At 71.2% G+C, this 49,391-nt stretch carries 41 protein-coding genes, 1 pseudogene and 1 riboswitch; of the genes and pseudogenes, 17 read left to right on the top strand and 25 right to left on the bottom strand.

Going from position 1 to position 49,391, the window contains the following annotated elements:
* From yicI to BGO15_RS11150, 6 genes are all read right to left on the bottom strand, one after another.
* Positions 1-1,611 (bottom strand): alpha-xylosidase (gene yicI, locus BGO15_RS11175; RefSeq protein WP_286748298.1); only part of this gene is annotated, 1,611 nt, incomplete at its 3' end.
* Positions 1,611-2,492: a carbohydrate ABC transporter permease gene (locus BGO15_RS11170; protein ID WP_286748296.1), complete on the bottom strand. Its 882-nt coding sequence runs from the start codon at positions 2,490-2,492 to the stop codon at positions 1,611-1,613. The genes yicI and BGO15_RS11170, both read right to left, overlap by 1 nt.
* Before the next feature lie 11 nt (positions 2,493-2,503).
* A complete protein-coding gene (locus BGO15_RS11165) occupies positions 2,504-3,481 on the bottom strand; it encodes a carbohydrate ABC transporter permease (protein WP_045245917.1) in 978 nt (325 codons plus the stop codon).
* Positions 3,482-3,545: 64 nt separating this feature from the next.
* Positions 3,546-4,859: an ABC transporter substrate-binding protein gene (locus tag BGO15_RS11160; protein ID WP_137878699.1), complete on the bottom strand. Its 1,314-nt coding sequence runs from the start codon at positions 4,857-4,859 to the stop codon at positions 3,546-3,548.
* A gap of 106 nt (positions 4,860-4,965) precedes the next feature.
* Complete coding sequence (locus BGO15_RS11155; RefSeq protein WP_056207848.1) at positions 4,966-5,997, bottom strand: LacI family DNA-binding transcriptional regulator; 1,032 nt, start codon at positions 5,995-5,997, stop codon at positions 4,966-4,968.
* Between the two features lie 295 nt (positions 5,998-6,292).
* Positions 6,293-6,745 carry a GNAT family N-acetyltransferase gene (locus BGO15_RS11150; RefSeq protein WP_056207851.1) on the bottom strand — a complete coding sequence of 151 codons (453 nt, stop codon included), beginning with the start codon at positions 6,743-6,745 and terminating at the stop codon, positions 6,293-6,295.
* Between the two features lie 184 nt (positions 6,746-6,929).
* Here BGO15_RS11150 and BGO15_RS11145 point away from each other — a divergent pair, with 184 nt between their 5' ends.
* A complete protein-coding gene (locus BGO15_RS11145) occupies positions 6,930-8,147 on the top strand; it encodes an NADP-dependent isocitrate dehydrogenase (protein ID WP_045245731.1) in 1,218 nt (405 codons plus the stop codon).
* 68 nt (positions 8,148-8,215) lie between these two features.
* On the opposite strand, the gene BGO15_RS11140 is transcribed toward BGO15_RS11145, so the two are convergent.
* Together BGO15_RS11140 and BGO15_RS11135 are read right to left on the bottom strand one after the other, a co-directional pair.
* Entirely contained in the window at positions 8,216-9,634 is a 1,419-nt protein-coding gene (locus BGO15_RS11140) for a L,D-transpeptidase family protein (RefSeq protein ID WP_056518632.1), read from the bottom strand.
* A gap of 94 nt (positions 9,635-9,728) precedes the next feature.
* Entirely contained in the window at positions 9,729-10,193 is a 465-nt protein-coding gene (locus BGO15_RS11135; RefSeq protein ID WP_056207857.1) for a hypothetical protein, read from the bottom strand.
* A gap of 167 nt (positions 10,194-10,360) precedes the next feature.
* On the opposite strand from BGO15_RS11135, the gene BGO15_RS11130 reads away from it, so the two are divergent.
* From BGO15_RS11130 to BGO15_RS11105, 6 genes are all read left to right on the top strand, one after another.
* The gene (locus BGO15_RS11130) at positions 10,361-11,539 is read left to right on the top strand and encodes an ROK family transcriptional regulator (RefSeq protein ID WP_056207859.1); all 1,179 of its coding nucleotides are present in this window, start codon (positions 10,361-10,363) and stop codon (positions 11,537-11,539) included.
* Positions 11,540-11,614: 75 nt separating this feature from the next.
* Positions 11,615-12,883: an extracellular solute-binding protein gene (locus BGO15_RS11125; RefSeq protein WP_056207861.1), complete on the top strand. Its 1,269-nt coding sequence runs from the start codon at positions 11,615-11,617 to the stop codon at positions 12,881-12,883.
* Between the two features lie 84 nt (positions 12,884-12,967).
* Positions 12,968-13,930: a carbohydrate ABC transporter permease gene (locus BGO15_RS11120; protein ID WP_056207862.1), complete on the top strand. Its 963-nt coding sequence runs from the start codon at positions 12,968-12,970 to the stop codon at positions 13,928-13,930.
* Positions 13,927-14,769 (top strand): carbohydrate ABC transporter permease, encoded by an 843-nt coding sequence (locus BGO15_RS11115; RefSeq protein WP_056518634.1) that lies wholly within the window; start codon positions 13,927-13,929, stop codon positions 14,767-14,769. Before BGO15_RS11120 ends, BGO15_RS11115 begins: the two co-directional genes overlap by 4 nt.
* Before the next feature lie 43 nt (positions 14,770-14,812).
* A complete protein-coding gene (locus BGO15_RS11110) occupies positions 14,813-15,739 on the top strand; it encodes an ROK family protein (RefSeq protein ID WP_056207864.1) in 927 nt (308 codons plus the stop codon).
* A complete protein-coding gene (locus tag BGO15_RS11105; RefSeq protein WP_056207866.1) occupies positions 15,732-16,511 on the top strand; it encodes a glucosamine-6-phosphate deaminase in 780 nt (259 codons plus the stop codon). The genes BGO15_RS11110 and BGO15_RS11105 overlap by 8 nt, the downstream gene beginning before the upstream one ends.
* 10 nt (positions 16,512-16,521) lie before the next feature.
* Here the strand turns inward: BGO15_RS11105 and BGO15_RS11100 are convergent, their stop codons facing one another.
* The 5 genes and pseudogenes from BGO15_RS11100 to BGO15_RS11080 all read right to left on the bottom strand — a co-directional run bounded on the left by BGO15_RS11100 (position 16,522) and on the right by BGO15_RS11080 (position 21,183).
* Entirely contained in the window at positions 16,522-16,887 is a 366-nt protein-coding gene (locus BGO15_RS11100; protein ID WP_273189867.1) for an NUDIX hydrolase, read from the bottom strand.
* 30 nt (positions 16,888-16,917) lie between these two features.
* Positions 16,918-18,282: pseudogene (locus BGO15_RS11095) on the bottom strand (FAD-binding oxidoreductase); the annotation flags it as partial.
* Positions 18,279-18,653, bottom strand: a complete 375-nt coding sequence (locus tag BGO15_RS11090; RefSeq protein ID WP_045245874.1) for a YrdB family protein — start codon at positions 18,651-18,653, stop codon at positions 18,279-18,281. The pseudogene BGO15_RS11095 and the gene BGO15_RS11090, both read right to left, overlap by 4 nt.
* Positions 18,650-19,807: an N-acetylglucosamine-6-phosphate deacetylase gene (gene nagA, locus BGO15_RS11085; protein WP_056518636.1), complete on the bottom strand. Its 1,158-nt coding sequence runs from the start codon at positions 19,805-19,807 to the stop codon at positions 18,650-18,652. Before nagA ends, BGO15_RS11090 begins: the two co-directional genes overlap by 4 nt.
* Positions 19,804-21,183 (bottom strand): beta-N-acetylhexosaminidase, encoded by a 1,380-nt coding sequence (locus tag BGO15_RS11080; RefSeq protein ID WP_056518638.1) that lies wholly within the window; start codon positions 21,181-21,183, stop codon positions 19,804-19,806. The genes nagA and BGO15_RS11080 overlap by 4 nt, the downstream gene beginning before the upstream one ends.
* Positions 21,184-21,239: 56 nt before the next feature.
* A riboswitch (ZMP/ZTP riboswitch) is annotated at positions 21,240-21,323 on the top strand.
* A 37-nt stretch (positions 21,324-21,360) separates the two neighbouring features.
* Between BGO15_RS11080 and glyA the strand changes: the two genes are divergently transcribed.
* From glyA to BGO15_RS11065, 3 genes are all read left to right on the top strand, one after another.
* On the top strand, positions 21,361-22,635 hold the full coding sequence (glyA, locus tag BGO15_RS11075; RefSeq protein WP_056207872.1) for a serine hydroxymethyltransferase: 1,275 nt from the start codon (positions 21,361-21,363) through the stop codon (positions 22,633-22,635).
* A 52-nt stretch (positions 22,636-22,687) separates the two neighbouring features.
* Positions 22,688-23,572 (top strand): bifunctional methylenetetrahydrofolate dehydrogenase/methenyltetrahydrofolate cyclohydrolase, encoded by an 885-nt coding sequence (locus BGO15_RS11070; RefSeq protein WP_056518640.1) that lies wholly within the window; start codon positions 22,688-22,690, stop codon positions 23,570-23,572.
* Between the two features lie 76 nt (positions 23,573-23,648).
* Positions 23,649-24,284, top strand: a complete 636-nt coding sequence (locus tag BGO15_RS11065; protein WP_048809480.1) for a TetR/AcrR family transcriptional regulator — start codon at positions 23,649-23,651, stop codon at positions 24,282-24,284.
* A gap of 154 nt (positions 24,285-24,438) precedes the next feature.
* Here the strand turns inward: BGO15_RS11065 and BGO15_RS11060 are convergent, their stop codons facing one another.
* The 6 genes from BGO15_RS11060 to BGO15_RS11035 form a co-directional block, all read right to left on the bottom strand.
* Positions 24,439-25,257: an aldolase/citrate lyase family protein gene (locus BGO15_RS11060; protein ID WP_056207874.1), complete on the bottom strand. Its 819-nt coding sequence runs from the start codon at positions 25,255-25,257 to the stop codon at positions 24,439-24,441.
* Positions 25,242-26,027, bottom strand: a complete 786-nt coding sequence (hpaH, locus tag BGO15_RS11055; protein ID WP_045248198.1) for a 2-oxo-hept-4-ene-1,7-dioate hydratase — start codon at positions 26,025-26,027, stop codon at positions 25,242-25,244. The genes BGO15_RS11060 and hpaH overlap by 16 nt, the downstream gene beginning before the upstream one ends.
* A gap of 26 nt (positions 26,028-26,053) precedes the next feature.
* Positions 26,054-27,205, bottom strand: a complete 1,152-nt coding sequence (gene hpaD / locus BGO15_RS11050) for a 3,4-dihydroxyphenylacetate 2,3-dioxygenase (RefSeq protein WP_056207878.1) — start codon at positions 27,203-27,205, stop codon at positions 26,054-26,056.
* 66 nt (positions 27,206-27,271) lie between these two features.
* A complete protein-coding gene (hpaE, locus tag BGO15_RS11045; protein WP_056207880.1) occupies positions 27,272-28,804 on the bottom strand; it encodes a 5-carboxymethyl-2-hydroxymuconate semialdehyde dehydrogenase in 1,533 nt (510 codons plus the stop codon).
* A 17-nt stretch (positions 28,805-28,821) separates the two neighbouring features.
* Positions 28,822-29,538 (bottom strand): GntR family transcriptional regulator, encoded by a 717-nt coding sequence (locus BGO15_RS11040; protein ID WP_045248201.1) that lies wholly within the window; start codon positions 29,536-29,538, stop codon positions 28,822-28,824.
* Positions 29,520-31,016 (bottom strand): fumarylacetoacetate hydrolase family protein, encoded by a 1,497-nt coding sequence (locus BGO15_RS11035; RefSeq protein ID WP_056518642.1) that lies wholly within the window; start codon positions 31,014-31,016, stop codon positions 29,520-29,522. The genes BGO15_RS11040 and BGO15_RS11035 overlap by 19 nt, the downstream gene beginning before the upstream one ends.
* A gap of 117 nt (positions 31,017-31,133) precedes the next feature.
* Between BGO15_RS11035 and BGO15_RS11030 the strand changes: the two genes are divergently transcribed.
* Complete coding sequence (locus BGO15_RS11030; RefSeq protein WP_056207883.1) at positions 31,134-32,516, top strand: MFS transporter; 1,383 nt, start codon at positions 31,134-31,136, stop codon at positions 32,514-32,516.
* 116 nt (positions 32,517-32,632) lie between these two features.
* Here the strand turns inward: BGO15_RS11030 and BGO15_RS11025 are convergent, their stop codons facing one another.
* Positions 32,633-33,346: an IclR family transcriptional regulator gene (locus BGO15_RS11025; protein WP_056207887.1), complete on the bottom strand. Its 714-nt coding sequence runs from the start codon at positions 33,344-33,346 to the stop codon at positions 32,633-32,635.
* Between the two features lie 157 nt (positions 33,347-33,503).
* On the opposite strand from BGO15_RS11025, the gene BGO15_RS11020 reads away from it, so the two are divergent.
* Positions 33,504-35,399 carry an FAD-dependent monooxygenase gene (locus BGO15_RS11020; protein WP_056518643.1) on the top strand — a complete coding sequence of 632 codons (1,896 nt, stop codon included), beginning with the start codon at positions 33,504-33,506 and terminating at the stop codon, positions 35,397-35,399.
* A gap of 1 nt (position 35,400) precedes the next feature.
* On the opposite strand, the gene BGO15_RS11015 is transcribed toward BGO15_RS11020, so the two are convergent.
* A complete protein-coding gene (locus BGO15_RS11015) occupies positions 35,401-37,143 on the bottom strand; it encodes a Na+/H+ antiporter (RefSeq protein ID WP_056207889.1) in 1,743 nt (580 codons plus the stop codon).
* Positions 37,144-37,234: 91 nt separating this feature from the next.
* On the bottom strand, positions 37,235-38,881 hold the full coding sequence (locus tag BGO15_RS11010; protein WP_056518645.1) for a thiamine pyrophosphate-binding protein: 1,647 nt from the start codon (positions 38,879-38,881) through the stop codon (positions 37,235-37,237).
* A 304-nt stretch (positions 38,882-39,185) separates the two neighbouring features.
* Between BGO15_RS11010 and BGO15_RS11005 the strand changes: the two genes are divergently transcribed.
* From BGO15_RS11005 to BGO15_RS10995, 3 genes are read left to right on the top strand one after another with little or no spacing between them, the layout of a single operon-like run.
* Positions 39,186-40,658, top strand: coding sequence for an NAD-dependent succinate-semialdehyde dehydrogenase (locus BGO15_RS11005; protein WP_056207891.1), 1,473 nt, complete (start codon positions 39,186-39,188; stop codon positions 40,656-40,658).
* 37 nt (positions 40,659-40,695) lie between these two features.
* Positions 40,696-41,757: a winged helix DNA-binding domain-containing protein gene (locus tag BGO15_RS11000; protein WP_056518647.1), complete on the top strand. Its 1,062-nt coding sequence runs from the start codon at positions 40,696-40,698 to the stop codon at positions 41,755-41,757.
* A 29-nt stretch (positions 41,758-41,786) separates the two neighbouring features.
* A complete protein-coding gene (locus BGO15_RS10995) occupies positions 41,787-42,710 on the top strand; it encodes a DUF4436 family protein (RefSeq protein WP_056207893.1) in 924 nt (307 codons plus the stop codon).
* Between the two features lie 45 nt (positions 42,711-42,755).
* Here BGO15_RS10995 and BGO15_RS10990 read toward each other — a convergent pair whose 3' ends face one another.
* Positions 42,756-44,195, bottom strand: a complete 1,440-nt coding sequence (locus BGO15_RS10990; protein ID WP_045248211.1) for a helix-turn-helix transcriptional regulator — start codon at positions 44,193-44,195, stop codon at positions 42,756-42,758.
* Between the two features lie 127 nt (positions 44,196-44,322).
* Between BGO15_RS10990 and BGO15_RS10985 the strand changes: the two genes are divergently transcribed.
* Complete coding sequence (locus BGO15_RS10985) at positions 44,323-46,197, top strand: phosphoenolpyruvate carboxykinase (GTP) (protein WP_056207895.1); 1,875 nt, start codon at positions 44,323-44,325, stop codon at positions 46,195-46,197.
* Positions 46,198-46,290: 93 nt separating this feature from the next.
* Here the strand turns inward: BGO15_RS10985 and BGO15_RS10980 are convergent, their stop codons facing one another.
* Positions 46,291-47,325 (bottom strand): hypothetical protein, encoded by a 1,035-nt coding sequence (locus BGO15_RS10980; RefSeq protein WP_056207898.1) that lies wholly within the window; start codon positions 47,323-47,325, stop codon positions 46,291-46,293.
* A gap of 69 nt (positions 47,326-47,394) precedes the next feature.
* On the opposite strand from BGO15_RS10980, the gene BGO15_RS10975 reads away from it, so the two are divergent.
* Complete coding sequence (locus BGO15_RS10975) at positions 47,395-48,000, top strand: TetR/AcrR family transcriptional regulator (RefSeq protein ID WP_162237836.1); 606 nt, start codon at positions 47,395-47,397, stop codon at positions 47,998-48,000.
* 12 nt (positions 48,001-48,012) lie between these two features.
* Here the strand turns inward: BGO15_RS10975 and BGO15_RS10970 are convergent.
* A partial coding sequence (locus BGO15_RS10970; protein WP_286748279.1) for an ABC transporter ATP-binding protein occupies positions 48,013-49,391 on the bottom strand: 1,379 nt, incomplete at its 5' end.

Raw genomic sequence — 49,391 nt, 5'->3', positions numbered from 1 at the left:
TTCGAACCCGCCGATGTCATGGCTCCAGTGCGCGTACCCGCTGAGCGCGAGCGACAGGCCGCCGCGCAGCGTCTCTGCCATCGAGACGAAGCTCGAGGTGTTGTCGCCGCCCCAGTGCACGGGCATCGTCTGGCCGCCGGCTGTTCCCGACCGGGCGAACAGCACCGCCTCGCCCTCTCCCCGTACGCGCACGAGCACGTCGTGCACGGCGCGGTTGTACAGCTGGGCGTAGAGGTTGTGCATGCGCTCCGGATCGGATCCGTCGAACCACGCGACATCCGTCGGGATGCGCTCACCGAAGTCGGTCTTCACGCAGTCGACGCCCTGCCCGAGGAGCACCTCGAGCTTCGACTGGTACCAGGCGACGGCGTCGGGATTCGTGAAGTCGACGAGCCCCATGCCGGCCTGCCACATGTCCCACTGCCACACCGAGCCGTCGTGGCGGCGCACGAGGAATCCCCGCGCAGCACCCTCCTCGAACAGCTCCGAGTGCTGCGCGATGTAGGGGTTGATCCACACGCACACCTTGAGGTCGCGGTCGTGGAGTCGCCGCAGCATCCCCTCGGGATCGGGGAACACCCTCTCGTCCCACCGGAAGTCGCACCAGGTGAACTCGCGCATCCAGAAGCAGTCGAAGTGGAAGACCGAGATGGGAAGCTCGCGCCGCGCCATCTCGTCGACGAACGACGTGACCGTTGCCTCGTCGTAGTCGGTCGTGAAGGATGTCGACAGCCACAGGCCGTACGACCATGCCGGAACGATCGGCGGGCGGCCGGTCAGTGCGGTGTACCGTTCGAGAACCTGTGCGGGGGTAGGCCCCGCGATCACGAAGAACTCGATCGCCTCACCCGATACCGAGAACTGCACGCGCTCGACGGCCTCGCTGCCGACCTCGAAGGACACGTGACCCGGGTCGTTCACGAAGACCCCGTATCCGGCCGAGCTCAGGTAGAACGGTACGTTCTTATAGGCCTGTTCGCTGGATGTCCCGCCGTCGGCGTTCCAGATGTCGACCGTCTGCCCGTTCTTCACGAGCGGCCCGAAGCGCTCGCCGAGGCCGTAGACGAGCTCGCCGACGCCGAGGTCGAGCTGCGCGTGCATGAAGTGACGCCGACGCGGCACGCCGGTCTCGGCGGCGGCCCCGTCCACGGGACCCGGGTCGATCGAGGCATCCGCCGCGGTGTGCACCCAGGCCAGGGATCGATGTCCGCTGCCGGTCAGGCGGCGCCCGGCGAGCTCGAACGAGAGATCCCACGCACCCCTCCCGACCCGGGCCCGCAGGTCGCCGGTGACCAGCTCGCCCCCGTCTTCGGTGAGGTGTGCGGCGCCGGCGCGCCCCGCTCCCGGGAGCGGGAAGCCCGGCGTCGCGGGCGTGCCGCGGTGGTGTTCGACGCGCACGCGCACGACCCCCTCCAGCGGCGACGAGAGCGACACCGTGAGCGTCGGGCGGTTCAGCACATCGCCGCGCCGCTCGATCACCTTGGTCGGGGCGAGCACGGTGAGCGCTTCGCCGTCGACCCCGTCCTCGCGGCGGTCGATCTCATAGGCCTCCTGGGCGTAGAGCGCAGCGACTCCCGGTCGCATCTGCCAGAACCCGTCGGTGAACTTCATTACTTGACTGCTCCTGCGGTGATGCCGCGCGTGAGTGTGCGCTGGAAGATGAGGAAGAAGAGGAGGGTGGGGATGATGCCGAGCAGTGCGGACGCGCTCGTCGTGGTGACATCCATCAATCGATCGCCCTGCAGCACGCTGATCGCGACCGGCACCGTCTGGTTCGCGTTCGACACCAGGAATGTGAGCGGGATGAGGAACTCGTTCCACGTCCAGATGAAGAAGAAGATGAGCAGCACCGACAGGGTCGGTCGGCTGATCGGGAACACGACCCGCCACAGGATCTGCCACCGGCTGGCGCCGTCCATCGCGGCGGCCTCGAGCACTTCCTTGGGGAAGGTGCCGTAGACCGCGGACAGGAGGTAGGTGCCGAACGCCGCCTGGATCACGGTGAAGATGATGATGACCGACCAGACGTTGTTGTACAGCCCCACCGCCTTGGCCATGTAGTACAGCGGGTAGAGGAGCGCCTCTTGCGGCAGCAGGTTGGCCAGGAGGAACAGCAGCACGATCCACGTGCGTCCGCGCACGCGGCCGATGCCGATCGCGAAGGCGTTGAGCACCGAGATCAGCACGGCCAGCACGGCGACCATGCCGGAGATGAACACGGAGTTCCACACCTTCTGCGGGAAGTCCACGCGCTGCCAGAACGCGGCGAGACCGTCGAACGAGATGTGCGTCGGGAACGCGAGCGGTCCGCCGTTGGAGTAATCGGCGGGCGTCTTGAACGAGTTCACGAGGATCAGGTAGAACGGCGCGATGATGAGCAGCGCCGCGACGATCGCGAACGCGAGCATCAGCCAGTCGACGCCGCGCGCACGGTTGGCGCGCCGAGGGCGACGGCTCGGGCGGGTCGCCGTGCGTCCCGTCGTGAGAGTCATGGTGTCGGCCATCAGAGTCCCGCCCGTTCCTTGCGCTCGGACGCGTTCTGCGCCCGGATGAACAGCACCGCGACGATCGCGATGACGATGGTGAGCGCGGTGGCGATGGTCGCGCCGTAGCCGACCTGCTGCGCCTGGAAGAACTGGCTGTACGAGTAGTACGACGGCACGATGGTCGCCGTTCCAGGCCCGCCGCGGGTGAGCACGTACACGGGCCCGAACACCTTCAGTGCGGCGATCGTGCAGGTGAGGGCGACCACGTAGATCTCCGGTCGGATGATGCTCACGGTGATCGCGCGGAAGCGCTGGAACCAGTTCGCGCCGTCGAGCTCGGCAGCCTCGTACAGCTCGGGGTCCACGCGCTGGAGGGCCGCCATGAACACGACGACCGGGTAGCCGATCTGCACCCAGACGAGCACCGCCATGATGGCCCACAGCGCCGTGTCGGGGCTGCCGAGCCAGTCGTGGGTCAGGCCGCCGAGGCCCACGGCCTCGAGCAGCGAGTTCAGGGCGCCGTCCTGCGGACGCAGCACCCAGCCGATCACGATGCCGGCGATGGCGACCGGCAGGATCTGCGGGAGGTAGTAGGTGGCCCGCAGGAAGCTCGCGAGTCGACCGCCGAACTTGCGCCCGATGACGTCGAAGAGCAACGCCGCCAGCACCAGCCCGATGATCGTCGGGAGCACGACCATCGCGACGATCATCCAGATGCTGTTCCCGAACGACGTCCAGAACTTCTCATCGCCGAGCAGCCGCGTCCAGTTGGCGAGGCCCACCCACACGGGGGGCTTGATCCCCCGCCACGTCGTGAAGCTCAGGTAGACGTTCCAGGCGAGCGGGATGATGATCACCGCCGTGAGGAGCACGAGCCCGGGGACGAGGTAGAGCCAGTACGCACCGCGTCCGGCACGGCCCCGCTGCGGGATGAGCGGTTCGTCGGGAGGAAGGCGTCGAGCGCGGGCGCGCCGGACGAAGGGAACACTGGTCATGGTGGGTCTCTCGCGGTTCGGGTCGGTGGGGGCGGGGCCGGTGAACCGGCCCCGCCCCGGGGTGTCAGCGCATCGTCGAGGCGTACGTCTCGTACTCGCTGCCGAGAGCGGACTGCACCTTCGACGGATCCGTCCCGTTGACCAGGTTCTGCAGCTGGGCGACGAGGGTGTCGTAGAAGGTCGGCGTCGGCCAGTCGGGATAGAACGCGAGCCCGTCCTTGGCGGTGATCGCGTTGAACGCCGAGATCAGCTCTTTGCTCTTTGCGTCGGTGATGTCCGAGGGGTTCGCCGCAACGGGGACGCCACCGTTGTTGCCGATGATCGCCTGGATCTCGGGGCGCATGGTGATGTCGATGAACTTGTAGGCGAGGTCCTTGTTCTTCGCGTTCGCGGGAACCACCCAGAGGTTGCCAGAGGATCCGAGGCTGAGGTCGGAGCCGGGGAAGGGGAAGATGCCCCAGTCGTAGTTCTTGATCTCCGAGGTGAAGCGGCCGTACCACCAGCTGCCGGAGACGAAGATCGGGTACTTGCCGGCGATGAACGCCGTGCCGGCGTCCTCCGCCTTCATCCCGGCGACGTCCTTGGAGATGTAGCCCTTGTCGACGTACTGCTTGAGGGTGTCGGTGGCGTAGCTGATCTGCGTGCCCTGCCAGTCCACGGGCGACTTGTAGAGCTGGTAGTCGTTGACCCAGTTGCGGTCGGCCTTGCTGAGGGCGAGCTGGTACCAGAGCTGGCCGAGCGGGTATTCGGCACCGGCCTCGGCGAGGGGGGTGATGCCCTTGGCCACGAAGGCGTCGAGCACCTTCACGAAGTCGTCGTAGGTGGTGGGCACCTGCAGGCCGGCGTCGGCGAACATTTGCTTGTTGTAGTACACGGTGACGAACTCGCCGTAGTTGGGCACGCCGTACCACTTGTCGCCGCCCATGATGCCCTTGTCGTCGTACTTGGCGGTGGTCTGCAGCGACGACGCGAGCTTCTTGTCCCAGCCGTACTGGCTCACCGCACCGGAGATGTCGGTGAGCAGTCCCTGGCTCGCGAGCAGGCCGGCGGTGGCGTTGCCCTTGTTGTACTCCATGACGTCCGGAGCCTCGTCGGAGTTGAGCACCTGGCTCGCCGTGGAGCGAATCTGCTCGAAGCTCTTCGACTCGTACTCGACCTTGGCGCCGGTCTCCTGTTCGAAGATCTTCACGGCCTCGGCCCAGCCCTTGCCCATCGCGCTGTCCGCGCTCTCGTAGTCCCAGAGCTTGAGCGTGTTGGACGAGTCGGTGGCGGCGGAGCTTCCGGCGCCGGAGCAGCCGGCGAGCACGAGCCCGGCGGCCATGACGAGGCCGACGGCCGCGGCCGCCCGCTTCGCGGTGAGGTGTGATCTGCGTGCCATCGTTGGCACTCCTTTCTCGGTGACCGTCATCGGTCGGGTGTGTGTGGAAGGGACGATGAGTCGAAGCGCTTCGATAACGCGGATGCCACAGCTCGGCGGAGCGGCGTCATCCCGCGCGACGAGCGGCGGCCGGGGGTGGGGCGATCGAGGCGTGAGATCGATAGGTCGGCGGGATGAGGTGGACGCCGGGTGCACAGCGCCCGTCGTCGAGGCAGGCCATCGCGAGCGCGACCGCGCGCTCGCAGGACTCCTCCGGAATCAGCGGGAGGGCGTCGATCGGCGTGGTGAGCGTCGCCGTGTCGAAGGAGGATCCGACCGAAATCAGGGAGATGTCGGTGGGAACGTCGAGGCCGCGCGCGTCGAGCGCGGCGAGTGCGATCGCGTGGCAGGTGTCGGAGCAGTGCAGGAGGATGGCCGTCGCCCCGGCGTCGAGCATCTCGGAGATGCCCTGGCGGACCGCCGAAGTGGAGGTCGCGCCCACACCGGTGTGGCGGAAGTCGTGCGCGATCCCATGGTCGTCGGCGCGACGCCGGAAGGCCTCGCGCACGCGGGGAGGGAAGTTCGACCGGTCGTACGAGACTTCGGGATGCCCCAGCATGCCGATGCGCCGGTGGCCGAGGGCCGCGAGACGGTCGACCGCCTCGATGGTCGCGGCCTCGAAGTCCAAGTCGACGCAGACGAGTCCGTCGTGGTCGTCGGGTACGCCGATGAAGACGCTCGGCACCGGGATTCGGCGCGCCAGCGCGACCCGGTCGTCGTCGGGCGCGACGTCGAGCACCAGAACCGCGTCCGCGAGCGCGCTGTCGGCGACCCGCTGCATCCCCGTGGTGGTCTCGGCGTCGGTGAGCAGCAGCACGTCGTAGTCGACCTTCCGCGCCGCGATCGCGGTGGCCAGCACGAACGCCATGTGGGTGGGCGCGTGGGTGTCCAGGCGCAGCGGCTCGGTGAGTGCGAAGATGCGCGTGCGTCGGCCGGCGAGCATGCGGGCTCCGGCATTGGGGCGGTAGCCGAGTTCGTCGATCGCGGCCTGGATGCGCCGCCGGGTGTCGACCGCGACGGGCCGCTTGCCGCTCAGGGCGTAGGAGACGGTGCTGATGGACACGCCCGCGGCTCGCGCCACGTCGTCGATCGTCGCCATCTCTGCTCCATCGTCAGGACTTCGAAGCGCTTCGATCGGCGCCTCGACAGGGAGACTATTCAGAGCGGAGGACTTCGCGCAAGTCTTTTGTCGAGATTGCCAACAAATGACGTCGCGCACGCCGGCGGGTGCGCCTCTTCGACGCCGTCGAATCCACCCGCGCGCGTCGAATCCACGCCTCCCGCGCGGGCATGACGCGTGGATTCGGCGGGGTCGTGTGGATTCGGCGGAAGTGGGGGAGGAAGGGAGAGAGGGGGGAGAGGGGAGAAAGGGGGATGCCGCGGCATCCGCCCGATCAGAGCGAGATCTCGGCGATCGTCTCGCCGAACTCGGTCTCGCCCACGGGGGTGAAGCCGACGCGGCGGAAGAAGGCCTCGGGGCCGCCGTCGCCCGGCTCGTAGATGACGGTGAGACGGCTCGAGCCGCGCGTGCGCGCCTCGGCGAGCAGGCCGTCGACGGCGAACCGCCCGATGCCCTTGCCCTGGTCGTCGGCGTCGACGTTGATGCGCCAGAGCACCGAGCGGAAGTGGTCCTGGAGGGCGTCCGGGTCGAAGTTGCCGCTCACGAAACCGACCACATCGTCACCCTCGAGCACGACGCGCTGCCAGGTGGTGGTGGGGTTCACGACGGTCGCGGCGATGCCGTAGCTCACCGGTGCGAGGAACTGCTCCTGCCCGGGTTTCAGCGACAGATTGTTCACGGCCACAATGGTGGCGGCGGAGAGCTCTTCCAGACGGAGGTCGGCCATGGTCACAGGCTAGCCCCTGTGCGGGTGCGTCCCAACGCCTGTGTGCGAACCTCACAAGAAGCCCATGGATGCCGCTGCCACCGGGGGTCGCGGCATCCATGAATTCTCTTGATATCGAGATACTTTCTCCGTGCGATAGGCTGGTCCGCGGTCTGAGAAGCGCACGAGAAGTGAGGATCCACCGGTGGAGAAGATCAAGGTCGAGGGAACGGTCGTCGAGCTCGATGGCGACGAGATGACCCGCATCATCTGGCAGTTCATCAAGGACTCCCTCATCCACCCGTACCTCGATGTGAACCTCGAGTACTACGACCTCGGCATCGAGCACCGCGATGCGACCGACGACCAGGTCACGATCGACGCGGCGCACGCGATCCAGAAGCACGGCGTGGGCGTCAAGTGCGCCACCATCACCCCCGACGAGGCCCGCGTCGAGGAGTTCGGCCTGAAGAAGATGTGGAAGTCGCCCAACGGCACCATCCGCAACATCCTCGGTGGCGTGATCTTCCGCGAGCCGATCATCATCTCCAACATCCCGCGCCTCGTGCCGGGCTGGAACAAGCCGATCATCATCGGCCGCCACGCCTTCGGCGACCAGTACCGCGCGACCGACTTCCGCTTCGCCGGCAAGGGCACGCTGACCGTCGAGTTCACGCCCGAGGATGGCAGCGAGCCGCTGAAGTTCGAGGTCTACCAGGCGCCCGGCGACGGCGTCGCCCAGGTGCAGTACAACCTCGACGCGTCGATCCGCGACTTCGCCCGCGCCTCGCTGAACTACGGTCTCGCGCGCAAGTTCCCGGTCTACCTCTCGACCAAGAACACGATCCTGAAGGCCTACGACGGCCGCTTCAAGGACCTGTTCCAGGAGGTCTACGACGCCGAGTTCAAGCAGGCGTTCGAGGCCGAGGGACTGCACTACGAGCACCGCCTCATCGACGACATGGTCGCCTCCTCGCTCAAGTGGGAGGGCGGCTACGTCTGGGCGTGCAAGAACTACGACGGTGACGTGCAGTCCGACACCGTCGCGCAGGGCTTCGGCTCGCTGGGCCTCATGACCTCCGTGCTCACCACCCCCGACGGCAAGATCGTCGAGGCGGAGGCCGCGCACGGCACCGTCACGCGTCACTACCGCCAGCACCAGCAGGGCAAGCCCACCTCCACCAACCCGATCGCCTCGATCTTCGCGTGGACGCGCGGCCTGCAGCACCGTGGCGTGCTCGACGGCAACCAGCCCCTCATCGAGTTCGCGGCCACCCTCGAGGACGTCGTGATCACCACGGTCGAGTCGGGCGCCATGACCAAGGACCTCGCGATGCTCGTCGGCCCTGAGCAGGCCTGGCAGACCACCGAGGACTTCCTCTCGACGATCGACGCGAACCTCAAGGCGCGCCTGGGCGCCTGAGACGTCACGACGAAGGGGCGGATGCCGCAGCATCCGCCCCTTCGTCGTGACAGGGGTTCGACCCGGGCTCAGTAGTGCACGCTGACCTGCGTGCCGATCGGCGCCCAGGTGTAGACGAACTTCGCGTCGGGGATGCGCATGTTCACGCAGCCGTGGCTGACGCCGCGGATGCCGAACTCGTTGTGCCAGTAGGCGCCGTGCAGCGCCTCGTCCCCGTTGTAGTAGGAGACCCACGGCACGTTCTTGGTGCAATAGGTCGAGGTCGCCGTGCACCCCATGTCCTGCAGTGCGATGTGCGCGTAGATACGGAAGTTGCCCGTCGAGGTCGGCGTGGACGGCTTGCCGGGGGAGACCGGGTAGCTCGCGACGACCTGCCCGTTCTCGTAGAGCGTCGTGGTGAGGGTGGTCAGGTTGACGTCGATGTTGCGGCTCACCGTCTCGGTCTGGAACGCGGTCTCGGCGACCTGGAGACGGTAGACGCCGGCGTCGGGGGATGTGGTGGCCGACCCGAGCTGCGACGCGAAGGCTGCGGCGATGCCGGTGGTGTCGCCGATCGAGCGGCCATTCGTGCCGTCGTTCTCGGTGCCCAGCTGCTTGCCCTGGAGGTCGGTGATGATCTTGGCGTTCACGGGCGCGGTGTCGACCGCCGCGGCGAGTCCGTCGACGGCCTTCTGGATGCCGGTGCGGTCGGCGGTCACCGTGAGGGCGCCGTTCGCGTCGCTGACCGTCAGCCACGAGGCGACCGTCGCGGCGTCGAGCGGGACCGTGCGCTCCTCGCCGACGTAGAAGCCGGCCGTGGAGAGCACATGGTTGAGGTTCGAGGCCACGGCGGTGGCGGCATCCGTGGTCACCGCGGGGCTGAGCGGCACGCGCTGGCCCGAGATCGTCGTCGCTGAGCGACCGTCGGTGAAGGCGCTCACGAGGGCGGCCGTCACGGCGGTCGCGTCGAGGCCGGAGCCTGCGACCGCCGGGGTCACGGTGTACGCGCCGGATGCGCTGTCGAAGCCGACCGATGCATCGGTCGGCTCGGTGTTCTGGTCGGGGGCCGCGGCCGCGAGCACCTTGTGCACGGCTGCCGCGTCGACGGTCACGTTCACCGCGACCGGGGTGCCGTTCCACTGGGTGACGTTCCATGCCGGGCGGGTCTCGAACACCGACGAGGCGATCTCGGTGGCGTTCACCGTCGCGCCCAGATCGGCACCGGTGACCGAGACGGTGCCCGCCGACGTCGTGATGTCGACCGTGGTCTCGGCGAGTCGCTGGGTGATGGCGGCGGCGGCGGACCCCGGCGTCATCCCGCCGACGGTGACACCGGCGACGGCGGTGCCCGGAGCGATGAGCACGAGCGATGCGGCGACGACCGCGACGACGGCGAGCGCGACGGCCGGCGCACCGATCCACCAGCCCAGGCGACGGCGCGCACGCGGCGGCTCGGCTGGCGCCCAGGCGTACTCGGGCTCCGGCGTGTGCGCGGACTCGTTGGACATCGGCAACCCCCTGCGATTCGTGCCTCCATGGTACGCGTGGGGCTGGAGGGGAAATGCCCGGTGAGGTCACATTCGCATCACACCGGGCAGGGGGTCAGGACACGCCGCAGACCTCGCCGAACCGCCCGAGCGCGCCCTGCATGTCGGCGGAGAGTCCGGCGAGGTCGTCGAGCTTGCTCGCGTCTCCGGCGGCCATCGCGGTCATGGCGTCGCCGACCGACGCGTAGAGCTCGATGAGCGGCACCACGGCCGCCGCGACCGCGTCGTTCGTGATCTGCGGCTGGGTGTCGCGCAGGCGCGCCGAGGCGTCGGCGAGAGCGGATGCCGCGGCCTGCGCGTCGCTCTGCTCGGAGACTCCGCTCCCCACGTCGGCGATCGTCGACGCGACGAGCGCGCAGGCCTCGGCGGTCGATTGGCCCGCGTCGCCGGGCTGGTCGACAGCGGTGCCGGAAGAGGCGGGCGCCGCGGTTCCGGTGCACCCGGCGGCGAGGAGGACGACCACGAGGAGGAGTGCGGCGACCGCGCCGTTGCGGGCGCCGCGGCGGGGGGAAGCGGGCATGTCTCTGACCTCCAGACCGGGTCAGGCTACGGGCTGGCGCGGGAGCGTGTGCATCGTTCCCCACAGGACCGTGGCGCCGGCACGGCCACGTAACGGTTGTGTTAATCGTCGGCGGCGCGGGAAGGAAATGCTTGCGTCAAGTTTGTTCGTAAGGTGTACTAACAAACATGACGACGACGGATGTCCCGCGCAGCCCCTCCGGGCACGAGGGAGCAAGTGCTCTCGCCTTCGCCCCCGGTCGTGCCCTCCGGTCGGGCGTCAAGGTGCTCCCCGAGCACGCGCGCGCCCACAATCGATCCCTCGTCCTCCAGACGCTCTACCACCAGGGCGCGATGAGCCGGGCCGACCTCTCGCGGGAGACCGGCCTCACCCGCGTCACCATCTCCGACCTCGTCGCCGAGCTCATCGGCGACGGGCTCATGATCGAGAAGGGCGTGCGGGAGGACTCCCGGCCCGGAAAGCCCGCGATCCTCGTCGACATCCACCGCGACGGGCACCGCATCGTCGGCCTCGACCTCTCCGGTGCCGACGTCTTCCTCGGTGCGGTGCTCACCCTCGACGGCGACATCGTCGCGCGCGCCGAGCGGCCGCATCCGTCCGACCCCGCCGAGGTGCTCCCCACCGTCATCGACCTCGCCCGCCAGCTCGTCGGCGAGGCCCACGCCCCCGTGCTCGGCGTCGGCGTCGGCACCCCGGGCGTCGTCGACGACCGCGGCATCGTGCTCACCGCCCCCAACCTCGGATGGGCCGGCTTCGACCTCGAGGGCGCCCTGAACGCCGCCCTCGACCTGCCCGTGCTCGTCGCCAACGACGCGAACGCCGCCGTGCTCGCTGAGTACACGTTCGGCGGCGCGGGCGACGACGTGCTGCTGGTCAAGGTCGGACGCGGTGTCGGCTCGGGACTGCTCGCGGGGGGCCAGCCCATGCGCGGCGCCCGCTTCGCCGCGGGCGAGCTCGGACACGTCACCGTCGGCACCGACGGCGGCCCCGTGTGCGCGTGCGGCAAGGTCGGCTGCCTCGAGGCGTGGCTTGCCGTGCCCGCGATCGAGGCGCGCATCGCCGCCGACCCGGCCGCGGGCGACACCGTGCTGCGTGAGGCGGGCGAACGGCTCGGCATCGCGCTCGCCCCCGTCGTCGGGGTGCTCGACCTGTCGGAGATCGTGCTCTCCGGCCCCACTGAACTCCTCGGCGGTGTGCTTGCGCAGGCCACCGCCGAGGCCCTCCGCACCCGAACGCTCGCGCCCTTCCATGAGGGCGTGCGGGTGCGGATGACGGCGCAAGGCGCGGACATCGTCCTGCGCGGCGCCGCCGTCATGGTGCTGACCGCCCGGCTCGGAGTCTCGTAGCCGGCGGTCGACCAGGAAGCAGGCGGCATCCGTCGCCACCACCCACCACACCAGAGAGAACACAGAAGGACACCCATGAAGAAGTCCCTCGGAGCGGTCGCCCTCCTCGGCGCCGCGGCCCTCGCGCTCAGCGGCTGCGCCGGCAGCGGCAGCGGCGGGTCGACCTCCAGCGGCCCTGCGCAGATCCGCGTCTGGCTCGTCGGAACGGACACCCCCCAGGAAGCCCGCGATTACCTCGTGAAGACGTTCGAGGCGCAGAACCCCGGTTCGACGCTCGTCATCGAACAGCAGCAGTGGACGGGCCTCGTCGACAAGCTCACCACGAGCCTGTCGTCGAACGACACCCCCGACATCGTCGAGATGGGCAACACCCAGGCCGCCGCCTTCACCTCGAGCGGCGCCCTCGCCTCGCTCGACGACATCAAGGACCAGCTGGGCGGCAGCGACCTGCTCCCCGGCTTCGTCGAGGCCGGGACGTACGACGGCACGCTCTACGCCGCCCCGTACTACTCCGGTGCCCGCGTCGTGTTCTACAACACGGCCCAGTACCAGCAGGCGGGCGTGTCAGTGCCGACGACGCTCGATCAGTACATCTCGAATGCGCAGACCCTCGCCCAGAAGCTCCCTGGCGTCTCGGGCGTGTACTTCCCCGGGAAGGACTGGTACAACGCGCTGCCGTTCATCTGGGCCAACGGCGGCGACATCGCCACGCAGGACTCGAGCGGCAAGTGGACCGCCCAGTTCGAGAGCGACGCGTCGGTGAAGGGCCTCCAGCAGGTGCAGGAGCTCATGAAGACCTCGCTCGCCCCCAAGGACGGCGACGAGACCGACGGCTGGGTGCCCTTCCGCACCGAGAAGGCCGCGACCTACTCCGCCCCCAGCTGGGCGTACTGGTCGATCGTCGCCGACGAGAACAAGGCGCCCACGGCTCTCGCCAACACGACCGGCTACTTCGCCCTCCCGGGCGCCGGCGGCGGTGTCGCCCCCGTCTTCGCGGGCGGCTCGAACATCGGCATCGCCGCGAAGTCGCAGCACCAGGACCTGGCCAAGAAGGCGCTCGAGATCATGCTCGGCACCGACTACCAGGGCCTGCTCGCCAAGGCGGGGCTCGTGCCGGCGCGCACGTCGCTCGGCGGCCAGGTCGCCGCGGCCACGCCCGAGCTCGCGAAGGTGATCGCCTCGGCGGCCGCCAACGCGAAGCTCACCCCGGCCTCGCCCAAGTGGGCGGACGTCGAGGCCAAGGGCATCCTCCAGGACTTCTTCGTGCAGCTGGCCAATGGCGGCGACGCGAAGACCCTGGCGACGGCGCTCGACCAGCAGATCGACAGCATCCTCAACGGATGACCCACCCCGGGGCGCCCCGCATCGCGGGGCGCCCCGTTCCCTGCCCGGATTCCCCCCCCGACCCCCGACGAGAGGAGGCGCGCGATGACCACCCAGCTCGCCCCGACGGTGACGGATGCCGCGTCCGGCGGCTCCGCCCGCTCCGCGCCGCCCGTCCGGCGCCGCCGTTCCCGCACCCCGTGGGTGCTGCTGCTGCCGGCGTTCATCATGCTGGCCGTGTTCATCGGCTGGCCGCTGGTGCAGCTGATCGTGATGTCGTTCCAGAAGTTCGGGCGCGAGCAGATCTTCGGGAAGCCGCCGCTGTTCGTCGGCCTCGAGAACTACGCGCGGGTGCTCAGCGACCCCGAGTTCTGGACCGTGCTCGCCCGCAGCGTCGTGCTGTGCGTCGTGAGCGTGACCGCCACCATGATCCTCGGCGTGCTGATCGCGGTGCTCATGACGAAGCTGCGCGCGGTCATGCGCACCGCCGTCTCGGTCGCACTGCTGCTCGCCTGGGCGATGCCGGCCCTCACCGCCACGATCGTGTGGGGCTGGATCTTCGACACCCAGTACGGTCTCGTGAACTGGGTGCTCACCCGGGTGACGGGCCAGGACTGGACGGGCCACAGCTGGCTGATCGACCCGGTGAGCTTCTTCACGGTCGCCGCCATCATCATCACGTGGGGCGCCGTGCCGTTCGTCGCCTTCACCGTCTACGCCGGTCTCACCCAGGTGCCCGATGAGGTGCTCGAGGCGGCCGCGCTCGACGGGGCCGGCGGGCTCCAGCGGTTCCGCCTCGTGGTCTTCCCCTACCTCCGCTCGATCCTCACGGTGCTGCTGATCCTGCAGATCATCTGGGATCTGCGCGTGTTCGCGCAGATCTACGCCCTGCAGACGGTGGGCGGCGTGCGCGCCGACACGAACACGATCGGCGTCTACATCTACAGCGTCTCGATGGCCTCGGGCGACCTCGGCGCGGGCGGGGCGATCAGCGTCATCCTCGTCGTCATCATGCTCGCCCTCTCGGCGTACTACATCCGCTCCATGCTCAAGGAGGACCGCGCGTGAGCGCCCTCGCCCGCCGACGCACCTCCCGCGTGCTGTTGAACGCCGCCGCGGTCGTCGTGATCGCGTGCTCGATCTTCCCCGTCTACTGGATGGTCAACACCTCGCTGCTGCCGGGGTCCGCCATCAAGAGCGACACCCCGCACCTGTGGCCCGACCTGTTCACGGTGCAGAACTACGTCACCGCGCTCGGCTCCAGCGGCTTCGGCGCGGCCCTGCTCACGAGCGTCGTCGTGACGGTCGTGACGGTCGCCGCCGCCCTCGTCTTCGCCTTCCTCGCGGCGATCGTGCTGTCGCGGTTCCGCTTCCGCGGGCGCACCGCGATCATCGTGACGGTGCTCGTCGTGCAGATGATCCCTGCGGAGTCGATGATCATCTCGACCTTCCGCGTGCTCGACGGCTGGCACCTCGTGAACACGATGATCGGGCTGTCGCTCGTCTACATCGCGCTCGTGCTGCCGTTCACGATCTGGACCCTGCGGGGGTTCGTCGCCGGCATCCCCGCCGACCTCGAGGAGGCGGCGATGATCGACGGCTGCAGCCGTACCGGCGCGTTCTGGCGGGTGACGTTCCCCCTGCTCGCCCCGGGACTCGTCGCCACCGGCGTGTTCGCGTTCATCCAGGCGTGGAACGAGTTCGTGTTCGCGCTCGTGATCATGACCCGCCCCGAATCGCAGACGCTGCCGATCTGGCTGCGCAGCTTCGTGCAGGCCACGAAGGCGACCGACTGGTCGGTCGTGATGGCCGCATCCACGCTCATGGCGATCCCCGTGATCGTGTTCTTCCTGATCGTGCAGCGGCGCATGGCCGCGGGCCTCGTGTCGGGGGCGGTCAAGGGATGACCCGGATGCCGCGCAGCGCCCCTCCTCGCGGGGGAGGCGCCTCATGAGGGTGGGCCTCGACGTCGGCGGTACGAAGACCGACGCCGTCGCCGTCGACGACGCGACCGGGGAGGTGGTCGTGCGGGTGCGCCGCCCGACGCGAGTGGGCCCGGAGGGCGTCGTTCGCACGATCGTCGACACGGTGCACGACCTCGCCGGCGAGCTCGGCGTCGCCGTCGCGTCGTTCGCCTCGGTGGGGGTCGGGCTTCCGGGCCAGGTGGACGACCGCGGCGAGCGGGTCGCGCACGCGGTCAATCTGGGGCTCGAGCGGCTGGAGGTGGCATCCGTCGTCGCGTCTGTGCTCGGCACGCCGGTGCGGGTAGAGAACGACGTGAAGGCGGCCGCGCTCGGCGCCTACGCGATCGAACGGCTCGACCGCAGCATGGCCTACCTGAACCTCGGCACGGGCGTGGCCGCCGGCATCGTCGTCGACGGCGACCTGTGGCGCGGTGCACGGGGGGCGGCGGGCGAGGTGGGCCACGTGTCCATCGATCCGCGCGGGCCCGCGTGCCGTTGCGGCCAGCGCGGATGCATCGAGGCCCTCGCCGGAGGCGGGGCGATCGCCGAGAGGTGGGGGCGCGCGGCCGTGCTGCCGGTGCGCGACGTGTTCGACGCTGCCGACGCCGGCGATCCGCGGGCGGTCGAGCTGCGCGACGGCCTCGCGCGCGGCGTCGCCGCCGCCGTGCGCCTGCTGGTGCTGACGTGCGACGTCGACACCGTCGTGCTCGGCGGCGGGCTGACCGCCCTGCGCGAGCGCCTCACCGTGCCGGTGCAGGCGGCGCTCGACGAGGGCACCGCGGCATCCGGATTCCTCCGTTCCCTCGACGTGCCCGCCCGGCTGCGTCTGCTGCCCCCGGCCTCGCCGGCACCCGCCTTCGGTGCGGCGCTCGTCGGCGCCGCCGCGACCCGGAAGACGATGACCCATGGCTGAGATCGTGATCCTCCCCGACGCGGATGCCGCGGGCTCCCTCGTCGCCCGCGAGATCGCCGCCCTCATCGCCCGCACGCCCGACGCGGTGCTGGGGCTCGCGACCGGTTCCACGCCGCTGCCGGTCTACCGCGCCCTCGCGCGGCTCGTTGCCGACCTCGATGTGTCGCGGGTGCGCGGCTTCGCGCTCGACGAGTACGTCGGGCTCGAGCCGGGGCATCCCGAGTCGTACCGCGCGGTCATCACGCGCGAGGTGGTCGAGCCGCTGGGCCTCGACCCCGACCGGGTGCGCACGCCCGACGGGGCGCTCGAGGGCATCGCGCACGCCGGCGCCGACTACGAACGGGCGATCGCCGAGGCGGGCGGGGTGGATCTGCAGATCCTCGGCATCGGCTCCGACGGGCACATCGGCTTCAATGAGCCGGGCTCGTCGTTCGCCTCGCTCACGCGCGTGAAGACCCTGACGGCGCAGACGCGGCGCGACAACGCGCGCTTCTTCGCGTCCCCGGACGACGTGCCGATGCACTGCATCACGCAGGGACTCGGCACGATCCTGCGGGCGCGCCACCTGGTGCTCCTCGCGTTCGGCGAGGGCAAGGCGGCGGCGGTCGCCGGCGCGGTCGAGGGACCGCTGTCGGCCTCGGTGCCCGGGTCGGCGATCCAGCTGCACCCGCACGCCACGGTCGTGATCGACGAGGCCGCGGCGTCGGCGCTGGGCGACGCCGACTACTACCGCTACGCCTGGGCGAACAAGCCGGCCTGGCAGGGTCTGTGACCGGAGCCGCTCACTCCCACGCGAGTCGCAGCAGGTGATTGCGGCTGAGGTTCGCGAGCGGGGTGGATGCGGCATCCGCCGCGGTCAGCCAGCGCAGCTCCTCGATCTCCCCGCCGCGCGCGACGTCGGCATGGCGCACCCGCACCCGGAACGCGTCGGCCACGACCGTGTGGCCGGGCTCGTTCGCCGCTAGATCGCGGAACACTCCGAGCGGCTCGACCTGCGCCGGGTCGACGTGCACGCCGATCTCCTCCGCGATCTCCCGCACGAGCGCCGTCGTGGCGTCCTCGCCGGCCTCGGGCTTCCCGCCCGGCTGCTGGAACACGACCGCACCGGCCTTGCGCACCACGACCGCCCGGCCGTGCTCGTCGATCACGACGCCGGCGCTCACCCGGATCTCGGGGGCCGGCTCGAACACCTTCCCCGGGTTGAGGATGCCGGCCGGATCGAACGCCTGCCGCACGCGCTGCTGCAGCTGCCACTGGGCGTCGCCGAGCTCGTCGCGCAGCCACCGGCGCTTCAGCACGCCGACGCCGTGCTCGCCGGTGAGGGTGCCGCCGAGCCGCAGCGCCGCCTGGAACAGCGCGTCCGCCGCCTCCCAGACCGCCGGGGGCACCTCGGGTCCGTCGAAGATGAAGTTGGGGTGCAGGTTGCCGTCACCGGCATGCGCGACCGCGGGGATGCGCAGTCCGTAGCGCGCCTCGACGGCCGCGATCTCGTCGAACATCGCCGCCAGCTGCGAGCGGGGCACCGAGACATCCTCGATGAGGGTCGTGCCGAGCCGCGCCATCGCGGGGTGCATCGACCGGCGGATGCGCAGCAGCTCCTCGCCGCGGGCGGCGTCGGTGGTCACCTCGACCTCGCCGCCGTGCGCCGCGAGGATCTGCGCGACCTCGGCGGCCTCGGCGGCGGCCGCGGGGCCGTCGGTCTGGATGGTCAGCTGCGCGGCGCCCGCGGGCGGCGGCGCGAGCTCGAGCAGGTCGTGCACGGCCGCGAGGCTCGCGGCATCCATCAGTTCCATGATGGCGGGCTGCACTCCGGCGGCCGTGACGGCGGCGGACGCCGCGGCAGCGGTGCGCACGTCGGCGAACACCGCCGCGATCGTCGAGACCTCGCCGGGCACGCGACGGCGCAGCTTCAGGGTCGCGCCGACGATGACGCCGAGGGTTCCCTCCGACCCGATGAGCAGCGATGTGAGGTCGTAGCCGGTGACGCCCTTCACGGTGCGGTGGCCGAGGTGCAGCAGGGTGCCGTCGGCGAGCACCGCGTCGACCCCGAGCACCGCGTCGCGCACGACGCCGTACTTCGCGCACAGCAGGCCGCCGGCGCCGGTCGCGATGTTGCCGCCCACGGTCGAGATCGCGCGGGAGGCCGGGTCGGGCGCCCACCACAGGCCGTACGGGGCGAGATGGGCGTCGAGGTCGGCGTTGACGATGCCCGGCTCGACGACGGCGATGAGGTCGTCGGGCCGCACCTCGAGCACCCGGTCCATGTGGCGCACCGACAGGGCGATCTCGCCGCCGCCGGCGTTCGCGCCGCCCGCGAGACCCGTGCCGGCGCCACGGGTGACGACGGGGGTGCCGGTGGCGCTCGCGATGCGCAGCACCTGCTGCACGTCGGCGACCGATCGGGCCTCGACGACGCACAGCGGCGGGGCGGATGCCGCGTGGCCCGACGCGTCCGCACGGGCGGCCTCACGGGCGGCGACGCTCACGTCGACGCGGCCGGGCAGCGTCTGCTGCAGCCGGGCGACGACGTCGGCCGCGCTCATCCCAGGCGCCGCAGGCCCGCGATGAGTCCGACCGTCACCGCGACGATGCCGTAGCCGAGGCCGACCCACGCGAGCCCCATCGACCAGAAGGCGATCGTGGCGCTCACGTAGACGAGCAGCTCGACGGCGGCGCGCACGAACGGGTGCACCCGCAGCACCGCGCGGGGGCTGACGAAGAGCGCCCACAGCAGGATCGCCACGACGGGCGCGCCGATGCCGACGACGATGTTCCACGGGAACGGCCAGGCGGCGAAGCCCCAGAAGGCGAGCACGACGAACGCGATGATCTCGCACAGGAACGCCAGCAGGTCGAGCGGCGTCAGGGCGGGGCGGGTGCCCGCGGGAAGCGGCGCGTCGGTCGGAGAACTCACGCCGTCAAGTCTAGATTCGCGCCCGCCGTCCAGACGCCGCGCACGGTGAGGCGCGCATCGAGCAGCACAGCATCGGCGAGGCGGCCCGGTGCGAGCGCGCCGAGGTCGTCGCGGGCGATCGCGCGGGCGGGCGCCCCGGTGAGGGCCTCGACCGCGACGGGAAGGGAGACGCCCGCGGCGACAGCGGTGCGCAGCGCGGCGTCCTGCGTGAGGGTGGAGCCGGCGATCGTGCCGTCCCCGGCGAGGCGTGCGACGCCGTCGGTCACGTCGACGTCGAGCGCGCCGAGCAGGTACCGCCCGCCGCCGGAGCCCGCGGCCGCCATCGCGTCGGTGATGAGCGCGACGCGTCGGGGTGCGGCATCCATCAGCACGCGGATCAGCGCGGGGTGCACGTGCACGCCGTCGGCGATCGCCTCGATCGTGACACCGTCGCGGGCCAGTGCCGCCCCCAGCGGCCCCGGCGCGCGGTGGCCGAGCCCGGGCATGGCGTTGAACGCGTGGGTGACGAGGCTCGCGCCGGCGTCGAAGGCGGCGGATGCCTCATCCCACCCGGCCTCGGTGTGTCCGACGGCGACCGCGACCCCCGCTGACACGAGGCGTCGCACGGCGTCAAGCCCGCCGGGGAGTTCGGGGGCGAGCGTCACCTGCACGATCGTGTCGTCGCCCGCGGCGAGGAACGCGTCGAGCAGATGCGCGGTCGGCGGCGTGAGGAGGGCCGCTTCGTGGGCGCCGCGCCGGGCGGGAGCGAGGAAGGGGCCCTCGAGGTGCGAGCCGAGGATGTCGGCATCGGTGCGGGTCAGCTCCGCCACCATCGCGGCGCGGCGGGCGAGCAGCGGCGGCGGCGCGGTCACGAGGGAGACCACCGCCCGGGTCGTGCCGTGCGCACGGTGCAGGGCGCGTGCCGCCCGCACGTCGTCGGGGCCGTCGTCGTAGGCGTGACCCGCGCCGCCGTGCCCGTGCAGGTCGAGGAACCCGGGCGTGAGCACGGCACCGGGGCCGGCGGCATCCGTCGCGTCGACCACCCGGTCCGCGGGTTCCCACCCGTCGCCGGTGCCGATCGCGGCGACCTGCGCGCCCTCGAACCGCACCCACGCGTCGGCGGTCTCGACTCCGGCCGTGACGAGCCGGGCCGAGTGGATCACCGTGCTCGTCATGAGACGCCTCCGAGCGGACGCCACGCGATGCGCGCGACCCGCCCGTGGAAGTCGGCCGCGTCGATGCCGCGCGGTGACCACGCCTTCTCGGCCGCCGACGCGAGCCGCGGCCAGATGAGGCGGTCGATGTCGGCGGCGGTGCGCACCGTCTCGGTCCACATCGCGGCCTCGACCCCGAGGATGTCCGCTTCGGCGACGCCGGGGACGACCTCCGCCGGGTCCCAGTCGTACGAGCGTTCGAGGCTCGTCGGGCCGTCAGCCCAGGTGAGGCCGAGCGGCTCGTCGGCGTCGGGCTTCATGTCGAGGTAGATCGCGTCGGCCGGAGAGAGGATGACGCGGCCCCCGCGTCGCACGAATCCGCGGGCCTTCTCGTCCATCCCCTCGATCGGGGTGCGAAAGCCCCAGTACTGCCCGACGGTGCCCTCCGGCAGGTCGGGCGTCGTTCCCGCCTCGTGCCAGGTGACCGGGATCTTGCCGGCATCGATCACGAGCCGGGCGGCGCGTGCGACGAATCGGTCGAAGTCGGCGCGGTCGGTGCCGAGCGCCTCGTCGCCGCCGAGGTGCAGGTAGGGGCCGGGGGTCAGCGCGGCGAGCTCGCCGACGACGTCGCGCACGAAGTCGTACGTCTCCTCGAGGTCGGTGCGCAGCGACGAGAACCCCACCGCGAACCCGGTGTACGGCTCGTCGCGTGTCGGCACCCCGCCGCCGTAGGCGGCGACGACCTCGTCGATGTGCGGGCTCAGTACGGGGTCGCACGCGATGTCGGGGTAGGCGAGCGAGACGGCGTGGGTATGTCCGGGCATGTCGATCTCGGGCACGACGGTCATGTGCCGGGAGGTCGCGTGGGCGACGATCGTGCGGTAGTCGTCGGCCGTGTAGAAGCCGCCCGCATCGCCGAGGGCCGCTGTCGCGCTCGCGCGCTCGGTGAGGAGGGGCCGCGTCGCCATCGCCAGGCGCCAGCCCTGGTCGTCGCTCAGATGCAGGTGCAGCACGTTGAGCTTCAGGTCGCTGAGCCGGTCGATGAGGGCCGTCACGACCTCGACCGGGAAGAAGTGGCGCGCGACGTCGAGCATGAACCCGCGGTGCCGGAACCGCGGGGCATCCTCGATCTCGATGGCGGGCACGACCCAGCCCTCGTGGTCGCGGGTGGCGAGCTGCGCGAGGGTGCGACCGGCGTAGAACACGCCCGCGTCGTCGGCGGCGGAGATCTCGATGCCGGACTCGTCGACCCGGAGCCGGTACGACTCCGCGGCCCCCGGGTGGCGCGTGACGATCACCCCGTGGGCGCCCGGCTCGGGCGCCGCGACGCCGCGCCACGGCGCGGTGCCGGCGACCCGGGTGACGAGCGGGCGGGGGAGCAGCGCGGCATTCGTCATGTAAGGAACCCTAACAAACTACGGATGCCTCGCCCAGACCCTCCGATCCGATATGCTCGACCCGTCGCGACTGGCGTTGAGGTGGGACACCACCGGGGAGCGACCGACACGGTTATCGACCGCACGCCTGGGCCGATACGGAACCCCTTTTTTCCGAACCGTCGTCAGGAGATCGCCATGACCGATTCGTACTTCAACGCCCCGCTCGCCGAGGTCGACCCCGAGATCGCGCAGGTGCTCGACCGAGAGCTCGCGCGTCAGCAGGGCTACCTCGAGATGATCGCCTCCGAGAACTTCGTTCCCGTCTCGGTGCTGCAGTCGCAGGGCTCGGTGCTGACCAACAAGTACGCCGAGGGCTACCCCGGACGTCGCTACTACGGCGGCTGCGAGGAGGTCGACGTCGCCGAGGAGCTGGCGATCGCCCGCGCCAAGGCGCTCTTCGGTGCCGAGTTCGCCAACGTGCAGCCCCACTCGGGCGCCACCGCGAACGCCGCCGTGCTGCACGCGATCGCCCGCCCCGGCGACACGCTGCTCGGCCTCTCGCTCGACCAGGGCGGCCACCTCACTCACGGCATGAAGATCAACTTCTCGGGCCGCCTCTACAACATCGTCGCCTACGGCGTCGACCCGGAGACCTCGCTCATCGACATGGACGAGGTGCACCGTCTCGCGGTCGAGCACCAGCCGAAGGTCATCATCGCCGGCTGGTCCGCCTACCCCCGCCACCTCGACTTCGCGCGCTTCCGTGCGATCGCCGACGAGGTCGGCGCACTCCTCTGGGTCGACATGGCCCACTTCGCCGGGCTCGTCGCCGCGGGCGTGCACCCCTCGCCCGTTCCGCACGCGCACGTCGTCTCCTCGACCGTGCACAAGACCATCGGCGGCCCCCGCTCGGGCTTCATCCTCACCAACGACGCCGAGCTCGCGAAGAAGATCAACTCTGCCGTCTTCCCGGGCCAGCAGGGCGGCCCGCTCATGCACGTGATCGCCGCGAAGGCCACCGCGTTCAAGCTCGCCGGCACACCGGAGTTCAAGGACCGCCAGGAGCGCACCGTGCGCGGTGCGGCCCTCATCGCCGACCGGCTCAGCCAGGCCGACGTCGCCGGCGCCGGCATCACCGTGCGCTCCGGCGGCACCGACGTGCACCTCGTGCTCGTCGACCTCCGCAACGCGGAGCTCGACGGCAAGCAGGCCGAAGACCTGCTGCACGAGATCCACATCACCGTCAACCGCAACGCGGTGCCCAACGACCCGCGTCCGCCGCTGGTCACCTCGGGCCTGCGCATCGGCACCCCGGCGCTCGCGACCCGCGGCTTCGGCGACGCCGAGTTCACCGAGGTCGCCGACATCATCGCGCTCGCGCTCGTGCCCGGCGCCGACCTCGAGGCGCTGCGCACCCGCGTCGCTGCCCTCACCGCGGCCTTCCCGCTCTACGACGGCCTGCAGCAGTAAATCCGCTTCCGGGCGCGGGGGCTGTGGCCCCCGCGCCACGAAAGGACGACCCGTGACAGCAGAACGACTCGACGGCAGGGCCACCGCCGCCGCCATCAAGGACGAGCTGCGGGTGCGCGTGGCCGCGCTCGCCGCGCAGGGCGTGGTGCCCGGCATCGCGACCGTGCTCGTCGGCGCCGACCCCGCCTCCCAGCTCTACGTCGGCATGAAGCACCGCGAGGCGGAGGCGATCGGCATGGCCTCACTCCACGTCGAACTGCCGGGCGACGCCACGCAGGACGATGTGGAAGCGGCGATCGACGCGCTCAACGCCGACCCGGCGTGCCACGGCTACATCGTGCAGCTCCCGCTCCCCGGGCACCTCGACACCGAGCGGGTGCTCGAGCGCATCGACCCCGCGAAGGACGCCGACGGGCTGCATCCGACCAACCTCGGCCGCCTCGTGCTCAACGTCAACGGCACGATCACCAGCCCCCTCCCGTGCACGCCGCGGGCGGTCATCGAGCTGCTGCAGCGCAACGGCTACGACCTGAACGGCAAGGATGTCGCGGTCGTCGGCCGCGGCGTCACGATCGGCCGGTCGATCGGTCTACTGCTCACCCGCCGCGAGATCAACGCGACGGTGACCCTCACCCACACCGGCACGCGGGACCTCGGAGCGCACCTGCGGCAGGCCGACGTCATCGTCGCCGCGGCGGGCGTGGCCCACCTCGTGCGCGCCGAGCATGTGAAGCCGGGTGCGGCGGTGCTCGATGTCGGCGTCACCCGCGAGCGGGATCCCGAGACCGGCAAGTCGATCGTCTACGGCGATGTCGCCCCGGAGGTCGCGGAGGTCGCCGGCTTCCTCTCGCCGAACCCCGGCGGGGTGGGACCGATGACCGTGGCGCTGCTGCTGACGAACGTCGTCGAGGCCGCCGAGCGGGCCGTCGCATCCTGACGCAACCCTACGGTCGGCTCCCTCCCGGGTGCGCGTGGCAGAGTGGTCCCACGCCGCGGGCGGAAGGACAGCAGTAATGAGTGAGGTCGCCACCAAGCGGGCCTACGACTCGTCGGGCCGGCGCAAGGCAGCCGAAGAGCGCAGCAGACGGATCCTCGAAGCCGCGGCGCGCCACTTCGACGAGTGGGGCTGGCCGGGCACGACGATCGCCGCGATCGCCGCCGAGGCGGATGTCTCCGAGAATCTCGTGTTCCAGAGGTTCTCGTCGAAGTTCGATCTCCTGATGGCGGTGATGAGGGCCGGTGCATTCGGCCGCGCCCCCGACCTGCGCGGCGCGCTCGCCGAGCTCGACATGTCCGCCATCGCCGACCCCGGTGAGCGCCTCGAGCGCTTCCTCGACCTCGCGTGCGCCGCCGTGCCGCACTTCGCGCATTACGCGATCGTGTGGGCGCAGGCGTCCGCGTCCGATGACCGGGCCCGGGATCAGATGGATGCCGCGGCCCGCGCCCATCGCGACAACGTCCTCACTGTCGTGCGGGGCCTCACGGGAAGGCCGGACACCCCGGCGGATCTCGTGGACCGGGTGACCGTCGCGACCTCGGCGGAGACCTACCTCCAGTTCGCCCAGCTCGGGTGGGAGATGTCGTCGTACCGGGTGTGGCTGCGTGCCACGCTGCGGGGCATCCTGGCACTCGATCGAATCGTTACGTAAGCACCTTCCCTCGGGCCGCCTGCGCTCGTATATTCAGAGGAGTCCGCTCGTGTCAATTCGCGGCGGACCGTCGACCCGGGGGTAGCGGGGTGGCGGGGGGTGTCGAGAGCGCCGGGGGTTCTCGACACCCCCCGCCCTTTCTGTCAGCGACGCGTCAGTAGCCGGCGCGGGGCGCCGCGTCGTCGCCCGGCACGAAGCGGGCGGCGAGGGCCTCGGAACCGCGGGCGAGCAGGGTGACATCGGCGCCCACGAGCACGAACGACGCGCCCGTGGCGATGTAGGCATCGGCGACAGCCGGGTCGAACGCGTTCACGCCGACCGGCTTCCCGGCCGCGCGGACCGCGTCGAACGCCCGGTGCACGGCCGCCACGACATCGGGATGCGTCTGCTGGCCGAGCACGCCCATCGATGCCGCCAGGTCGCTCGGACCCACGAACACACCGTCGACGCCGTCGACCGCGGCGATCTCCGCGGCCGCGGCCACGCCCTCGGCCGTTTCGATCTGCACGAACAGCGAGACGTGCCGGTCGGCGTCGGCGAGATAGTCGTCGACGCGGTTCCAGCGTGCCGAGCGGGCGAGCGCCGAGCCGACGCCGCGGCGACCGCGGGGCGGGTAGCGCACATCGGCGACGAGCTCGGCGGCCTGCGCGGCCGAGGACACCATCGGCACGAGCACCGTCTGCGCGCCGAGATCGAGCACCTGCTTGATGGTGACGGTGTCGCCGATCGGCACCCGTACGACGGATGTCACGGGGTACGCCGCCACCGCCTGCAGCTGCGCGAGCACGTCGGCGAGGCCGTTGGGGGAGTGCTCCATGTCGATGAGCACCCAGTCCAGGCCCGACCCCGCACAGATCTCGGCGACGAGCGGCGAGCCGGTGCAGGCCCAGATGCCCGCCAGTGCGCGCGGCGACGAAGAGGCGCGCTGCGCCGCGAGCACATCGCGCAGGGTCGGGGTCAGGCGAAGCGGCACGAGATGACCCCCAGCGGTCCGTAGTCGGCGAGCACGGTGTCGCCGCGCGAGATCCACGTCGGGCGGGTGAACGAGCCCGCCAGGATGATCTCCCCCGCCTCGAGCCGGGCGCCGTGCTGGTGCAGCTTGTTCGCGAGCCACGCCACCCCGAGGGCGGGGTGGCCGAGGATGCCGGCCGCGACACCGGTCTCCTCGATCGTCTCGTTGCGGTACAGCAGGGCCGAGATCCAGCGAAGGTCGACAGCGTCGGGGGCGACCGGCGACCCGCCCAGCACCATGCCGCCGTAGGCGGCGTTGTCGCTGATGGTGTCGACGATCGTGCGCCCGTCGAGCTCGATGTGGGAGTTCAGCACCTCGAGTGCCGGTGTCACGTACTCGGTCGCCCGCAGCACGTCGAACACCGAGCAGTGCGGACCCTCGAGAGGGGCGGCCAGCACGAACGCCAGCTCGACCTCGATGCGCACGTTCGAGAACGCGTCGAACGGGATCGTCGCGCCGCTCTCCCACACCGTGTCGTCGAACATCACTCCGTAGTCGGGCTCGGTGATGCCGGTCGCCTGCTGCATCGCCCGCGACGTCAGCCCGATCTTGCGGCCGACGAGGCGACGGCCCGCCGCAAGGCTGCGGTCGCGCCATACGCCCTGGATCGCGTACGAGTCCTCGACGGTCGCGTCGGGGTGGCGCGCCGTGATGCGCGGCACGACACGCTTCTCGCGGTCGGCGACCGCGAGCTCCTCGGCGAGCGAGGCGATGACCTCGGGGGGCAGCATCCGGATGTCTCCTCTCGCCCTGAACGCTACAGCTGCGCGCCGAGCTTGAACTCGCCTGCGGCGACGCTCTCCTCGTCGCGTCGCGTGTAGGAGAAGCCGTCGGCGCCGATCGTGACCGCCATCTCCGAGGCGTCCGTGCGTGCCACGACGGGCTTCGGGTTGCCGTCGAGGTCGAGCACGAGCGACGCATCGGTGTACCACGACGGCACGACGGGGTTGCCCCACCAGTCGCGGCGCTGGTTGTCGTGCACGTCCCACGTCACGACCGGGTTGTCGGGGTCGCCCGTGTAGTAGTCCTGCGTGTAGATCTCGACGCGGTGGCCGTCGGGGTCGCGCAGGTAGAGGTAGAACGCGTTCGAGACGCCGTGGCGACCCGGTCCCCGCTCGATCGCGTCGGAGCGGCGGAGGGCACCGAGCTTGTCGCAGATCGCGAGGATGTTGTGCTTCTCGTGGGTCGAGAAGGCGACGTGATGCATGCGGGGGCCGTCGCCGCCGGTCATGGCGGTGTCGTGCACGGTGGGCTTGCGGCGCATCCACGCGGCGTAGACGGTGCCCTCGTCGTCCTGGATGTCCTCGGTCACCCGGAAGCCGAGATCCTGCATGAACGCGACCGCGCGGGGCACGTCGGGGGTGACCTGGTTGAAGTGGTCGAGACGCACGAGCGCGCCCGGGGTGTACAGGTCGTAGCGCCAGGCGAGACGCTCGACGTGCTCGACCTCGTAGAAGAACTCGTACGGGAAGCCGAGCGGGTCCTCGACGCGCACCGACTCGCCGATTCCCTTCGTGAAGCCCTCCGCACGACGCTCGACGCGGCATCCGAGCTCGGTGTAGAACGCGACCGCGCGGTCGAGGTCCTCGGGCGTGCGCACGCGGTACGAGAACGCGGCGACGGCGGCGACCGGGCCCTGACGCAGCACCAGGTTGTGGTGGATGAACTCCTCGATCGAGCGGAGGTAGACCGTGTTCTCGTCCTCCTCGGTGACCACGAGGTCCAGCACGTCGACGTAGAACTCGCGCGACGCGGCGAGGTCGGTCACGACGAGCTCCATGTACGCGCACCGCAGGATGTCGGGTGCCGGCGAGGTCGGCGTGGGCACCGGGTTGTCGGTGCGGATCGGCGCCTCCTGGGAGACGTAGAAGCCCGACGAGGTCAGGGTGCGGTCTTCGGGATTGGTCATGTCAGCGTCCTTGCTCGATGGTGGGAAGAAGAAGGGATGCCGCGGCGACTGCCCGCGGCATCCGGGTCAGTGGTGGGTGCTCGCGCCCTTGCCGAAGGTCGGGTTGTGCACCTCGCCGAGAGTGATGTGCACGGCCTGCTGCTCGGTGTAGAAGTCGATGGAGCGGTAGCCGCCCTCGTGGCCGAGGCCGGACGCCTTCACGCCGCCGAACGGAGTGCGCAGGTCCCGCACGTTGTTGGAGTTCAGCCACACCATGCCGGCGTCGATCGCCTGCGCGAAGTTGTGGGCGCGCTTCAGGTCGTTCGTCCACACGTAGGCGGCGAGTCCGTAGCGCACGCCGTTGGCGAGGGCGAGGGCCTCCTCGTCGGAGTCGAAAGGCGTGATCGCCACGACCGGGCCGAAGATCTCCTCCTGGAAGATACGCGCGTCGGGGGCGACGTCGGCGAACACCGTCGGCGACACGAAGTTGCCCGTCTCGAAGCCCTCCGGACGGGACCCGCCCGCGACCAGGCGCCCCTCGGACTTGCCGATCTCGACGTAGCTCATGACCTTCGCGTAGTGCTCCGGGTGCACGAGCGCGCCGACCTCCGTGGCGGGGTCGTGCGGGTAGCCCACCGTCACGCGCTTCGCCTGTGCCGCGTAGCGCTCGACGAACTCGTCGTAGATCCCGCGCTCGACGAGGATGCGGCTGCCGGCCGTGCAGCGCTCGCCGTTGAGGGAGAACACCCCGAAGATGGTCGCGTCGATCGCGGCATCCAGATCGGCGTCGGCGAACACGATCGCCGGGCTCTTGCCGCCGAGCTCCATCGACAGACCCTTGAGGAACGGGGCCGCGTTGCCGAAGATGATCTGGCCGGTGCGGCTCTCGCCGGTGAAGGAGATCAGCGGCACGTCCGGGTGCTTCACGAGGGCGTCGCCGGCGTCCTCGCCGAGACCGTTCACGAGGTTGAAGACGCCCTGCGGCAGGCCGGCCTCCTCGAAGATGCCGGCCCACAGCGATGCCGACAGCGGCGTGAACTCGGCGGGCTTGAGCACCACGGTGTTGCCGGTGGCGAGCGCGGGGGCGAGCTTCCACGACTCGAGCATGAACGGGGTGTTCCACGGGGTGATGAGACCCGCGACGCCGATCGGCTTGCGGTTCACGTAGTTGATCTGGCGCCCCGGGACCTTGTAGGTGTCATCGGCCTGGGCGACGATCAGGTCGGCGAAGAAGCGGAAGTTCTCGGCGGCGCGGCGCGCCTGGCCGAGCGCCTGCGTGATCGGCAGCCCCGAGTCGAACGACTCCAGCTCGGCGAGGCGGGCGTCGCGGGTCTCGACGATGTCGGCGATGCGGGTGAGCACGCGGGCGCGTTCGCGCGGCAGCATCCGCGGCCACGGACCCTCGTCGAATGCGCGGCGCGCGGCGGCGACGGCGCGGTCGATGTCGGCCTTCTTGCCGGCGGCGGCCTCCAGGTACACCTCGTTCGAGACCGGGTCGAGCACGTCGAACGTGTCGCCGTCGATCGAGTCGACGAAGGCGCCGTCGATGTAGTGCTGAATGCGCGTGGGCAGATCGGCGGGCACGTGGTGGGTGTCGAGTGCGACGGTGGTGTCGGACATGGGACCTCCTCGAAGGGTCAGAAGGCGGGAAGCCCGAGGGCTTCGTCGGGGTGTTCGTGGATCATGTAGGCGTCGAGCGTGGCGGAGCGGTGGCGGCGGGCCGCCTTCTCGATCTCGCCGAGGGGGGCGCCCTGCTCGATGAGCAGCACGATGTTCTCGTGCTCGTGCACCGACTCCTGGGCGCGGCCCGGGACGAAGCTGAAGGTCGAGTCGCGCAGATGGCCGAGCCGGCCCCACTCCGCCTCGACGAGCTCGAGCATGCGGGGGTTCGCGCACTTCGAGAACAGCGTCGAGTGGAACTCGTGGTTGAGACTCGTGAACGCGCGGGGGTCGAAGCTGTCGAGGGTCTCGATCATCAGTTCGTTGATGCGGCGGGCCCGGCGCAGGTCGTCGGCCGTGAGCCGGCGGGCGGCGAGGGCCGTGGCCGTCCCCTCGAGGATGCTCAGGGCCTGCATGCTGTAGCGGTACTGCGTGTCGTCGACCATCGAGACCCGCGCGCCGACGTTGCGCTCGAAGGTCACCAGCCCCTCGGCCTCGAGCTGCCGGATCGCCTCGCGCACCGGCACCACGCTCATGTCCAGCTCGCCCGCGATGCCGCCGAGCACCAGGCGGTGGCCGGGCGCGAACAAGCCGCTCGCGATGCGCTCCTTGATGAAGTGGTACGCCTGCTGCGACTTGCTCAGGTCGGCGAGGCGCTCGGCGCCCCGCTCGCTCGTCAGTTCGTCTCGCGCCATGCGCGGTACCTCGCCTTCCACTCCTCGTTGGGCGGGAAGAGGCCGTCGACGGGATGTCCCTCCCGCACGCGGTCCGCCACCCAGGCATCCTCCTCCTCCTGGGCGAGGGCCGCCTCGACGACCTCCGCGACCAGGGCGGGCGGGATGACGATGACGCCGTCGGCGTCGCCGACGATGACGTCTCCGGGCTGCACGACGGTGCCGCCGCAGGCGATCGTGACGTCGATGTCCCAGGGCACGTGGCGGCGTCCGAGCACGGCGGGGTGGGCGCCCACCGTGTAGACCGGGATGCCCACGGCGGTGACGGCGTCGGCGTCGCGCACGCCGCCGTCGGTGATGACACCGGCCGAGCCGCGCGCCTGTGCGCGCAGCGCCAGGATGTCGCCGAGCGTGCCGGATCCGCTCTCGCCACGGGCCTCGATGACGATGACCTCACCCGGTCGCACCTCGTCGAAGGCGCGCTTCTGCGCGTTGTAGCCGCCGCCGTGCGAGGCGAACAGGTCTTCGCGATGCGGGAGGAAGCGGAGCGTCTTGGCGAGTCCGACGAGCTTCTGATCGGGATGCAGCGGCCGCACGCCGTCGATCGTCACGTTGTTGAGCCCGCGCTTGCGCAGCTGCGCCGAGAGGCCGGCGACCGGGGTGAGGGCGAGCTTCGCCCGCAGGTCGTCGTCGAGGGCGAACGGGCGGGGGAGCGGCGGGAGGCCCGCCTCCTCGCGCGATCCCCAGGCCTCGGCGCGCTGGGTGTCGTCGACCGCCGGAAGCGAGCCGAGGGTCTCATCGAAGACGTCGTCGCCCTCGACCACGCGCGAGCGCAGGCGGCCCGACGTGGGGGAGCCCGCGGCATCCGGGGCGTCGACCTCGACCTCGACGACGGACCCCGGGCGCACGACGGACGAGCCCGCCGGGGTGCCGGTGAGGATGACGTCGCCGCGCTCGAGCGTCATGTGCTGGGCGAGGTCGGCGACGATCTGGGCGAGGGGGAAGATGAGGTCGGCGGTGGTGTCGTCCTGTGCGAGGACGCCGTCGACCCAGGTGCGCACGCGCAGTGCGGCGGGGTCGACGGTGCGCGCGTCGATGAGGCCGGGCCCGATCGGGGTGAAACCGTCGCGGCCCTTGGAGCGCACGTTGGATCCCTTGTCGACGGCGCGGAGGTCGTACACGCCGACGTCGTTCGAGGCGGTGACCCACCCGACGTGCGCCCAGGCGTCGGCGAGCGTCACCCGGTGGGCGGGGGTGCCGATCACGAGCGCGATCTCGCCCTCGAAGGCGAGCAGCTCGGTGCCGGCGGGGCGCACGAGCACGCCGTCGGTGGGGGCGAGGGTGCTCGACGGCTTCAGGAAGTAGCTCGGCTGCGCAGGCCGGCGGCCCCGCTGGTCGGCGCGGGACGCGTAGCTGAGGTGCACGGCGATGACCTTGCCAGGCCTCGTCGGCAGTGCCGCGAACCGCGGATCGGCCGCGGTATCGGTGTCGTGAGTCATGAGCTCCCTCGCTCTTGCGTCGTATTCGAAATCGTATATGATCAACCGCACACCGGCAAGCCGCACCATCACGCTGCCGGAGACGATGAAGTCCCCTTGACGAAGGAGTCACCGCGCATGAGCGCAGAAGCACAGCAGGGCTTGACGCCCACCGGAACCATCGCGTCGGCGGTCGACCGTCGACGCGTCGTCTTCGCCACAGTCGTCGGCACCACGGTCGAGTGGTACGACTTCTTCATCTACGCCTCGGCCGCCGCGCTCGTGTTCGGCGAGCTGTTCTTCAAGCCGGCCGGTGCCGGCGTCGCCACGATCCTCTCGTTCCTCACGGTGGGGATCAGCTTCCTGTTCCGTCCGCTCGGAGCATTCCTCGCGGGCCATTTCGGCGATCGCATCGGCCGTCGCCGCGTGCTCGTGCTCACGCTCATCCTGATGGGCGCCGCGACGGCGCTCATCGGACTTCTGCCGACGTACTCGGCGATCGGGATCGGCGCGCCGCTCATCCTCATCCTGCTCCGCGTCCTGCAGGGCATCTCCGCCGGAGGCGAATGGGGTGGTGCCGTCCTGATGGCCGTCGAGCACGCGCCGCGCACGAAGCGCGGTCTCTTCGGGGCCTCGCCCCAGATCGGCGTGCCGATCGGGCTTCTGCTCGCCTCCGGCGTGATGGCCCTGATGGCGCTCATCGCACGCGGGGACGCATTCCTCGCGTGGGGATGGCGAGTGCCGTTCCTGCTCAGCATCGTGCTCATCTTCATCGGCTACTGGGTGCGTCGTCGTGTCGAGGAGAGCCCGGTCTTCGTCGAGATCGCCGAGCGCAAGGAGCAGACGCGCATGCCCATCGTGCAGCTGTTCCGGCGTCACGCCCTGCTCGTCATCATCGCGGCGCTCGTCTTCGCCGGCAACAACGCGGTCGGGTACATGACGACCGGCGGCTACATCCAGAACTACGCCACCGACCCGAAGGGTCCGATCGCGCTCGACCGTGAACCGGTGCTCTGGGCGGTCGCCGGATCCGCTGTCACATGGCTCATCGCCACGTGGGTCGCGGGATGGCTCAGCGACCGCATCGGGCGTCGCACCACCTACATCATCGGATGGGTCGCCCAGCTTGTCGGCGTCTTCACCCTGTTCCCGCTCGTGAACAGCGGCAGCGTGGGCGCTCTGTTCCTCGGACTCGCCATCCTCACGATCGGACTGGGGTTCACCTACGGTCCTCAGGCGGCCCTGTACTCCGAGCTGTTCCCCGCCTCGATCCGTTTCTCCGGGGTGTCGATCTCGTACGCGCTCGGCGCGATCCTCGGTGGCGCGTTCGCTCCGACCATTGCGACGGCGCTCGTGCAGGCCACCGGCTCGACCCTGTCGGTCACGGTCTACCTCGCCGGCATGACGGTGATCGGCCTGATCGCGACGCTCCTCTTGCGCGATCGCAGCGGCATCCCACTCGGCCCCGAGCATGAGGCCGAGCAGGCGAAGAGCCCGATCTACGGAGCGGCGCGCGGCTGACGCGCTCCGCGACGAGGCCCGCACGTCCGAGGAGTCGGCGTGCGGGCCTCGTCGTCGCGCCCGACCGGGCGTCGTCGAGGTGTTCCGCCTGGTGACTCCCGCCGCGCGCTGATCCGTCAGCCGTCGAGGGCCGAGCGGATCGCCGCGGCGCACCGCTCGAGGCGCCGGGCGATCGGCTCGGGGTCGTCGGGGCTGGCGACGTGCACGACGGCTATGGCAGCGGCGGGCCGTCCGCGCAGGGCGAGCGGCACGGCGACGGCCTGCACGGTCGGGATGACCTCGTCGGCGCTCGTCGCGTATCCGCGTTCGCCGGCGGCGCGCACCTGGTCGCGCAGCGCGTCGGAGGCGCCGCGGGGCCATTCGCCGGGGGCGAGCTGCGCGAGGATCGCCTTGCCGGGTGCGCCGACGGTCACGGCGTGACGGGCGCCCGGCCGCTGGGCGACCGAGGCGACGGCGTGGCGCGGTTCGACGCTGGCGAGGGTGACGCACTCGTCGCGGTCGTGCACCGCGAGGAAGCACGTCATGCCGAGCTCGTTGGCGACGGCGGTGAGCTCGGGCAGTGCCTCGGCCTGCAGGTCGGCGGAGACCCGCGAGGCGAGCGCGGCGAGCCGGGCGCCGAGGGCGAGCCTGCCGCCGGCGTCCCGCACGACGAGTGCGTGGTCCTCGAGGGTGCGCACGAGCCGGTAGGCGACCGAACGGTGCACGCCGAGTCGCGCGGCGACCTCGTCGATCGAGAGCGGACCGGTCGCCTCGGCGAGCACCTCGAGCACGCGGATGCCGCGGCTGAGGGTCTGCGAGGCGGGCTGATCGCGGGCGCTCTCGGGGGGCATGCGGCATCCTCTCGTCGCCGTTCCCTTGTGGGCGCCGGACGTCGTCGTATACGATCCATTCAATAGTAGAACGGCGTGTTCGAATATAGAACATAGCGCGCGAGCGCCCCGCCGTCCACACCCTCGACGTCGATGTCGCAGGAAGGGATCGAAGACGATGCAGTTCCACCACCACGGTTACGTGTCCACCGACCCGCGGGTGCAGCCCGCCGCCGGCATCGGCCTCGACCGGCCCGCCGATCTCCCCGACGCCGTCGACGTGCTCATCGTCGGGTCGGGCCCCGCGGGCATGCTCCTCGCCGCCCAGCTCTCGCAGTACCCGAGCGTCGTGACCCGCATCGTCGAGAAGCGGGAGGGACGCCTCGTGCTCGGCCAGGCCGACGGCATCCAGCCGCGCAGCGTCGAGACGTTCCAGGCCTTCGGGTTCGCCGAGCGCATCGTGGCCGAGGCCTACAACATCGGCTGGATGAACTTCTGGGGACCCGACCCCGACGATCCCACCCGCATCGTGCGGCGCTCCCGCACGGCCGACTACGCCTTCGACATCAGCGAGTTCCCGCACCTCATCGTCAACCAGGCGCGCGTGCTCGACTACTTCGCCGAGGCCGCCGCCGCCGGCCCCGGCCGCATCGTTCCCGACTTCGGCGTCGAGTTCGCCGGCCTCACCCGCGACGACGCCGAGGAGTATCCGCTCGCCGTCGAGCTGCGTACCGCCGAGGGCGCCCGCACCGTGCGCGCGAAGTACGTCGTCGGCTGCGACGGCGCCCGCAGCCAGGTGCGCGAGGCGATCGGCCGCCGCCACCTGGGCGGCATCTCGGCCCACGCCTGGGGGGTCATGGACGTGCTCGTCGAGACCGACTTCCCCGACTGGCGCGTGAAGTGCGCGATCAACTCCGAGGCCGGCAACATCCTGCACATCCCGCGCGAGGGCGGCTACCTCAGCCGCATGTACATCGATCTCGGCGAGGTCGCCGCCGATGACGACCACCGCGTGCGTCAGACGCCCATCGAGGACGTCATCCGTCGGGCCAACGAGATCCTGCATCCGTACTCGATCGACGTGAAGGATGTCGCGTGGCACAGCGTCTACGAGGTGGGACACCGCGTGACCGACCGTTTCGACGACGTGCCCGACGACGGGTCGCGCTCGCCCCGGGTGTTCCTCACCGGTGACGCGTGCCACACGCACAGTGCAAAGGCCGGGCAGGGCATGAACGTGTCGATGCAGGACGGCTTCAACCTGGGCTGGAAGCTCGGCTCCGTGCTGACAGGTCTCAGCCCCGAGACGTTGCTCGACACGTACTCGTCGGAACGGCAGCCCGTCGCCCAGCAGCTCATCGACTTCGACCGGGAATGGTCGTCGCTCATGGCGCGCAAGCCCGAGGAGATCTCCGACCCCGGCGACCTCGCCACCTACTACCTCGCCACCGCCGAGTTCCCGTCGGGGTTCATGACCCAGTACCCGCCGTCGTCGATCGTCGCCGCCCACGCCCGCCCCGAGCTCGCCACCGGCTTCCCGCTCGGCAAGCGCTTCAAGTCCTCGCCCGTCGTGCTCGCGAGCGACGGCAACGTCGTCCACCTCGGGCACCACGCGCGCGCCGACGGCCGCTGGCGCATCTACGCGTTCGGCGACGCCGACGGGCTCGCCGAGGGGGCCGCGCTGTCGCGGTTCGCCGACTGGCTGCTCACGGCCGACGCGTCGCCGGTGCGGCGCTTCACCCCCGCGGATGCCGCGCTCGACGCCGTGTTCGACGTCAAGGCGATCGTGCCCCAGAGCTTCGAGGACGTCGACGTCACGGCCGCACCGCGGGTGTTCCGTCCGCGCAACGGCGCGCTCGGGATCACCGACTGGGAGAAGGTGTTCGCCGCCGGCGCGAGCCGCTGGAACGACACCGACATCTACGCCGAGCGCGGCATCGACCGGGCGGGCGCGGTCGTGGTCGTGCGCCCCGACCAGTACGTCGCCGACGTGCTCTCGCTCGCCGACACCGACGCGCTCGCCGCGTTCTTCGAGGGCACCCTGCGGCCCCAGCGGCAGCCGGCCGCCGTCTGACTCACCGCGGTGCGCGGGCGCCGTCGAGCCGCAGCTCCTCCAGGTCGAGGCCCGACTGCAGTCGCCGGGCGACGAGGTCGTCGATCGTGCCCTCGCGCCGCAGGCGCAGCAGCACCTCGCGCTTGCGTCCGAGCAGGGCGAGCCGCAGTCGGGATGCCTCGTCGAACCGCACGATCGGGGAGCGCTGCGCGACATCCACGTCGGTGCTCGACGCGAGCATCTCGAGAGGCGCCGCCGCCGCGGCACCGCTCGGCGCGACGAACGACGTCGTCGAGGTGTCCGCGCGCACCGCGTCGTCGTCGGTCGTCGCGATCACGATCTCGAGCTCGGCGATCTCGCGGTTGAGCAGCGTCTGACGCTGTCGTTCGAGTGCACGGGCATTGGCGAGCTCGAGGTGCTCGTAGCCGTCGCGCCGCGCGCGGTCGCGCACGTCGTCGCTGATGCCGTGCTCGAGGGCGAGGTCGTCGAGGGCCGCGAGGGCGGCCGCCGAGATCGCCCGCTGGGCGATCTCGATCTCGTCGAGGTCGGCGTCGTCCTGCGGCAGGCGCGCCCAGCGCACGACGCCGACGAGCAGCGGCCCCTGCACGAGCAGGCTCAGCACGATGACCCCGGCGGTGACGAACACGACGGCGTCGCGTCCGTCGAGGGGCGCGCCCGCCGCGGTCACCGTCGGCACCGAGAGGGCGATCGCGAGCGAGACCGCGCCGCGGAATCCGGCCACCGTGCTCACGAGGCGCGACCGGTGCCGGGGACCGGCGGCCGCGCCCGCGGGCGGGCGCGAGAACGGGGCGAACAGCAGTTGGAAGAGGTACCGCACGACCAGTAGCGCGAGCCAGGCACCCACGGTCACGAGCGAGAGCCACCCGATCTGCGCGGGGGAGATCTCGTGCACCACGTGCTGCACCTCGAGACCGATGAGCACGAACAGCGCACCGTTGAGCAGGTAGACGCCGAGCGGCCACGCGGCATCCGCCTGCCGTCTCGACGAGGCTGTCGTCACCCGCGGCGAGACCCAGGCCACGATGATGCCCGCGAACACGACCGCGAGCACGCCCGACGCGTCGATCAGCTCGGCGATGAGGAAGGCGGTGAACGGCACGAGCAGCAGGGTCAGGTTGATCGCGAGGGTTCCCGACAGGCGCCGCAGCAGCAGGTACGCGGCGGCCGCCACGACGATACCGGCCGCGGCTCCGCCGACGTACGACACGAGCACCGTGAGGGTGACGCTCCACGGCGTGATCTGGCCGCCGAGGGCGAGGGAGAGAGCGATCGCGTAGAGCACGAGGGCCGTGCCGTCGTTCGTCAGGCTCTCCGCCTTGAGCTTCATGAAGGTGCGCGCGGGCAGCAGGCGTCCGAGCGCCGCGACCGCCGTGGCATCCGGCGGGGCGACCGCCGCCCCCAGCAGCAGGGCCGCCTCCCACGGCACACCCATCGCCGCGGCGATGCCGGCGACGGCGAACGCGGATGCCACGACCAGCAGCGTGCTCATCGGCACGATGTAGCGCAGCGACCGGCGCACCGCCCGCAGCGACGTGGTGAGGCTCTCCCAGAACAGCATCACCGGGAGGAACAGCAGCAGCACGGTCTCCGGCGGGAGCTCCACACCGCGCAGGGCCGGCACGAATCCGAGCGCGAGCCCGATGATCAGGAGCACCAGCGGGGTGGCGAGCCGCAGCTTCGGCGCGAGGAGCGTCCCGGCGAGGATCGAGACCCCCAGCAGCACGGTGAGTTCGAGGCCTTCCATGGCGGCTCCCTTCGTCGCGCTCCAGTGTGCGCCCGCACCACAACGCTGCGCCAGGGACCGGCATTCCCCCTCTCGGTGACGGTCGTCCGCGTCAGGAGTTCACGCGGATGATCTCCCGCTGGTAGGGCGCGATCACGTCGGGCGAGATGCGCAGATCGAGCATGAGGAACCGCCGCTCGCCGACCGGCTCCGCCGCCCACGTGCCGAGCCGGTCGAGGTCGGCGAGCGAGCGCACCACGACTCCCTCGGCACCGACGGCCGTCCCGAGGGCCGCGAAGTCGACGTCGGGGATGAGCATGGGCTCCGTCGCGAGGCCCTTCAGGCCGTAGAGGTTCACCTCGGCGCCGTACGCGCCGTCGTTCCACACGACCGCGACCCCCCGGCCGCCCGCCACCCGCACCGCCGACTCGAGGTCTGCGAGCGCCATCAGTCCGCCGCCATCGCCGGTCGTGAGCACCACGGTCGAGTCCGGCCGCGCGAGGGCTGCGCCCGGCACGCTCGCGAGCCCCAGTCCGATCGACTGGTAGGCGGTGCCGACCATCATGGCGCGGTCGGGGGAGGCGACATCCCAGTACATGTTCGACCAGCCGAGGAAGTGTCCGCCGTCGCTCACGACCACCCGGTCGCGCGGCAGCAGCTCACCGATGCGCGCCGCGGCCGAGCGGGGATCGAGGCGGCCGTCCGGCGCGAGTGCGTCGCCGGCCTCCCGCGCCCGCCAGCCGGCGACCTCGTCGGCGGACGCCCAGGGCGCTCGCGACGCGGAGCCGATGGCGTCACGCAGCACCTCGGCGGCGAGCCGCGCGTCGGCGCGCACGTACACACCGACATGAGGATGCGTCGCCGCCGGCGCCACATCCACCTGCACGACATGCGTGCCCGGGGAGAACAGCTCGCCGAAGCGCATCGTGAACTGGTTGAGCGAGGCGCCGAACACGACGGCGACGTCGGCCCGGGCGATGGCGGCCATCGCGCCGTCCGCACCGAAGCCGCCTGTGACGCCGAGGTCGCGCGCCGGGTCGGCGAACAGGCCGCGCCCGAGGGCGGTCGTGGCGGTGAGCGCGCCGGTCGCCGACGCGAGGGCGTCGAGGGCCGGGCCCGCCCCCGCCAGCCAGGCACCGCGCCCCGCGATCAGCACGGGCCGCGACGCCCCGGCGAGCAGCTCGCCGACACGACGCAGGGTCACCGTGTCGAAGCCGGGCTGCACGGCCAGCGGTGCGGGCACCGCGGGGGCCGCGGCATCCGGCACGTCACCCGCGTCGCGCCGCGCGACGTCGTAGGGGATAGCGAGCACCGCGGGTACCCGGTAGGCGAGGGCGTGCTCGATGGCGATCGCCGTGGTGGCCGCGGCATCCGTGCGCCCGACCGTGTACGTGCGTGCGCCGACGGCCGACGCGAGGGCGATCTGGTCGACGTCCCACGGACGTGGCCCCGATGTCGGCTCGTCGCCGACGACGAGCACGAGCGGCACGTGGGCCTGCACCGCCTCGGCGAGGGCGGTGAGGGTGTTGGTGAAGCCGGCGCCGTAGGTGGCGGTGGCGGCGGCGATGCGTCCGGACGCACGGTAGTGCGCGTCGGCGGCGACGACCGCGCCCGCCTCGTGCCGCAGCGCGGTGTAGGTCGCGGCGGTGCCGGTCACGAGGGCATCGAGGAAGTAGGCGTTGCCGTTGCCCATCACGCCGAAGACGTGATCGACGTGTCGGGCGAGGGTGTGGGCGACGTGGGCGGAGACGGTGGGCATGGCGAAGCGCTTTCGACAGGAACGGAACTGAGGCCGTGTGTGTCTCGCGCGCCGGCAGGCGGCTTCGTGCCCTTTTTTCGAGCACCGGGGCGTCGATGCCCGCGGACACGGTGAGTATACGACGCGTGCGGAGACCGTCGTCAGCGACCGCCGATGCGCCGCGCTGTCGAGGTGACGTTCGTGTGATCGCCGTGATGGCGAAACGTCCCGCGCACGACGGCGTGAGAATGGGACCGAACCACCGATTGATCGTATACGATCCATACCAGGGCGCCCGCGCGGTCGCCCGTGACGAGGGAGTCCTATGAGCGAGAACCGCGAGCGCGACCTGCTGGCCGCCGTCCCCGACAGCCTGTTCATCGGCGGCGAATGGCGTCGCGGCGAACGCGAGAGCACCGTCAAGGTCTACGACCCGGCGACCGGGGAGCTCATCAAGGAGATCGCGGATGCCTCGCCCGCCGACGGCATCGCGGCACTGGATGCCGCGGCCACCGCGTTCGAGACATGGTCGCGCACGCCGTCACGTCAGCGCGCGGAGATCCTGCGCCGCGCGTTCGACCTGCTGCAGGAGCGCAAGGAGGACTTCGCGCTGCTGATGACCCTCGAGATGGGGAAGCCCCTCGCCGAGGCCCGCGGAGAGGTCGCGTACGGCGGCGAGTTCCTGCGCTGGTTCAGCGAGGAGACCGCCCACGTGCAGGGCCGGTACGGCGCGAACCCCGAGGGCACCGGCCGCATGATCGTCTCGCAGCACGCCGTCGGGCCGTGCTTCCTCATCACCCCCTGGAACTTCCCGCTCGCGATGGCGACCCGCAAGATCGCGCCCGCGCTCGCCGCCGGGTGCACGGTGGTCGTCAAGCCCGCCGAGCTGACCCCGCTCACGACCCTCGCCTTCGCCAAGCTGCTCGAAGATGCGGGCGTGCCCGCCGGTGTCGTCAACGTCATCACGACCTCCACCTCGGGCGCCGTGTCGGAGCCGATCATCCGCGACCCGCGGCTGCGCAAGCTCTCGTTCACGGGTTCCACCCCGGTGGGCCAGCGTCTGCTCGAGCAGGCCTCGCAGGGCGTGCTGCGCACCTCCATGGAGCTCGGAGGCAACGCGCCGTTCGTCGTGTTCGACGACGCCGACCTCGACAAGGCCGTCGACGGCGCGATCGCCGCGAAGTTCCGCAACATCGGCCAGGCCTGCACGGCCGCCAACCGCTTCATCGTGCACCGCTCGGTCGCCGACGAGTTCGCCCGCCGGGTCACCGAGCGGGTCGAGGCGTTCGGCATCGGACGCGGAACCGAGGACGGCGTCACCATCGGCCCGCTCATCGACGACCGTGCGGTCGCCAAGGCGCAGAGCCTCGTCGCCGACGCCGTCGGGCGCGGCGCGAGCCTGCGCACCGGCGGCTCGCCGATCGACCGGCCCGGTACGTTCTTCGAGCCGACGGTGATCTCCGACGTGCCGGCGGGAAGCGACATCCTTCGGGAGGAGATCTTCGGACCGGTGCTCGCCATCGTCCCGTTCGATGACGAGGACGACGCGGTCGCGCTCGCCAACTCGACCGAGTACGGACTCGTGTCATACGTCTACACCGAGAACCTCGCCCGCGGGCAGCGCATGATCGAGCGCCTCGAGACCGGGATGATGGGCCTGAACATCGGCGTCGTGTCGAACGCCGCCGCCCCCTTCGGCGGGTGGAAGCTCTCCGGGCTCGGTCGCGAAGGCGGCGCCGAGGGCATCCACGAGTACCTGCAGACCAAGTACACGCTGACGCCGAACCCTTTCGCCTGAGTTCGCCGATGTCGACGGGTGCCGCCAGACTGACGCGGTGGCATCCGTCGACCTGATCGAGCACCGCCTGCGTTCGCACCTGCTCGTCGCGCCCGAGGGCGGGGTGGTGGCGGCGGCACGCCACATGGTCGCGACCCAGGCGCAGGAGTGGTGGGCCGGGCGGTGGGGACTCGCACTGCGCACCTCGGGCACGCCGGGCGCGGCCGCGGTCGACAGTGCGTTCGACGACGGCCTGCTCGTGCGCTCGTGGACGCAGCGCGGCACCCTTCACATCGTCGCGGCGGGCGACCTGCGCTCGTTCCTCGCCCTCACCGCCGATCGTCAGCATGCCCAGGCCGCGAGCGTGCACCGCAGCCGCGGGATCGACGCGGCTGTGATCGCCCGCGTCGAGCGCTCCGTGCACCGCGCGCTCGCCGATGCGGGCCGCCTGTCGCGCGCCGAGCTGTTCGACGTGATGCGTGCCGACGGCCTCGACACGGGCGACATGCGTGGCTCGCTCCTCCTTCAGGCGCTGAGCCTGCGCGGTCTGATCTGCCAGGGACCGACCCGCCCGGAGCCCGATGGGCTGTCCCGCGAGCAGTGGTTCGTGCTCGTCGACGACGTCGTCCCCGACGGGAAGGCCGCCGACCTCGCGACGCTGTTCACCCGCTTCGTCCACGGGCACGGTCCGGCGTCCAGCCGCGATTTCGCCTGGTGGATGGGGCTCACACGCACCGCCGCGCGCGCCGCCGCGCTCGCGGCGATCGATGTGGAGAGGCTCGACGACGACTTGTGGGCGCCGCTGCTCACACCCCGCGACCCCGCGGCGCCCGACCTCGTCGCCCTCCCCGCCTTCGACGAGTACGTGCTGTCGTACGTCGATCGCAGCGCGGTGTGCGCGCCGGAGGATCTGAGCGCGGTGGGACCCACGGCCAACGGCGTGCTGAGTCCCGTGCTGCTGCATCGGGGCCGCGTCGTCGGCACGTGGACCCACTCTCGCGCCCGCGGTCGTCTCGCCGAACGCCCGGTCGCGACGCTCTTCGCCACCGCCGCCGATCAGGTCGCGCCGGGCGAGATCGAGGCCGCACTCTCCCGCTACACCGGGTTCCTCGGCGGGTGAGGGGTCCCGCCGTCTGACACACTGATCGCGTGAGCACCGAGACCGGCGCGGACGCGCCCGCGGCCCCCGCCCCTGCGCCGCGCCGACGCCGCGGGCTTCTCTGGATCGCCGTCGGCGCGGTCGTGGTGGTCGCGGTCTACGTGACCGTCGCCGTGCTCTACGCGATCAGCGCGGCCGGCTCGACGTCGACCCCGATCAGCGCGGCGAACCCGCAGGCGGTCGTGGTGCTCAGCCCGCAGTCGATGGATGCCGCCGGCAACCGTCTCACCCTGTCGATCGACGTGCAGCCGGGGGAGTCGCTCACCGGCGGCGGCCTGTTCCTGACGAAGCCGCTCACGCTGCTCATCAGCGATGTCGACGGTCCGCGCACGATCACCTTCGCGGCGGGGCAGGCTCCGTCTGTCGTGAGCGTCAAGGTGATCACGTCCGGGCTCGTCGAGCAGTGGCCCTTCGATCGATACGCGGTGTCGCAGATGAACATCGCCCTCGCGCAGACCGCCGACGACGGCACGACACTGCACACCGTGCCGGTCAGCTGGCAGGTGTCCGACCGGGTGCCCGGCTGGAACGTCGAGTTCCGCGGTCAGCCCGATTCCACGAACGACGAGGTGTTGGTGACGGATGTCGCCGCCTCCCGTTCCGCGTCGACGGTGGCGTTCGCGATCGTCCTGATCACCCTCATGCTGGTGCTGCCCGCTCTCGCCCTCACGGTCGCGATCTCGGCCTTCCGGGGGCGTCGCAAGACGGAGGCGACCCTGCTCAGCTGGATCGGCGCGATGCTGTTCGCGATCGTGCCGCTGCGCGGCTTCTTCCCCGGCTCCCCTCCGATCGGGTCGTGGGTCGACTACCTCGTCGTGCTGTGGGTGGTCGCGGGGCTCATCGCCGCGCTCGTCGTGTTCGTCGCGGCATGGATGCGCTGGGTGCCGGGGGCCGGCGAGCGACCGGTGCGCTGAGGCATCCGGGTCGTCCCCGGCCGGTCCGCTCCCGGGCCGGGGTGATCAGCCGCCCGCGTGCCGTTCGAGGAATGCATACACCTCGGAGTCGTCGATGCCGGGGAACAGGCCCGTCGGCAGCGGCGAGAACATCTGCATGTGCACGCGTGCGCTCGGCCAGGCCTTGCCGACCCAGCGGGCGGCGACCTCGTCGGCCGGGCGGCGGCAGCACGACTCGTCGGGGCAGCGCGACACGGCGCGCTTCTGCGTCTCACGGCCGCGGAACCAGCGGGCGTCGTCGAACGGCACGCCCACGGTGATGGAGAACTCGCCATCGGAGGTGGACCCCGTCTGCGTCGAGCACCAGTAGGTGCCGGCGGGGGTGTCGGTGTACTGGTAGTGCTCGACGGTGCGGTTCTGCTCGGCGAACGCCGACCGTGCCGAGAACCACCGGCAGACGACCTGACCCTCGACGGCGCCGGTCACGTCCATCGGCAGCGGCAGGTCGTCGTTCTCGTAGACGCGGGAGACGGCGCCGGCGCCGTCGACGCGCAGGAAGTGCAGCGGGATCTCGAAGTGCCGCGTGAGGAGGTTGGTCATGCGCATCCCGGCGGCCTCGTGGGTGACGCCGAACGCATCGCGGAAGTCCTCGACGGCGAGGTTCCGGTCCTTCTTCGCCTGCTGCAGGAACGCGACCGACTGCGTCTCGGGCATGAGCGCGCACGCCGCGTAGTAGTTGATCTCGAGTCGCTGCTGCAGGAAGTCGGCGTAGTCGGTGGGCGGCTTGTGGCCGAGCAGGCGGTGCGCCATGGCCTGCAGCGCCATCGACCGCAGGCCGTGGCCGCCCGGGATCGAGGCGGGCGGCAGGTAGATGCGGCCGTTCTCGAGGTCGGTGACCGAGCGCGCCGAGTGCGGCAGATCGCTCACGTAGATCAGCTCGAAGCCCAGCTGCTCGGCCATGATGCTCACCGTGCGGTGGGTGAGGGCGCCGCCGTGGTGGCCCGCCGCCTTGAGCTGCTTCTCGGCGAGACGCTCGATGTCGCCGAGATAGTTGTCCTGGTCCCGCATCCGCAGGCGCAGGTCGGTGTTCGCGCGCCGCGCCTCCTCGGGGGTGGCGATCGTGGCGCGCTCACGGCGCTGCAGCTCCCGGTGGAGGCCGAGGATCGTCTCGATCGTCTCGTCGGGGAGCCCCTTGGACACCTTCACCGGCGGAATGCCGAGCTGGCGGAACAGATGGCCTCCCTGCGCCCGCTCCAGCTCGATCTCGAGCGCTGCCCGTCGGTTCGGCGGCTCGCTCGAGAGGAGGTCGGAGAGCTGGCTGTCGGTCGCGTCGGCGATCTGCTGCAGCAGGGAGAGCTTGGGCTCGCGCTTCCCGTTCTCGATGAGGCTGAGGTGGCTGCCGGCGACGCCGACGAGTGCGCCGAGCTCGTCGAGGGTGAGCCCCTTCTCGGAGCGACGGTGTCGGATGCGGTGCCCCAGGGTGGACAGCTCGATCGAGGTCGCCATTGTTTGAGTATACGGAAAGAACGCATCTTCTTTCGCCGAAAACGTGGGAAAAGAGTGCGCGCTCCTCCGTGAGAGTGGAGGCACGACCCGTCCACGACACCGACCGTCACGACACGAGGAGCGCGCCATGGCCCTGGCTGAGACCTTCACCCCGACCGCATCCGGCACCCGCGCCGGCGGCGTCGCCGCCTTCGGGCAGCGACCCGAGGCATCCGGCCCCGCCGTCGAGAAGCTCTATGCCTGGGTCGACGAGCTCACCGCGCTGCTCAAGCCCGAGCGGGTGCACTGGGTCGACGGATCGCGCGCCGAGAACGAGGCCCTGCTGCGCGAGCAGGTCGCCGAGGGCAAGCTCATCAAGCTCAACCCCGAGTGGCGGCCGGGCTCCTACCTCGCCCGCTCGCACCCCAGCGATGTCGCCCGCACCGAGGGGCGCACCTTCATCGCCTCCGAGAAGGAGGAGGACGCCGGACCCACGAACAACTGGGTCGCGCCGGCCGAGATCCGCACGACCCTCACGGGCCTGTTCGACGGGGCGATGCGGGGCCGCACGCTCTACGTCGTGCCGTTCTCGATGGGTGCCGTCGGCGGACCCCTCTCCCACATCGGCGTGCAGCTGACCGACAGCGCCTACGCGGTCACCTCGATCGGCATCATGACCCGCGTCGGCGCGGAGGTCGTCGAGCAGATCGCCGCCGGCGCTGCGTGGGTCAAGACGGTGCACTCGGTGGGTGCGCCGCTCGAGCCCGGTCAGGCGGATGTCGCGTGGCCGTGCAACGACGACAAGTACATCGTGCACTTCCCCGACACCCTCGAGGTGTGGTCGTACGGCTCGGGGTACGGCGGCAACGCGATCCTCGCGAAGAAGTGCTTCGCGCTGCGCATCGCCTCGGTCATCGGACGCGACGAGGGCTGGCTCGCCGAGCACATGCTGCTCATCCGCGTCATCAGCCCCGAGGGCAAGGCCTACCACGTGGCCGCCGCGTTCCCGTCGGCCTGTGGCAAGACGAACCTCGCCATGCTGCGGCCGACGATCCCCGGCTGGCGCGTCGAGACCCTCGGCGACGACATCGCGTGGCTGCGTCCCGGGGAGGACGGCCGGCTCTGGGCGATCAACCCCGAGGCGGGCTTCTTCGGTGTCGCGCCGGGCACCGGCGAGTCGACCAACGTCACCGCGGTGGAGACCCTGTGGGGCAACACGATCTTCACGAACGTGGCGCTGCGTCCCGACGGCGACGTGTGGTGGGAGGGTCTGACCGACCAGCCGCCGGCAGAGCTGACCGACTGGGAGGGCAACGCGTGGACCCCGGCGTCGGGCCGGCCGGCCGCGCACCCGAACTCGCGTTTCACTGTCTCGGCCGCGCAGTGCCCGCAGATCGCCCCCGACTGGGATGCTGCGGAGGGCGTGCCGCTCGACGCGATCCTGTTCGGCGGGCGCCGGGCGACGAACGTGCCGCTCGTGGTCGAGGCCACCGACTGGACGCACGGCGTCTTCCTCGGCTCGACGATCTCGTCGGAGCGCACCGCCGCCGCCGAGGGCACCGTCGGCGAGCTGCGCCGCGACCCGTTCGCGATGCTGCCGTTCTGCGGCTACAACATGGCCGACTACTTCGGCCACTGGATCGAGGTGGGGCAGAAGCTCCGCTTCGACCGTGCGCCGCGCATCTTCCAGGTGAACTGGTTCCGTCGGGGTGCCGACGGCCGGTTCCTGTGGCCGGGCTTCGGGGACAACGCCCGTGTCATCGACTGGATCATCCGTCGCGTCGAGGGCAGCGTCCCCGCCGTGTCGAGCCCCATCGGTCGCCTCCCGCGCACCGATGACCTGAACCTCGAGGGCATCGAGGTGCCCGATGAGGACCTGGCCGAACTGTTCTCGATCGACCGCGACTCGTGGCTGACCGAGGCCGATCTCACGGAGCAGTTCTACGCCACCTTCGGTGGCCGGGTTCCGGCGGCGCTCCAGTCGGAGCTGTCGTCGCTGCGCTACCGCCTCAAGAGCGCGTAGCTCTCGCCCTCCCGGGCACGAACGGACCCCCGTCGATCGCGCGACGGGGGTCCGTTGCGTCCGTGCCGCCCGGGTGGTCGGCGCGGTGATCGTTCAGGCGGCGGGCTCGAGCGTGGCGGCCGGAACATGCATGCCGGGCCGCGAGCGGAAGTGGCCGGCGACCGTCAGCACGACGCCGAGCACGACCCACCCGCCGAGCACCAGCCACTGAGCGGTGGCGTCGGCATCGGGGAAGTAGCTGAGCCCGCGCAGCAGCCAGGACGCCGCGCCGGGCACCAGGTACTGCCCGATCGCGCCCCAGGGGGCCACGAGGAACTGCCACGGCATGGTCGCGCCCGAGATCGGGTTCGCGAACAGGATGGTGACCACGGCGCCGATGCCGATGCCGGCGGGGCCGAAGAGCGATGCGCACCCGACGACGAAGGCGGATGTCGCGGCGATCGCGAGGGCGATGGCGGCGGCGTTGAGCAGGAAGTCGCCCTGCAGGTAGCCGAACCAGGTCTGCAGCACCACGGCGAGGAGGAGCCCGACCCCGACGCCGTACGCGAGGAGCGCCGTGAGGCGGCGGAGAGGGCCGACCACGAGCAGCGAGATGAGCACGCCGCCCAGCATGCCGCCGAGGGTCAGTGGGAACGCGGCGGCGGCGAGGCCGGTGCCGGACGGGTCGCTGTCCGACAGCGGCACGACGGCGGTCACGGCGACCTGCGGCACGGTGGGCGCGCCGGCGGCGTGCGCCTGCTGGCTGAGCTGGGCCTGCAGCTGCGCCGCGAGGCCGGTGAGCAGCTGGGTGGGCACGGCTCCCGCGGCGGGGGCGGTCAGCACCTCGGGGGCGGCGGTCGCCGACAGCACGATCGCACCGTAGGTCGCCCGCGTCTCGATCTGGTGCACGGCGTCCTCGCGCTCGGTCGCGGCCACGAAGGTGATGCTGTCGCCGCGGGCGGCCACGGCGTCCTCGATCGCGGTGACCGCGGCGTCCGGGCCGCTGATGCCGATCGGGAGGTCATGGGCGCTGGCGGTCTTGGTGGGCCAGAGGAAGGCGAGCACGACGACCCCGACGACGAGGGCGCCGATGAGCCCGAAGGCGAGCGAGAGTGTCCAGCGGGTGTGCGGACGGACCGGAGCGGCCATGGGGATCCCCTCTAAAAAGAACATCTGATCTGTTTGAGATCACCATAGCAGAACGCCTATTCTGTGTACGTGCCCCGCTTGAAAGAGGAGACCCGCCTCGCCCGCCGCCGCGAGATCGCCGAGGCGGCCCTGCGGTGCTTCGCCCGTCAGGGGTTCGCCGCGACATCCATGGCCGACATCATCGCCGAGTCGGGGCTGTCCGCCGGATCCATCTACTCGCACTACGACAGCAAGGCGGCGCTCGTGCACGAGGCCGCCAAGGAGATCCTCGACGACAGGTTCCGTCAGGTCGTCGCGGCGATCGACCTCGACGGCACCGCGACGATCAGCCCCGGCCGGCTCTTCCTCGCGGTCGTGGAGACGATGTTCGTCGCGAGCGCGGGGCCGGTGCTGCTGCGTGTGTGGGCCGAGATGCCCGTCGACCCGGAGCTCGCCGCGGTCGGCGTGAAGAACGTCGGGTTCATGCGCGCCCGCGTCTCCGAGCTGCTCGTGCCCTGGGTCGGCGCCCGCGCCGGCGCTGAGCTCACCGCCGACGATCCCCTCGTCGGCCGCACCGCCGACCTCGTCATCGCCGCCGTGCAGGGACTTCTCGTCCGTGCCGCGTTCGACGAGCCCGAGACGCTCGCCGCACTGCGTCAGACCCTGGCGCGCGCGCTCGACACCGCCGAGGTGTGAGGCGGCTGCCGCTCAGACCAGCAGCTGGTGCTTCGCCAGGTCTCGGTAGAGCGGCGTGGACGCCACGAGCTCCGAGTGGGTGCCGACCCCGACGACCTCGCCGCGATCCATCACGACGATGAGGTCGCTGTCGACCACCGTCGACAGGCGGTGCGCGATGACGACGAGCGTGCGACCGGTGGCGACCGCGTCGATGGCCTCCCGCATGCGCTGCTCGTTGAGACCGTCGAGCGACGACGTCGACTCGTCGAGCAGCAGGATCGGGGGAGCGGCCAGCAGTGCGCGGGCGATCGCGAGGCGCTGGCGCTCGCCGCCCGACAGCATCACTCCCGCCTCGCCGACCTGCGCATCGAGCCCCTCGGCACTGCGGTCGAGCACGTCGCCGAGGTTCACCGCCCGCAGCACCGCCTCGCACGCCTCGTCGGTCGCGTCGGGGGAGGCGAGGCGCAGGTTGTCGCCGATCGAGCCCGCGAGGGTCGGGGCATCCTGCTCGACATAGCCGAGCCGCGCGCGCAGCGCGGTGCGATCGTGCAGGCGCACATCCACCCCGTCGACCAGCACCGCACCGCCCGTCGCGTCGTAGAACCGCTCGATGAGCGCGAGCGTCGTCGACTTCCCGGCGCCCGAGGGGCCGACCAGCGCGACGCGCGATCCCCGCGGCACCCGGAAGCTCACCCCGCGCAGCACCTGCGCGCCCGCCTCGTCCCCCTCGTCCTCGATCGCCGACGCATCCACCCGCACGCTCGCCAGCGCCCGCCGTGCCTCGCCCTCGGCCCGGCGGCGGGTCGCGACGACGGCATCGGGATAGGAGAAGTGCACGTCGCGGAACTCGACGGCGGGGGCGGATGCCGCGGCATCCGCATCATCGACGACGACGCCCGCCGCGCGCTGCGCGTCGTCGGCGTCCTCGGTGGGGAGGTCGAGCACCTCCTGGATGCGTCCGAGGGCGCCGAGCGCTTGGTTGATCGACAGGATCGCGCCCACGAACGTGCCGAGGGGAGCCACCAGCAGGAAGAGGAACATGATGAACGCCACGAGGTTGGCGATGCCGAGATCGCCGGAGGCGACGCGCAGGCCGCCGACCCCGAGCACCACGAGCAGGGAGACCTGCAGCGCGATGCCCGCGACCGGAACCACGAGCGCCGATACCTTCGCGATGCGCACCCCCACGGTGTACGCCTCGTCGGCGAGGCGGGTGACGCTCGCCGTCTCCCGCTCGGTCGCGCCCGCCGCCCGCACGGTGCGGATCGACCCGATCGCGCGCTCGACGCCCGAGGCCAGCTCGCCGACCTTCGCCTGCTGCGCACGCGTCGCGACCCGGATGCGCCCCGAGAGCACCACGACAGCGCCGATCGACGCGCCCAACACGATGACGATCAGAAGCAGCAGCA

The organism is Microbacterium sp. 71-23, assembly GCF_001897265.1.
Taxonomy (GTDB): domain Bacteria; phylum Actinomycetota; class Actinomycetes; order Actinomycetales; family Microbacteriaceae; genus Microbacterium; species Microbacterium ginsengisoli.
This window is presented reverse-complemented; position numbering and strand designations above follow the sequence as displayed.

What these genes read in the sequence shown, in the direction of transcription:
- BGO15_RS11170 (WP_286748296.1), bottom strand. Translation starts at nt 2,492, where the DNA reads ATGACTCTCACGACGGGACGCACGGCGACCCGCCCGAGCCGTCGCCCT.
- BGO15_RS11165 (WP_045245917.1), bottom strand. Translation starts at nt 3,481, where the DNA reads ATGACCAGTGTTCCCTTCGTCCGGCGCGCCCGCGCTCGACGCCTTCCT.
- BGO15_RS11160 (WP_137878699.1), bottom strand. Translation starts at nt 4,859, where the DNA reads ATGGCACGCAGATCACACCTCACCGCGAAGCGGGCGGCCGCGGCCGTC.
- BGO15_RS11155 (WP_056207848.1), bottom strand. Translation starts at nt 5,997, where the DNA reads ATGGCGACGATCGACGACGTGGCGCGAGCCGCGGGCGTGTCCATCAGC.
- BGO15_RS11150 (WP_056207851.1), bottom strand. Translation starts at nt 6,745, where the DNA reads ATGGCCGACCTCCGTCTGGAAGAGCTCTCCGCCGCCACCATTGTGGCC.
- BGO15_RS11140 (WP_056518632.1), bottom strand. Translation starts at nt 9,634, where the DNA reads ATGTCCAACGAGTCCGCGCACACGCCGGAGCCCGAGTACGCCTGGGCG.
- BGO15_RS11135 (WP_056207857.1), bottom strand. Translation starts at nt 10,193, where the DNA reads ATGCCCGCTTCCCCCCGCCGCGGCGCCCGCAACGGCGCGGTCGCCGCA.
- BGO15_RS11130 (WP_056207859.1), top strand. Translation starts at nt 10,361, where the DNA reads ATGACGACGACGGATGTCCCGCGCAGCCCCTCCGGGCACGAGGGAGCA.
- BGO15_RS11125 (WP_056207861.1), top strand. Translation starts at nt 11,615, where the DNA reads ATGAAGAAGTCCCTCGGAGCGGTCGCCCTCCTCGGCGCCGCGGCCCTC.
- BGO15_RS11120 (WP_056207862.1), top strand. Translation starts at nt 12,968, where the DNA reads ATGACCACCCAGCTCGCCCCGACGGTGACGGATGCCGCGTCCGGCGGC.
- BGO15_RS11110 (WP_056207864.1), top strand. Translation starts at nt 14,813, where the DNA reads ATGAGGGTGGGCCTCGACGTCGGCGGTACGAAGACCGACGCCGTCGCC.
- BGO15_RS11105 (WP_056207866.1), top strand. Translation starts at nt 15,732, where the DNA reads ATGGCTGAGATCGTGATCCTCCCCGACGCGGATGCCGCGGGCTCCCTC.
- nagA (WP_056518636.1), bottom strand. Translation starts at nt 19,807, where the DNA reads ATGACGAGCACGGTGATCCACTCGGCCCGGCTCGTCACGGCCGGAGTC.
- BGO15_RS11080 (WP_056518638.1), bottom strand. Translation starts at nt 21,183, where the DNA reads ATGACGAATGCCGCGCTGCTCCCCCGCCCGCTCGTCACCCGGGTCGCC.
- glyA (WP_056207872.1), top strand. Translation starts at nt 21,361, where the DNA reads ATGACCGATTCGTACTTCAACGCCCCGCTCGCCGAGGTCGACCCCGAG.
- BGO15_RS11065 (WP_048809480.1), top strand. Translation starts at nt 23,649, where the DNA reads ATGAGTGAGGTCGCCACCAAGCGGGCCTACGACTCGTCGGGCCGGCGC.
- hpaH (WP_045248198.1), bottom strand. Translation starts at nt 26,027, where the DNA reads ATGCTGCCCCCCGAGGTCATCGCCTCGCTCGCCGAGGAGCTCGCGGTC.
- hpaD (WP_056207878.1), bottom strand. Translation starts at nt 27,205, where the DNA reads ATGACCAATCCCGAAGACCGCACCCTGACCTCGTCGGGCTTCTACGTC.
- hpaE (WP_056207880.1), bottom strand. Translation starts at nt 28,804, where the DNA reads ATGTCCGACACCACCGTCGCACTCGACACCCACCACGTGCCCGCCGAT.
- BGO15_RS11040 (WP_045248201.1), bottom strand. Translation starts at nt 29,538, where the DNA reads ATGGCGCGAGACGAACTGACGAGCGAGCGGGGCGCCGAGCGCCTCGCC.
- BGO15_RS11035 (WP_056518642.1), bottom strand. Translation starts at nt 31,016, where the DNA reads ATGACTCACGACACCGATACCGCGGCCGATCCGCGGTTCGCGGCACTG.
- BGO15_RS11030 (WP_056207883.1), top strand. Translation starts at nt 31,134, where the DNA reads ATGAGCGCAGAAGCACAGCAGGGCTTGACGCCCACCGGAACCATCGCG.
- BGO15_RS11025 (WP_056207887.1), bottom strand. Translation starts at nt 33,346, where the DNA reads ATGCCCCCCGAGAGCGCCCGCGATCAGCCCGCCTCGCAGACCCTCAGC.
- BGO15_RS11020 (WP_056518643.1), top strand. Translation starts at nt 33,504, where the DNA reads ATGCAGTTCCACCACCACGGTTACGTGTCCACCGACCCGCGGGTGCAG.
- BGO15_RS11015 (WP_056207889.1), bottom strand. Translation starts at nt 37,143, where the DNA reads ATGGAAGGCCTCGAACTCACCGTGCTGCTGGGGGTCTCGATCCTCGCC.
- BGO15_RS11010 (WP_056518645.1), bottom strand. Translation starts at nt 38,881, where the DNA reads ATGCCCACCGTCTCCGCCCACGTCGCCCACACCCTCGCCCGACACGTC.
- BGO15_RS11005 (WP_056207891.1), top strand. Translation starts at nt 39,186, where the DNA reads ATGAGCGAGAACCGCGAGCGCGACCTGCTGGCCGCCGTCCCCGACAGC.
- BGO15_RS10990 (WP_045248211.1), bottom strand. Translation starts at nt 44,195, where the DNA reads ATGGCGACCTCGATCGAGCTGTCCACCCTGGGGCACCGCATCCGACAC.
- BGO15_RS10985 (WP_056207895.1), top strand. Translation starts at nt 44,323, where the DNA reads ATGGCCCTGGCTGAGACCTTCACCCCGACCGCATCCGGCACCCGCGCC.
- BGO15_RS10980 (WP_056207898.1), bottom strand. Translation starts at nt 47,325, where the DNA reads ATGGCCGCTCCGGTCCGTCCGCACACCCGCTGGACACTCTCGCTCGCC.